The organism is Streptomyces sp. NEAU-W12 (assembly GCF_026242095.1).
In the GTDB taxonomy this organism is placed as follows: domain Bacteria; phylum Actinomycetota; class Actinomycetes; order Streptomycetales; family Streptomycetaceae; genus Streptomyces.
The window spans coordinates 109,434-153,160 of record NZ_JAPJDM010000023.1; the positions used below are offsets into that span (position 1 = coordinate 109,434).

General features: G+C 71.8%; 29 protein-coding genes and 4 pseudogenes. 10 read left to right on the forward strand and 23 right to left on the reverse strand.

The annotated features are described in order from the left end of the window. Window positions 1-203: 203 nt before the first annotated feature. Entirely contained in the window at window positions 204-836 is a 633-nt protein-coding gene (locus tag ORI94_RS26685; RefSeq protein WP_266080161.1) for a universal stress protein, read from the reverse strand. Window positions 837-995: 159 nt separating this feature from the next. Here ORI94_RS26685 and ORI94_RS26690 point away from each other — a divergent pair, with 159 nt between their 5' ends. Beyond that, entirely contained in the window at window positions 996-1,331 is a 336-nt protein-coding gene (locus tag ORI94_RS26690) for a helix-turn-helix transcriptional regulator (RefSeq protein WP_266080163.1), read from the forward strand. A gap of 176 nt (window positions 1,332-1,507) precedes the next feature. Here the strand turns inward: ORI94_RS26690 and ORI94_RS26695 are convergent, their stop codons facing one another. The 5 genes and pseudogenes from ORI94_RS26695 to ORI94_RS26715 all read right to left on the reverse strand — a co-directional run bounded on the left by ORI94_RS26695 (window position 1,508) and on the right by ORI94_RS26715 (window position 7,191). Beyond that, complete coding sequence (locus ORI94_RS26695; RefSeq protein ID WP_266080165.1) at window positions 1,508-2,032, reverse strand: universal stress protein; 525 nt, start codon at window positions 2,030-2,032, stop codon at window positions 1,508-1,510. A 517-nt stretch (window positions 2,033-2,549) separates the two neighbouring features. After that, the gene (locus ORI94_RS26700; RefSeq protein WP_266080167.1) at window positions 2,550-3,017 is read right to left on the reverse strand and encodes an STAS domain-containing protein; all 468 of its coding nucleotides are present in this window, start codon (window positions 3,015-3,017) and stop codon (window positions 2,550-2,552) included. Continuing rightward, window positions 3,014-4,111: a cobalamin B12-binding domain-containing protein gene (locus ORI94_RS26705; protein WP_266080169.1), complete on the reverse strand. Its 1,098-nt coding sequence runs from the start codon at window positions 4,109-4,111 to the stop codon at window positions 3,014-3,016. Before ORI94_RS26705 ends, ORI94_RS26700 begins: the two co-directional genes overlap by 4 nt. Continuing rightward, window positions 4,108-5,790 carry a SpoIIE family protein phosphatase gene (locus ORI94_RS26710; RefSeq protein WP_416237903.1) on the reverse strand — a complete coding sequence of 561 codons (1,683 nt, stop codon included), beginning with the start codon at window positions 5,788-5,790 and terminating at the stop codon, window positions 4,108-4,110. The genes ORI94_RS26705 and ORI94_RS26710 overlap by 4 nt, the downstream gene beginning before the upstream one ends. A 182-nt stretch (window positions 5,791-5,972) precedes the next feature. Next, a pseudogene (locus tag ORI94_RS26715) lies at window positions 5,973-7,191 on the reverse strand (PP2C family protein-serine/threonine phosphatase). A gap of 96 nt (window positions 7,192-7,287) precedes the next feature. Here ORI94_RS26715 and ORI94_RS26720 point away from each other — a divergent pair. Further along, a complete protein-coding gene (locus ORI94_RS26720; RefSeq protein WP_266080170.1) occupies window positions 7,288-7,776 on the forward strand; it encodes a MarR family transcriptional regulator in 489 nt (162 codons plus the stop codon). Window positions 7,777-8,065: 289 nt separating this feature from the next. Here ORI94_RS26720 and ORI94_RS26725 read toward each other — a convergent pair whose 3' ends face one another. Both ORI94_RS26725 and ORI94_RS26730 read right to left on the reverse strand, forming a co-directional pair. After that, window positions 8,066-9,292: a phospholipase D-like domain-containing protein gene (locus ORI94_RS26725; protein ID WP_266080172.1), complete on the reverse strand. Its 1,227-nt coding sequence runs from the start codon at window positions 9,290-9,292 to the stop codon at window positions 8,066-8,068. 722 nt (window positions 9,293-10,014) lie between these two features. Continuing rightward, window positions 10,015-10,143: a hypothetical protein gene (locus ORI94_RS26730; protein ID WP_266080174.1), complete on the reverse strand. Its 129-nt coding sequence runs from the start codon at window positions 10,141-10,143 to the stop codon at window positions 10,015-10,017. A gap of 295 nt (window positions 10,144-10,438) precedes the next feature. On the opposite strand from ORI94_RS26730, the pseudogene ORI94_RS35380 reads away from it, so the two are divergent. Then, window positions 10,439-10,678 (forward strand): annotated as a pseudogene (locus tag ORI94_RS35380) (hypothetical protein); the annotation flags it as partial. Here ORI94_RS35380 and ORI94_RS26740 read toward each other — a convergent pair. From ORI94_RS26740 to ORI94_RS26760, 5 genes are all read right to left on the reverse strand, one after another. Then, complete coding sequence (locus ORI94_RS26740) at window positions 10,596-10,946, reverse strand: hypothetical protein (RefSeq protein WP_266080176.1); 351 nt, start codon at window positions 10,944-10,946, stop codon at window positions 10,596-10,598. The pseudogene ORI94_RS35380 and the gene ORI94_RS26740 sit on opposite strands and share 83 nt — an antisense overlap. A 34-nt stretch (window positions 10,947-10,980) precedes the next feature. Further along, window positions 10,981-11,511, reverse strand: a complete 531-nt coding sequence (locus ORI94_RS26745) for a peptidoglycan-binding domain-containing protein (protein WP_266080178.1) — start codon at window positions 11,509-11,511, stop codon at window positions 10,981-10,983. A gap of 470 nt (window positions 11,512-11,981) precedes the next feature. Beyond that, entirely contained in the window at window positions 11,982-13,460 is a 1,479-nt protein-coding gene (locus ORI94_RS26750) for a helix-turn-helix domain-containing protein (RefSeq protein WP_266080180.1), read from the reverse strand. Window positions 13,461-13,497: 37 nt separating this feature from the next. Further along, window positions 13,498-13,782 (reverse strand): hypothetical protein, encoded by a 285-nt coding sequence (locus tag ORI94_RS26755; protein WP_266080182.1) that lies wholly within the window; start codon window positions 13,780-13,782, stop codon window positions 13,498-13,500. Window positions 13,783-14,530: 748 nt separating this feature from the next. Further along, a complete protein-coding gene (locus ORI94_RS26760; RefSeq protein ID WP_266080184.1) occupies window positions 14,531-19,765 on the reverse strand; it encodes a sacsin N-terminal ATP-binding-like domain-containing protein in 5,235 nt (1,744 codons plus the stop codon). Window positions 19,766-20,369: 604 nt separating this feature from the next. On the opposite strand from ORI94_RS26760, the gene ORI94_RS26770 reads away from it, so the two are divergent. Then, the gene (locus ORI94_RS26770; RefSeq protein WP_266080186.1) at window positions 20,370-20,795 is read left to right on the forward strand and encodes an effector-associated constant component EACC1; all 426 of its coding nucleotides are present in this window, start codon (window positions 20,370-20,372) and stop codon (window positions 20,793-20,795) included. A gap of 6 nt (window positions 20,796-20,801) precedes the next feature. Next, window positions 20,802-24,692 (forward strand): caspase, EACC1-associated type, encoded by a 3,891-nt coding sequence (locus tag ORI94_RS26775; RefSeq protein WP_266080188.1) that lies wholly within the window; start codon window positions 20,802-20,804, stop codon window positions 24,690-24,692. Between the two features lie 156 nt (window positions 24,693-24,848). Here ORI94_RS26775 and ORI94_RS26780 read toward each other — a convergent pair whose 3' ends face one another. Together ORI94_RS26780 and ORI94_RS26785 are read right to left on the reverse strand one after the other, a co-directional pair. After that, window positions 24,849-29,624, reverse strand: a complete 4,776-nt coding sequence (locus ORI94_RS26780; protein WP_266080190.1) for a caspase, EACC1-associated type — start codon at window positions 29,622-29,624, stop codon at window positions 24,849-24,851. A gap of 2 nt (window positions 29,625-29,626) precedes the next feature. Further along, a complete protein-coding gene (locus ORI94_RS26785; RefSeq protein ID WP_266080192.1) occupies window positions 29,627-30,187 on the reverse strand; it encodes an effector-associated constant component EACC1 in 561 nt (186 codons plus the stop codon). 330 nt (window positions 30,188-30,517) lie between these two features. Between ORI94_RS26785 and ORI94_RS26790 the strand changes: the two genes are divergently transcribed. Continuing rightward, window positions 30,518-31,360, forward strand: coding sequence for an MBL fold metallo-hydrolase (locus ORI94_RS26790; protein WP_416237904.1), 843 nt, complete (start codon window positions 30,518-30,520; stop codon window positions 31,358-31,360). A gap of 31 nt (window positions 31,361-31,391) precedes the next feature. Here ORI94_RS26790 and ORI94_RS26795 read toward each other — a convergent pair whose 3' ends face one another. The 4 genes from ORI94_RS26795 to ORI94_RS26810 all read right to left on the reverse strand — a co-directional run bounded on the left by ORI94_RS26795 (window position 31,392) and on the right by ORI94_RS26810 (window position 34,651). Next, window positions 31,392-31,892 carry a metallophosphoesterase family protein gene (locus ORI94_RS26795; RefSeq protein ID WP_266080226.1) on the reverse strand — a complete coding sequence of 167 codons (501 nt, stop codon included), beginning with the start codon at window positions 31,890-31,892 and terminating at the stop codon, window positions 31,392-31,394. A gap of 301 nt (window positions 31,893-32,193) precedes the next feature. Then, complete coding sequence (locus tag ORI94_RS26800; RefSeq protein WP_266080194.1) at window positions 32,194-32,547, reverse strand: STAS domain-containing protein; 354 nt, start codon at window positions 32,545-32,547, stop codon at window positions 32,194-32,196. After that, window positions 32,544-33,833 (reverse strand): PP2C family protein-serine/threonine phosphatase, encoded by a 1,290-nt coding sequence (locus ORI94_RS26805; protein ID WP_266080196.1) that lies wholly within the window; start codon window positions 33,831-33,833, stop codon window positions 32,544-32,546. The genes ORI94_RS26800 and ORI94_RS26805 overlap by 4 nt, the downstream gene beginning before the upstream one ends. Beyond that, on the reverse strand, window positions 33,833-34,651 hold the full coding sequence (locus ORI94_RS26810) for an alpha/beta fold hydrolase (RefSeq protein ID WP_266080198.1): 819 nt from the start codon (window positions 34,649-34,651) through the stop codon (window positions 33,833-33,835). The genes ORI94_RS26805 and ORI94_RS26810 overlap by 1 nt, the downstream gene beginning before the upstream one ends. Before the next feature lie 2,122 nt (window positions 34,652-36,773). Here ORI94_RS26810 and ORI94_RS26815 point away from each other — a divergent pair. Continuing rightward, window positions 36,774-38,012 carry a PP2C family protein-serine/threonine phosphatase gene (locus ORI94_RS26815; protein ID WP_266080228.1) on the forward strand — a complete coding sequence of 413 codons (1,239 nt, stop codon included), beginning with the start codon at window positions 36,774-36,776 and terminating at the stop codon, window positions 38,010-38,012. A 98-nt stretch (window positions 38,013-38,110) separates the two neighbouring features. On the opposite strand, the gene ORI94_RS26820 is transcribed toward ORI94_RS26815, so the two are convergent. Together ORI94_RS26820 and ORI94_RS26825 are read right to left on the reverse strand one after the other, a co-directional pair. Then, window positions 38,111-38,272, reverse strand: coding sequence for a hypothetical protein (locus tag ORI94_RS26820; RefSeq protein WP_266080200.1), 162 nt, complete (start codon window positions 38,270-38,272; stop codon window positions 38,111-38,113). 86 nt (window positions 38,273-38,358) lie between these two features. Next, window positions 38,359-39,663: a YncE family protein gene (locus ORI94_RS26825; protein ID WP_266080202.1), complete on the reverse strand. Its 1,305-nt coding sequence runs from the start codon at window positions 39,661-39,663 to the stop codon at window positions 38,359-38,361. 207 nt (window positions 39,664-39,870) lie between these two features. Between ORI94_RS26825 and ORI94_RS26830 the strand changes: the two are divergent. The 3 genes and pseudogenes from ORI94_RS26830 to ORI94_RS26840 all read left to right on the forward strand — a co-directional run. Beyond that, window positions 39,871-40,080, forward strand: a pseudogene (locus ORI94_RS26830) (DNA-binding protein); the annotation flags it as partial. Window positions 40,081-40,423: 343 nt separating this feature from the next. Continuing rightward, on the forward strand, window positions 40,424-41,020 hold the full coding sequence (locus ORI94_RS26835) for a TetR/AcrR family transcriptional regulator (RefSeq protein ID WP_266080204.1): 597 nt from the start codon (window positions 40,424-40,426) through the stop codon (window positions 41,018-41,020). A gap of 132 nt (window positions 41,021-41,152) precedes the next feature. Next, on the forward strand, window positions 41,153-41,968 hold the full coding sequence (locus ORI94_RS26840; protein WP_266080206.1) for a TlpA family protein disulfide reductase: 816 nt from the start codon (window positions 41,153-41,155) through the stop codon (window positions 41,966-41,968). Window positions 41,969-42,427: 459 nt separating this feature from the next. Here ORI94_RS26840 and ORI94_RS26845 read toward each other — a convergent pair. Beyond that, a pseudogene (locus ORI94_RS26845) lies at window positions 42,428-42,715 on the reverse strand (non-reducing end alpha-L-arabinofuranosidase family hydrolase); the annotation flags it as partial. A 267-nt stretch (window positions 42,716-42,982) separates the two neighbouring features. Then, a complete protein-coding gene (locus ORI94_RS26850) occupies window positions 42,983-43,273 on the reverse strand; it encodes an Atu4866 domain-containing protein (RefSeq protein WP_266080208.1) in 291 nt (96 codons plus the stop codon). Between the last annotated feature and the right edge of the window lie 454 nt (window positions 43,274-43,727).

The following is a 43,727-nucleotide window of genomic DNA, read 5'->3' on the forward strand; positions in this document are numbered from 1 at the left end:
TCACGGAGGGGGGCCGGGCACGGGCCGCCGGTTCACAGGGGCGCTCACCTCCCTGGTCACGGGGTCGCCGGGCGGCGGCCGTGCGGCGGCGCGGCCGTGTCGTGAGGGCGGCACACAGGGCGCCGACGAACGGGTCGACCGGTGCGAGCAGTACGACCGGTGCGAGCAGCCACCGCGGCGCGCCGGCGCGGTCAGGCCGTCCATCACGTCTCCTTCGGCGGGGCAGCCGCCGCCGAAGGGCGCCGGTCGGCCAGTGCCCACACGGTGCGTACCGCGGTGGGTGGCGGGCCGGCCGGTCCGAGGACGGCGCCGGCGAGGGGCGTCACCGAGCGGGCGGCGGGGTCGACGGCGTAGACGAACGGTCCGCCGCGCACGGCGGAGGCTTCGGTCAGGCCGTGCGCGTCCAGGTCGGCCGGCCCCCGGCTGGAGGCCACCACCAGCGGCGAGTGGTGCCGCGCTGCCAGGTCCAGCACCCCGCTCGCGGCCCGCAGCCCCGGCGGCCCCTCCGCGGCGGCCGGGGCGCGGTGGGCGACGGGGATGTAGCCCACCCCGGCGTGCCGCAGCCGGGGCAGCACCCGGGCCAGGAACATCCGGACGGTGGAGGCGTCCGCGCGGGCCGCCGTGGCCGGGATCTGCCGCTGTGCGGGCAGCACGGCGACCAGCAGCACCGGGGCCTTGCGGGAAGCGGCCAGGCGGACGGCGGCGTCCACCACGGCGAGGTCGTCGGGCCGGTCGGTCACCAGCGCGGTGACCGGGCGCGGCAGGGAGACGGGCAGGGCCGGTGCGCCGGTGGCGTCGGGACGGGTCGGGGCCGGGGTCGAGGTCGGGGCGGACATCGTGACCCCCTTTCGGCGGAGTCGAAGGGGAAGGGCGGGGTGTGTTCAGCGTCACCCGGCCACCCGATCCCCGTCAAGAATTACGCGAAAAATTTTTCGTCAATAGTTTTTCGTGAAATGATGTTGGTCACGCGAAGCGGACTTCGTATGATGAGGGTCATGAGCCAGCCCTCCGCCGCGCGCGGCGACCAGTGGACGTTCCTGACCAACCACGCCCGCGTCCTGATCGCCCTCGCCCGCGATCCCGAGATCCGCCTGCGGGACGTGGCGGAGGCCGTCGGCATCACCGAACGCGCCGTGCAGTTGATCGTCGCCGACCTCGAAGCGGCCGGATATCTCACCCGCGCCCGCGTCGGCCGCCGCAACCGCTACACCATCGACCTCAGCGTCGCGCTGCGCCACCCCGCCGAGGCCGACCATCCCGTCGGCGACCTGCTGGTCACCTTCCTGCACCGCGAGGACACCCCCACCGGGGAGGAACTCACCACCTCCTGACGGGCCGCCGGACGAGCCGCGGCGGGGGGGGGGGGGCGGGGCCCCCCCCCCCCCCCCCACCGACGGCGCAAGGGTGCGGGGCGCCAGCGGCCCCGGGCCACCCTTCCCCGCGGAGCGCGCCGGGAGCCGGTCCCCCGTCCACGGCCGCCCCTCCCGGCGGCCGCCCGGCATACCGGTCAGCCCGGAGGGCGGGGCGCGATCAGGGGCACCCAGGGCGCCGGAGAGGCCGCATGGACGAGCGGGCCACCACGGAGGGCGGCCGCCTCCATCACGGTGCACGCGTCCAGCCCCGCCGGCCCGCTGCGGGAGACGACCAGCAGCGAGCAGCCATGGGCGACAGCCGCATCCAGCAGGGCCTTCGCCGCGCCCAGCCGCCCCGTGCGCCCGGCGGGACGGTGGTAGAGGGCCGGCTGGTGGGCGAGGCCGGCGCGGGCCACCTGCGGCAGCGCCCGCCCCAGCACCGCGCGGACCGTCACGCCGTGCGGGTGGGGCGGCACGGCCCGCGGCGGCAACGGCGGCATCACCGCGATCAGCAGCAGGGGCGCGCCGCGTGCGGCGGCAAGCCGGACGGCGGCATCCGCCACGGGTGCGTCGTCGAGACGGTCGGCCAGCACCGCGGCCACCGGGAACCGCGAGCGCGAACGGCCGGGCACGGAAGCAGGCGACGTGGCGTCCGCGGGGTGCGGGTGAGGGAGGTTCATGACCTTCGCGCCTTCCGGAAGAGGGAAGAAGGGGCGCCTCCAGCGTCTCCCCGCCCGAATCACACGTCAATACTTACGCGAAAAAAATTTCGCGTAAGTATTGACGTGTGATTCGCTGCCGTCACGAGCGAGCGGGGTCCTTGACGAAGAAGGGGAGCGGACCGGTGGCCGGCATGCCCCCCCCCGGGGCGGACCCCCAGGAAGTGGCCGGTGCCGTACAGACGTGCGTCCCGAGCGGTGTGAGGTGCGCGCCGTCCTGGGCGCCCCGGCTCCGCGGGCACCGGGAATCCCGTGTCCCGGACGGACGGCCTCCCGGACCTTCGACGCGGCCTTCTCCGCGGCAGCCGGCACCCGTACCGCGCCGTCCGACGTCTCGGTGCGGCAACACCCGCGAACGACCCCGACGCGCCCGTGTGCGAAGCGTCCCGGGATTCACGCCTCGCGGACTCCGGCGGGTACGGACCGGGACGGGCCCCCGCTTTCCCCGATGCCCTTGCGGGCTTCTCCCCCGACGCCCTTACAGGAGGGCCTTCTCGGGTTCCGGTCCGGGGTCTTCGGGGTTCCCCGGCCCGGGGGGCCGTGGGGCGGGGAGCGGCGGGGTGCGGGGGGAGGTGCTCTGACCGGGGGTGGCCTGCCCGGTCTGCTGGGACGGGTGCGCCTGGGAGAAGAGATGCCGGACTCCGGTGGTGTCCAGGATGCGTTCCAGGAACGGGGGCGGGTCGTCCAGGTTCAGCCGTATGTTCCGGGCGGTGGTCTTGCGGTGGATCATCAGAAGGACGGAGATGCCCATGGAGTCGCAGAACCGGAGTTCCGCGCAGTCGAGGCGCAGGTCCTGCAGACCGGGGTGGGTGATGAGACATTGTTCGGCCTGCTCCACCAGTTCGTCGCAGGTGTCGTAGTCCAGGTCACCGGCGAGACGGAGGTGTGCGGTGCCCTGCCCGGCTTCCACGGTGAGGCTGAAGGGGCGGTGGGGCAGGGGGGTCATGCGGGAGCTCCGGGGTGTGTTCCGGCTGGTACGGATAGGCCGTCCAGGGCGGAACGTGCCCGGTCGAGCAGCCGGGTGGATCGGGGGAAGTCCTTGAGTTCGGTGGCCAGGACGTCCAGTGCGGGCTGCAGGGACCGGGCGGGCACGCGGCGTGCGGTGAGGATGCCGGCCGTCCAGGTGATGAACGTGGTGAACAGCTCGTCGTCATCGGTGTAGAGGGCCACGGCCAGGAACTCGACGATGTGCGCGATGTCCTCGGCGGTGCGCTCCCGCTGGGGAGCGGTGTAGGCGGCCATCGCGGGGAAGCGGTCGTCCATCCGTGCGAGGACCTCCTTGACGAGCTGCCCCTGCGAGCGGGCGACGAGCGTGTACTCCTGGTCGGCGAGGTGGGGCAGGTCATCGATCCGCTGCCGCCCGGTGGCGAGGCCGGACGCGGGGATCCCGTCGGCGAGCTGCCGGGCCGCGGCGCGTGCGTCGGGGGCCCAGGCGTCGGCTCCGAGCAGACGGGCGAAGCGGCCGTCGGGCCCGAAGGCCGCTCCGCCGACGAGGACGGGGACTCCGACGGCCTGGCAGGCGGTGATCGCCGCGTGGGCGACAGGCAGCCGGGTGGGGATCGAGGAGGAGAGGGCGACCGCGTCCACGGTGTTGTGGTGGAGGTGGTCGATGAGGTGGGGGGTGGGCACCTGGGCGCCCAGGAAGTCGACCTGCCAGCCACGCAGGGTGAGGACTTCGGCGAGGAGGCGAGCCGGCAGGACGTGCCATTCCTGGTCCACGCACGCCACGGTGACACGGCCCAGAGCAGGAGCGGTGCGGGCGGCGGGGTGGTGGGCGAGGACGGCGATGGTGCGCTCGGTGATGGCGCTGGCGGCATGTTCCTGCGCGACGCTCAGACGGTTGGCCGCCCACTCGGCACCGACCTTCGCCTGCACCGGGGCGATGAGATCCAGCAGAACCGTCTCCACGCCCACACCGTCCTCCAGGGCGGTGAGGACGAGCTCTGCGGCACCGTGTTCGTCGCGGCCGGTCAACGCCGTCCACAACCGGTCCCGAAGGGCCTGGAGGCCGTCGGGACCGGAGTCGCCTCTCGCGTTCATGCGGTGTACCTGCCCCGGGCGCGGCCGTTCACCGCGCCCAGGTGGGCCGTGTGCGGAGCACTGATGACGACGACGGCCATGTCGTCATGGCTGCCGTCGCGCAGCCACTGCGAGGCGAGCATCTGGATCCGCTCGACCACGGCCTCCCCCGGCATGCCGGCGCACTCCGACAGGGCTTTCTTCAGGCGCTCTTCGCCGAACAGTTCGTCGCCGAGCGGCCCACCGCGGGCCTCGGTGAATCCATCGGTGTAGAGCAGGCACGTCTCGCCCGGTTGCAGGACCGTCTCGACCGAGCGGGCCTCGATCGTCGGGAGGGCCCCGATCAGGGAGCCGCGCGTGGGAACCTCCTCGACGCTGCCGTCCGTACGGACCACCAGGGGTGCGGGGTGACCGGCCGAGGTGAGGCGCAGCCGCACCTGGCTCTCCGCGCGCTGCACCGAGGCCAGCACCAGGGTCGCGAAACGGGTGTGGTGAGAGGTCAGGAGCGCTCCGTTGAGAAGCTGCAGCACCCGCTCGTGGTCGTCGGCCATGGGCACCAGCGCCTGCAGGGTGTTGCGGATCTTGCCGGTCAGGACGGCCGCGTCCAGGCCCTTGCCGCACACGTCGCCCAGGACCACCAGCGACGCGTCGGCCGTGGTGCTGCCGGGGTGGACGTCGTAGAAGTCGCCGCCCACCCGCTCACTGGCCCCGGCGGCCCGGTAGCCGCCGGCGATCTCCACCCCGTTGAGCCGCTCCAGTCGAGGAGGAAGCAGGTCACGCATCAGGGTCCGGGTGATGGCGCTCTGCTCGCTGTAGAGGCGGGAGGCGGACAGGGCGGCGCCGGCCCGGGCGGCGAACAGCCGGGCGAAGATCTCCTCGTTCTCGCTGAACTGCGCATGATCCGTGCTGCGCAGCAGGATCAGGGCTCCGGCGGGCACGCCGTGGCCGGGCAGGGGGGTCACGACGACCGACCGGACCGTCCCGTCGAAGCCTTGCGGGACGACCCAGTCGGGCAGTGCCGCGGGGTCGATCCAGCGTGAGGGGACGGGCGGGAACCCCTGCAGCGCCTCGCTGAGACCCGGGAGCCCGGACGGATCGGCCGCGACCACGGTACGGGTGACTTCCCGGCCCGCGACGCCGTGCGCGACGGGCAGCCTGCTGCCGGACGGCGGGGCGACGACGACCGCCACGTCCGCGAGGAACTCGGTGGCCATCTGCGCGGTGGCGGCCATGCATCTGTCGGTGTTCAACGAGGCCAGCAGGGTACTGGACGCCTCCGCGAGGAACCTGGTGCGTTCGCGCTCGGTGGCGAGCGTCTCCTCGGCGAGCCGGCGGTCGGTGTCGTCGACCAGCCACCACACCACCTTCCCGTCCTGGCTCCGGGTGGGGTGCGCCTCGAAGCTGTGGGCCGCGATCCGCCCCGACACCGAAGGCGGGCCCCCGGCGTCCCGGTGCTCCCGGGCAGGACGCCGCCCGTCCACGACCGCTTCCAGGTGGGCCCGGGCCAGCCAGTCCGGGACCGCGTCCAGCATGTTCGCCCCGGGCACCGCGCCTTCCAGGAGGAGGGCGGCCGCGGGGTTCGTCTCCACGACGGTGCCGGCCTCGTCGATCATGATCACGGGGTAGGGGGCCAGAGTCCACAGGCCGGACGCGGAGCGCTGCTCGGGTATCGGCACGGGGACTCCCTCGGTAGAGGCCATGAAGAGGGCCCGCCCGGGGCGAACCGCACCACCCTTCCCGGTGGACGAGAAATACTTAGCTTGCGGCAAGCATTACCCAGGCGCGTCCTCGATGGCAACCCGCCCCCCGCGCGCCCCGCCTCCCGAGGCGGGGACGCCGCCCGCCCCCCTCACGACGCGAACCCGGGAACTCCACGGAAAGGTCACACCACCGTGGTCCGGGGCAGGTCCTGGCCGTCCCGGCCCGGGGCGGGGCGGCCGTGCCAGTCCAGACACACCACCAGGGAGTCGTCCGCAGCCGGGTGGGAGCCGCGGTACCCGAGCAGTTCCTGCAGTATCGCTCTGGGCACCTGTGAGGCGGGCAGCAGCCGCGCGCCGGTGATCGACGCGGCCAGTGCTCGGAGGCTGTACCTCTCACCGCTCGGTGACAACGCGTCGTAGACGCCGTCACTGATGAAGAGCAACCGGTCTCCGGGTTCGACCTTGAGGTGCTGTGGAACGTAGACGGTGTCCTCGAACATGCCCAGGGGCATCTGCGCCTCCAGTTCGATCGCCTCGACCACCCCCTTGCGCACCCGCCACACGCGCGGTGAACCGGCGTCGATGATCTCCACGTCCCCGGTCGGGAGGTGGAACCGGAACAGCAGCGTCGACAGGTAGCGGCTTCCCTGGTACTGCCCGTGAACGGCCTGATCGGCCAGATAGGCCTGGTCACTCAGGTCCAGGCCGGCCCGGCGGGCATTGCGCAGGGCATTGGTCGCAAGGCTGGTCAGCAACGCGGCGTCGGTCCCCTCGCCCATGCCGTTGCTGACGGTCAGGTACAGGTCGTCGGCCGAGGCCGACCAGTCGAAGCTGTCGCCGAAAATGGCGTACGCGGGTTCCAGCTGGGCACCCAGGCTGTACTCGGGCCGGGCACAGGAACCACCGGGGAGCAACTGCCACTGCATCTCGGCGGCCAGCGTCAGCCGTTCCGCCCGGCGCGCCTGCAGGAACAGATCGGTGTCCCGTCCCGCGACGACCACCTCGTGCGCCAGCGCGTCGGCGCACTCCTGAAGCTCCTCCACCACGTCCGCGGCCGGTCCGTCCTCGCCGGTCCGCAAGGTGACGCTCAGGACCCCCCAGCCTCTCCCCCCGGACGCTGACCGGCAGGTGCACCGTCACCGTGGCCGCCGGGTCGTCGTACACACAGTGCGGTTCCTGTGCGCCGAAGGCACGACCCTCAGCACTCCCGTACACCGACACCGGGGGGCGGGTGTGCGGCAGCACCCCGACGGGCTGCAGCCTTTTCATGGCATAGTCGGCCATGAGCAGCTCCACCGACCGGGCATGATGACGGCGCTCGATCAGGGAGCGGAGCACGTCGAAGATCTCGTGGGGCGCGGCCTCGCGCAGAGAGCGTTCGACCGCGCTGGGTCTGTCCACTGGTGCCGGTCCTTCTTTCCTTCGCCTATCTTCATGGTGCGACTGCCCACATCGACCAGCCGGAACGGGCGTAGACGGCCCACTCGGGAGTGTCACATGCGCGAGGCCCTCACCTCCCTCCACCAGCACGACTCCCCCGCCGTGCCCGAAGTCGGCCAGGTCCTGGAGCTCCTGGAGATCGCCTGGGAGCGTGGCCGCGGCGTGCTCGGTACCGCGCCGCTCTCCGCCGCTCAGACACGTGTGATGTTCATCGTCGAACGCGAGCCGGGCATCAACCTGAGCACGCTGGGCCGCCGCCTTTCCGCAGCCGCACCGTCCGTCACCCGCCTCTGCGACCGCCTCCAGGCCGCCGGATTCCTCCGCCGGACCCCGCGCCCCCAGGACCGTCGCGAAATGCAGCTGGACCTCACCGACGCGGGCCTCGCCCACCTGCACGGCATCAGGCAGCGCCGGGAAGAGGCACTCCGTCAGGCCATGAGCCGCATGACCCCCGACGCCCAGCACGCCCTCGCCACCGGACTCGGCGCACTGTGCGACGCGGTCGGCGAACCCGCCCGGACCTTCGACCATCAGGAAACCGCCTGAGCCACACGCCCCGTCCGTGGGGTCCCGGACCACCGGACCACCGGACCACCCGGCTCGGTGGCCGTCGGACGTGCCCCCCATCGGCCGCGGTGAGCCGGGCGCGGGCGGGAATGCCGCGGGCAGGGATGCTGCGGGCAGGCATGTGCGGCGATGCGACGGACCGCTCCCGGGGGGGGTCCCTGGGAGGGCCCCGGCGTTCCCGGGACCCGGCGTTCTCGGCGTTCTCGGGGTGGCGGCGGCCTCTTGTCCGCCGGGCCGGAGTCCGGGACGTCGGGTTGGACCGGTGCGCTCAGAGGTAGCGGCGGATCGGCACCACAGCCGCCTCCCGGGCCCGCTGGAGGAGGTCGCGGCGCTTCCACCGACCGCGCTCGATCAGCACGCTCTTCTCCCGGTCCTCGTCGAAGTGCCCGTCCAGGGCGGCGGTGAACTCGGGGTCCATGACCGCGAGCATGACCTCCTCGTCGTGGGAGAGCGAGCGCCGGTTGAAGTTGGTCGAGCCGACCAGGGAGGCGATCCGGTCGATGGTGACGACCTTGGCGTGCATCATCGTCGGCTGGTATTGGTAGATCTTCACACCGCAGGCGGTGAGGTCTTCGTAGTAACGCTGTCCGGCGAGCTGGCAGACCCGCTTGTCGGTGTGCGGGCCCGGCAGCAGGATCTCGACCTCCACCCCGCGCCGGGCGGCGGCGCAGAGCAGCTCGGTGAAGTAGGCGTCGGGGGCGAAGTAGGCGGTGGTGAGACGGACGCGTTCCTCGGCGGACTCGAGGACGACGCGCATCAGGGTCTGCATGTCCTGCCAGCCGAAGGAGGCGGAGCCGCGCACGACCTGGACGACGGCGTCGCCCTGGGGTTCGGTGCCGACGAACCGGTCGCGGTCGTCGAAGAGGTCGTCGTGGCACTCGGCCCAGTTCTGGGCGAAGGCCGCGGCGAGACCGTCGACCGCGGGGCCGCGGACCTGCACGTGGGTGTCGCGCCACTCGTTCTCGTTGCGCGCGTCGCCGCACCACTCCTCGGCTATCCCGACGCCACCGGTGAAGGCGGTCGCCTCGTCCACGACGAGGACCTTGCGGTGGCAGCGGTGGTTCTGCTTGAAGGGCGAGAGGTAGAGCGGCTGGCGGAACCAGGCCACGTCCACTCCGGCCTCGTCCATGAGGTCGAGCTGGTCCTTCTCTATGGGCCGGCTGCCGAAGCCGTCGAGCATGAGCCGGACCCGGACTCCGGCCCGGGCGCGCTCGGCCAGCGCCTCGGCGAACTCGTGCGCGATGTCACCCCGCCAGTAGACGAAGGTCATCATGTCCACGGTGTGCTCGGCACCCCGGATGGCGTCGAGCATCGCACCGAAGATCTCGTCGCCGTTGCGGAGCGGGACCAGCGCGTTGCCCTCGGTGGCCGCGATACCGATCAGCCGTTCCAGCCTGCGTCTCAGCCGCAGTGAGCGGGTGTCGCGGACTTCCGTGTCCAGATCCGCGCGGTCGTCCAGTTGCGTGTCTTCGGGTACTTCCGTGACGCCAGACATGTTCCACCTGTGTAGATAAAGAATGAGGACGCGGTCGGCGTTCGGGCGCGCTGACGCTCCGGAAGCCGACGGCCGTGAAGCGGCCTGCCGCACTCCGGACCTGGTCAGCTGCCACCGGACTCCGAGCAGGGAGCTTGTACCCCCGAAGCCCTCCGGGATGCCGCCCTCCTGTTTCCCCGTGCCGGGACGAAGTCCGACGACCACCTTTCCCCATCGGTGAGCAGGAGCCGCCGGTAAGTCCTCGACCCATTTCTGACCATTACCGATATTCCGAACGATACCGGTCGTCCTGGTCGCCCCTGGCCTCCACGGAGAGCTGATCCGCTCCGGCAACGCCCAGACACCGCCGTTCGACCCCTGCCACCTGCGGTACGCCCACCAGGGCTGGGACCCGGGCGCGAGCGGCGACTACCCGCACCCGCCCCACCGCGTGGGGCTGCTCCCCCACCGGACCGGCTCCACCTGCCGCCGCACCGGCCGGGAAACCGCTTCCGCCGGTGCGGTCCTCCACCGGCCGCTCCGAGAACCGCGGGGCGGCGGCGATCTCCCCGTTCGTCTTACCCCCTCGAAGAAGGCGACGGCCCGGAGCGGGGCCCTCGTCGGCCGCCGACGGATCCGTCCCACTCCGGAGACGCTGGGCCCTCCCCTGGGCGCGCTGCTCGACGCTCCACTTCCTCCCTCGGCACCATGTCCACGCCGCAGAACCGGACCCGCCATGTGCTTCATGTCCGGTGGCCGGATCTGGTGAGGCGCAAAGCCCGCACTCGGAACGGGACGGCCGATCCGGCCTCGCGCAGCCGCAGCAGGGCCATGCCCATGCACTCGGCGACCGAGGCCTCGTCAGCTCTCAAGCCACTGGCCAACGGGCCACCGCCGGTGGCAGAGGTCCACGCCGGCCGGCCTTCCCGGAGGCGTTCCGCACCGCCCCGGATCATGGCTCCCGCACCCTGTTCGCCGAGTACTCCAGGATGAGCAGCGTCGCGTCCTGCATGCTGCTGTCCGCGGGATCGTCCTGGGGCCGCCGCCCCTTCGCCCTGGCCATGGTGACAACCCTGCTCAGCGGCCTGTCGAGTCCGGTCAAGCCCGACGACCCGAAGGAACGAAGCTCAGCCGCAGCCGAGTTCCGCCGCTCGGCGCAAGAGCAGCCGCGGCGATCGGCACGGTTCCGGCTGCGCCGAAGTCGCCGGCACCCTCCCCGGCGCCCTCCCCGTCCGCGGCTCCAAAGCCCCGCAGGGCCCACGCGCTGGTGTTCCCCACCCGCGCGTGGGCCCTTGTCCGTGGCGTCCCTGCAGGGACGGCCGGCCTACTTCACCTCTGTGGTGTAGACCGTGCAGTCGGCGCAGCCCTTGTGCTGCGCCTTGCGGAACTTGCCCTTCGGGCTGTTGAGGGTCTTGCTGGTCGCGTCATGCTTCCAGCTGCCCCAACTGTCTCCGAGGACGCGGAGCCAGGCGTGGCCCGCGCACGATCCGTCGTTGCCCTTCGCGGTGGTCGCCTTGGTCTTGCTGACCGTACCGGCGTACGACGTGTTGCAGTTCCTCTCCCAGTAGATGAAGTTGCCGTCGTCGGTGATGATCGTGTCCGCGGATGCCGTGGTCGTGGTGAGCATCAGGGCCGCGGCGGCGGCACCGAGCACAGTCGCGATGCGCCTGTTCATGGGGTTCCTCCCGTTGGTGTGCGGTGCGTCGTGGTCAGACGCAGGTGCGTTGCTTGTACGCGGCGGCCTTCCAGCCGCCGTCCAGGTGGGATCCGTGCCGCCCGCGCTCATCGCGCCGCACGGTGAAGTCATGTGCGGCGCCGTTGTACTTGAGCTCCAGCCGCTTGCCGCTCGCGATGGTGCCGGAGACGAACGCCAGCCGACCGGCGGCCCTGGTGAAGGTGAAATTGTCGGCCTTCCCGGTCGCGGGTGTTCCCCAGCGGGACTGGAGCGACCTGGTGCGGGCGACGGTCCTGCTGCCGAAGGCGCCGTCGACCTCGGAGTCCGCGAGCAGTCCCTCCGCCCACAGGATCTTCTGCCACAGGCAGGCGGCGTTGGATCGCGGGTAGTAGTCGGCGTGCACGGTCTCGTCGGACCAGTCGTTGCGGAAGCTGCCGCTACCGCTGACATAGCCGTCGGATACGGCTGCGGAAGCAGGCAGCGTGCCCACGGCCAGTACGGCTCCGAGGGTGGTGCCCAGAACGGCGGCGACGGCCAGGCGAGGTCTGGCAGTACGGATGGTCATGTGGTCCCTTCCCCGTTGGTGTTCCGGCCGCCACTGTGGCGGCAGAAGATGTGGGCCGGGCCCGGACCGGCGCACACCAGGTCCGGTCGGCCCCTGCGGAGGTGGTGCCGGGTCGGCTCCCGGACCTCGATCGCGTTGCCGGTCACCGGCCCACCCTGTGAGCGGCGAGGGGCAGGGTCGGCAGCATGATGGGGGACACGGGCTCGTCCTCCAGCGGGCGGCCTATCGCCTCGTTTCCCGCGTCACCTCTTTCGGCGACGGTTCACTCACCGTCTGCCGATGACACGCTGCCGGAAACCTGAAGCGTCATACCGCGCGCTTACATCTCATAGAGATTCCCCCTGTACGTCACGGCCGGAATGGCGCGTTGGCCGGTTGGACCGACAGCGCATACCGGGTGAGGCAGACTTTAGGGAGCGCTGTGGAGGGCGGGCAATGCGCACGGTGCGCAGTCACGGGGTCGAGACTGTTCACGGTGCACGGTCGGCGATGCGGAAAGCGTGGACCAGTTCGTGGGTGCCGGGGCCCGGGGTCAGGAGGCTGCGCTTCAGGAGCTGTTCGGCGGTGCACAGGTGGGCGCGGACAGTAGTGCGGCTGATGCCGAGGTCCCGGGCCGTTCGCTGGGCATCGGTGCCGGCCTCGATCCAGGCCCGCAGGGTCTGGTGCACGGTGCGGTCCGTGCCGAGCTGCAGGGGTTGGAGGAAGGCATGAGCCCAGGTGACGGCCGCTTCGGTGGACAGCAGACTGTCCACCGAAGGCGTCGGCCGAGCCTCGGCCACGGCGTTGCCGTCGGGCAGGGGGAGGTCGGTGATCGCCAGGGCCAGGGCGAGCTCGGCGCGGCTGCGGGGATCCTGCAGGTCGAGGCCGAGGGCTTCTTGGACACGCCTCAAATGCGCGGCGACGGTGTTGCGGCTGACGTCGAGCAGCCGCGCCACACCGGAGCGGGGGAAGCTCAGGGAAAGGCTGGTGATGTCGAGGGTGAGCTGGGGGGCCGCCCTGATCGGCTCCAGGAACGCACGGGCCCAGGCGAGGGCTTGTTGACCAGGTAGCAGCCCGGCCAGCGGCGGCTGGCCGTAGTGGTCGGCAACCCGCCCGGGCGTGTGGCAGGCGACGGCCAGGGCATGGCGTGCTTGATCGTAGGCCCGCGCAGTGGCCGGCAAGGGCACGGGGGCACTGATGCCCAGCGCGTAGTCCAAGTTGTCTCGCACCAGCGCCCGCAGGAAAGCGGCCAGGCCACCGTCCACGCTGTCGCCATCGTGGTCCATGGGCAGGAGACAGATGAGGTGGTCGTCATAGACAGGGCAACGCACCATCAAGCCTCGACCGTGATAGCCGGACGCGTCCTGGTGGGCATCGATGAGCCTGCCGCGGTCTGACGACGGGCAGCGCAGCAGGTGGATGCGCAGACGTTCAGCGTCCAGCAACGGCGGAACGGCACCGGCCGTCATCCGGCGGGCCAGCGTCAGTTCTCCAGTCATCAGGGCCATGAAGATCGCCAGGCGCAGCCGCGCTGCCGCCTGCTGATAGCGGAGTGCGAGGTCGTCGGCCTGCCGGACACGTCGCAACACCTCGACCATGGCGCCGACATGGGACGCCAGCGCCAGCGCCTCCCGCGCCAGCGGCAACGGGCTGCCCACCACCAGCACCGGACGCGGCACTTGCCGTCCCAGCGCTTCGCACCGCACATGGAACACACCCATCTGCGAGGCAGCAGCGGCCAATTGTCCGCTTGACAACTTCGCCAGCACCGTCTGGAGACGAGGAAGGATGTCCGGCGCAAACCGAACAGTGGACACTTCCACCTTGCCCGCGCGGTCAACCAGAGCGATTTCCGCGCCGAGCTGCCGACCCAACCAATCGATCAGCGCCTGCAGATCAAAATCTGCATCCTGGCCGACACGAAGCCTCAGCTGACGCAGCAACTCATCGAGTACCTGCGGTGTCGGCACGGCCCTCCTTCCCGGTCTGTCGGCCGCGTTGTCCGAGTCAGCCGGCGCGCACCCCCGGCATCCGGCCGGCTTGCGCAGCCCGGGCACAGCACTCCGAGTTGAGCCACTCTGTGAAGTCGTAAAGACTCGCGCTGCGAGCGCCGCGCCGTGCCGTGAGAGTGACACCGAGGACTCCGCCTGCGCCACCGCCGAGCGCCAGGCCGATCGCCATGTCGTCGAAGACAGCCGGCCCCAGCACGAGCCCGATTGCGACGCCTATCAGCATGCCTTTGACAAACCCTGTGCTGATGGACGGAGTCCCGACGTCCTCATTGTTCGTCACACGATCATTGTGCCGGACGAGCTTGTGGAGGCGAGGGCTGATACAGCCAACCTTCGATGCGGCACCAGACCTTGAAAAGCGAGCTCAGGGCGACGGTGCCGGCAGCGACGATCACGCCGACGGCCGACCATCTCGGCGAGGTGGGACAGGTAGCCGCGCAGGGACATGCCTTCGGAGGAAGCTATCCGGGCGGGCCTGTCGCGGGCGTCGGCCGGGATACGGACATGGGCGTCGGACATGGAGACCTCCTCGTCGGAACCCCACCAGGATACGGGTACGGGTACGTACCCGCCCAGTTCACCCGGGGGATGTGAGCGCACACTCGGCCCAGACCGCCAGCGGCTGCGCCGCGTGGTCGACCGGTGCATCCCCCTCGACCGTATCCGCGCCGTGGTTCCCGGACGGCGTGCCTCCCGAATCAACTCGGCCGCGAACCTGACCTTCGGGGCATACGGGCACCTGCTCAAGGACCCCGACAACTGGGCTGCCCTGGGCTGAGCCATCGACCAGGAGCACTTCCTGACCGCCCTCGAGGAGTGCCGCCGGTTCCGCAACAGCCTGATGCACTTCAGCCCGGACCCGGTCACCGACGGCCGGCTGTTGCCGGCGCAAGGGCTGCTCGAACTGCCGCGCTCCATGGATCCGCAGAACTGAGGGCCGGGACCGGAGGTGGAGGCGATGCCTCCACCTCACGGCGCGGCGACCCGTCGTCGGCCGACCGGACCCCTCGCCGGTACGGGCCTGCGCGCTACCCCCTCCCCAAGGGCGAACACTGATAGCGCAGCCCCCGGCTGACCATCCTGAAGCGGTCGCGCCCCTGGGTCGAGAACGGGTTCGGCAGGTCGAACACGCGACGTTCTTCCGGGACGAGGGCCGAGGTGATCAGCAGGATACGGTAGCGGTTGCCCCGGGCGTGGCGGCGGGCCGCGTCCACCTCGGACTGTCCGAGCTCGAACTCCACCCGCTCGGCGCACGGTTCGCTCAGCGCCTTCACCTCGTAGAGCCGGCTGGTGTCACGCCATGCCACCTCGAAGTCGTACCCCAGGCTGTCGGACGCCTCGCTGTCGCCGTTGACGACGGCCGCGTAGCCCGAGGTCCACCGCACGTCGGGGTAGTGGCGCTGGAGCCAGGCACGCGCGGCCACCTCTCCGACGAGGCCGACGGCGGACCGCTGGTCCTCGTTGGCCTGGTTCATCTTCGCGACGACGATGCGCGGCTTGGCGCCGCCGGCACCTCCGTGCCGTGGCCGGGGCACACCTGCCACGGTGTCCAGGCGCACCCTGCCCGACTGGGTGAGGAAGGCCTCGTCGATGGTCTTCGAGGCGATGTCCGCGATGGTGGAGAACTGGTCGCGCCCGACCCTGACCTCGGCCTCTCCGATGGTGATGGTGCGCGGAGCGACATCGACGGGGCCGCCGGAGCCCTGGGACCGCGCCGCCGTCTGTGCGAAGTCCCTGTCGATGAGGCCCAGTGCCGTTGCATCCGCGGCATGCGGCATCCCGGCGGGCCACCCCACAGCGCGTACCACCGCGTCGAGCAGTTGTTCCCGGCTCAACGGCAGCAAGTCGCTCAGCCCGGTTCCGTCGACGTGGCTCTTGCACTCCAGCAGTGCCGCCCCGTGCCACCCCGCGGGCACCTGAACGCCGTGACGGCGGCACCAGGCGGTCACCAGGGGGACCAGCGCCGGCACGAGCGCGTCCAGCGTGGCGGCGTTGCGTGCACGGAGCCGGTCGACGGGCTCGAGCTCGGTGGACCGCTCGAGGTCGTCCTCGGCTCCGTGCGCACGCAGCCACTCCCGCACCCTGCCGCGCATCGCCTCCTCGGGCGGGGTGATGAACCGGGGCAGCCAGTCCGGGTCCGGTTGCAGGTCGTGGAAACCGCGGGCGGCGGCGTAGCCGGTGATGTCCTCGCCCTGCTGCGCGGCGACGGCGTACCGCTCGCGCAGCCGGTCGAGGAGGATCCCGGAGCGGACGCGCACGAAGTCCCCGAAAACCTGTTCATGGCGCTCGGGGTAGTACTCAGGGGGGTGGCCGAGAGAGACCAGCGCGGCGTTGAACCGCTGGAAGTCGAGCCTCAGTTCGTCCCGGAGCTCCGCCGGCCTCGTGCAGGAGCGTGCCAGGGACACCAGGGCCGCCGACGACAGCGGCAGACCGGGTGCGATCCGGTCGATGATCTCGACGAGTTCACGCTCGCCGGCCGCACGACCGAGGAGGTGGGCGGCCTCCTCGGTCCAGGTGCCGGCGGCGAGACACGTCAGCACCGGGCGGAGCAGTCTCACCGTGTCCTGCACGTCGCCGGTGAGATTACGCCGGAATTCGGTGACCTTGGCCTCGGTCGTGTCCAGCGCCGCCGCGAGGACGGTGTCGTCGATGAGCGTGGGACTGCTGCCGTCGAAGTTCCGCTCGAGTTTGACCAGGACCAGTTCCAGCGCGTCCTGCAGCCACGGCCTGCCCAGCAGTTGCGCGACGGCGGGTGTCGCCGCCTGCAGTTCGTCCCAGCCCTCGTCGCACCTCCAGACGACCACCGTGGGGTGCTCGTCATCCGGCAGCGGCAGCGCGCGCGTCGTCGACGGTGATTCCGTCGGCGTCCCCGAGACGGCGATCTCCACGTCGTCGGCGTGCACGAAGCGGAGGGTGCGCAGTCGTTCGAGCGCGGCACGGACACTGCGCTCGCTGGGGCGCACGAACGCCCCGGACTTGAGTTCCATGGTGAGAGCGACCACGGTGACCAGCCACTCCCGTCCCCTGGTGAACACCGCCGTCTGCCCCGAGGGCATGATGGGAGCACCGTCGCGATGACGTACCTGCACATGGGTGACCGACGTGCGCTCCGTCTTCAGTCCGTTCACCTCGGCAAGACGGACGACGGTGTCACCGGCCTCCGCCGGAGCGACGAGAACGGGATGGCCCGCCAGCTCGATGAGTGCTTCCTTCAGAGGATCGGCCTCGTCGCAGACGGCGACCGGTGTTTCGTCGGCCGACGGTGCGAAGGCACCGAGCACGTTGGTGCGGCTGACCACGAGACGGACCTCCTCATCCGGTGCCCAGGGCCACCGGCCCGTCCGCGCGATGTGCGACCACGCCCGCTCGTAGTGCCGTTTGAAGGAGACGCTGAGGTGCTCGGGCACATTGCCCTTCTCGAGCACGTTGCCGAGCTGCTTCACCGCCGCCCCGGCGTGCTGCGGATCGTCCCACTTGCGGAGACCGATTCGGACCATCCGCTCGACGACGGTCCTGTCGGTGAGCAGGCGCCGCGTCGACAAGGGCAACGCGGGGACGAAGGAGGGGAGTTCACCGTCGGTGCTGAACCAGGCCCGACGGGGCTCGACGAAGGAGGGGCCGTCCGGTTCCTCCACGGGCAGCCAGGTCAGGCTTCGGAGGTAGGAGGCGAGAGGAGTGGGCCAGGTATGTGCGTCCTTGAAGGTGTACGTGGGCCTGTGCACGGCGACGGTGAGAACCTCCTCACCCCAGGTACGCAGTCCGTGCATCAGCAGCTCGGCGAACTCGCGCCGGGCGGCGGAGCCTAGCCCGGCGACCTCGGTCGCTCCCTCCAGGTGGGCGGGCGGGCGCGTGAACTCGTACGGCGTGTACGGGTGCGCGAATCTGGTCCATCCGCGCCTGACGTCGGCACACCAGGAACCGGCGAGCGCGTCTTCCAGCCCGAAGCCCGCGGCGAGGCTCGAGGGCCGCAGCTCGTGCCCCTGACGGGCCCCGAGACGCTCGCCGACGACTCCCGGCCTCAGGCCGTCACACACGCCGAGGGCCTCCAGGAACTCGGTGTAGGCCGTCCGGTCCCGAACGGGAGCGGGCCAGTCCTCGGGGCCGCTGATCCACTGATCCCGCTGAGCGGCCAGGGCGGGGATCCGGGCTCCTCCCTCAGCGAGGAACCTCTCCAGCCGTTGCGCTCCCTCGGTGCCCCAGGCGGGCGAGAAGGAGCAGCGCGCGGCCCTCCCCCACCGGCCGGTTTCGGTCAGCGGCAGCCGGAAGGGGATACGGGCCAGCCGTCGGCGCTGGGCCTGGGTGAGCAGCGGGTACTGACGGAAGGTGAAGGTGAGGGCGTCGCGGCTGAGCGCCTCCGAGGGCCGTTCGGAGAGCAGGTCGTCCAGCGCGTCGAAGACGCGGTCCAGTTGATAGGGACGCACCAGTCCGTGACGTTCGAGGAATCCCCGCCCGGCATCGTCCCAGGCGATCGCCGGGTGGGTGAAGGAGATACGGCGCCGGAGCGCCTTGAGGTCACCAGGGACCCGGGTGGCGGCGGCGTCGTCCGCGATGTCGTCGGGGTCCGGGTGGAAGAAGACGGTCGCGTCCTGCCTGCCGGACTCGGCGGAACCGCCGAGGGTGCTCCTCAGCCGCATGTCCTGGTCGAGAATGATGCGTCGGCCCCGCAGCACGCCCTGGTCCCGGGCGAACGCATGGGACAGGTCGCTGTAGAAGTCCGCCCACACCTGTCCCGCCGGTTCCGTACCGCCGAGCAGTGACCGGGCCACGGTTTCGGTCCACTCGGCGGCCAGGAGCGCCGGCGGACGGAAGGGCCTGGAGAGGACTGCTTTGCACAGCTTGTCCAGACGTGTGTGGCGGACAGGGCCGACGGACGGGGTCAGCAGGTCGGCTCCGGCCTTCGTGAGTGCCTCGGTGGTGAGGACGCTCCAGGAGCGCTTGCCGTCGGGCCATCCGTGGGAATCCTGTAGCGAACCCCACGCCTCCCGGCCGTGCAGGGGCACGATCGGTTCGGCGGCGAGCCTCCCGCTCAGGGCTGCGTCCAGCCGGTCGGGCACGTCCCAGCACATGAGGTCGAGGACGAGGTCCGCGGCGACGAGGTGCGGGGTCTCCGAGCGAATGCGCCTGCTCAGCTCCACCGTCAGTACGGCGAGCTGGTCGAGGAGGAAGGCGTTCAGCGCCACCGTCTCACTGATGTCGAGGCGCGCCAGTTTGGTGAAGAACGGGGCGTGGGCGTGGCCGGGGAACGGGGCGTGAACGCCTGCGGCCATCGGCAGGAAGGTGTACGTACGGCCATGGGCGAGCGGTGCGTCGAGCCGCAGTGCGACTGCCACCCAGGCCTCGGCGTCCCAGTTCTCCCAGGCGGCGTCGATCTCGCGCGCCTGGACGCTGCGGCTGATCGCTCCGCTCAGGGCCTCGGACTCGAGTGTGCGGCGTGCGAGCAGGTAACGACCCGCTCCGGCAAGATCCACCTCCCGTACCCAGTCAGGGTCGCGTGCGGCGACCAGGTCGGATGCGCGCTCGACGCGCGAGAGGACGTGCCGGAAGGAGGCATCGGAGCCGTCCCGCACCTCGACGAGGAGTTCGGCCACCCGGTCGAGGAAGAGCAGGAGCGGCGCCTCGCCGTCCACCATGCCCTCGGCCTGTGCCACGGCGAGCCTCCAGGCATGCTGGTCGCGCAGCGGCAACCGGATGACGGTGGAGTACCCGTCTTCGGCCAGTTCTTTGAGCACGGGATCGGTGACGTCGGCCGGTACCGGCAGCGCCAGCGGGGAGATGTCCTCGATCACCCGCGTCGCGAGTGCCGGGTCGTCGACCAGGGTGCGCACGTCCTCGGGCCTGGCGAAGCGGAAGCAGTAGCCGTCGAAGGCCGAAGAAGCGGGTGACGACTTCGAGTGGATCTCCGGCCAGTCCGTCAGCTGCAGCACGCTGCGGAAACCGAGGCCCTTGTTGCCGATCCCCTCGCCCGCGGCCTTGCTCGACAGGGCCAGCTCGGTGATGGCCCGGAAGTTCTCCTCTGCGAACGCCGCCCCCTCGTTGGCGACGTAGAGGACGCCGCCGTTCTCCTGGGAGACCGCCAGGACGGCGATCCTTCCCGGGGTGGCGCCGCCGAGTGCGTCGTGGCCGTTCTGGACGAGCTCGAGGATCGTGCGGCCCTCGTATTCCTGGGCGGTGTCCTCGCTGACGGACTTCAGGCTTTCGGCGAACCGCCATGTCTCGCCGGCGTCCCTGTAGATCTCGATCCGCCGCCGGGTCAGGGCGGTCACGGCCGCCCGGAATCCGTTGCCCTCTGCGGCATCCCACATCGATGTGATGGCTGTTCCCCCTCGTTCCCGCACACCCGAGCATCCACACGCCACCAAGGGCCGGGCTCGGCGGTGCCATCCAACCCGATCGAAGGGCACGAATTCAGGTGTATCCCCATATACGTAGCCGTGGGGCCAGACAAACCTCGCCGCTCTCACTCGGGATCAGCGTGTCGCCTTGTCCAGGGTTCCACTCGGGCGAGTCACCGACCTCATACGAAGAAGCGCGACTCCCTCGGGACGCTGCTTTTGCGACAACCCACTGTCCTCTCGGACGACTCGCGTCCCAGGAGCCGCCCGGCGACGAGGAGTCGGGGCGAGGCCTGCTCATCGTGGCCTGCCTGGCGTCGCGTTGGCCGGTCACGCCACGCGTCAGCGGCCCCGGCAAGACCGTACGGGCGGAACTGCGGCTGCTCGGGGAGACACCCGTGCCGCCCCCGGTCAGCCACTTTCCCGCCAACGCCTGACGGGTTTTCGGAAACGCGGGCGCTCGGTGCCGGAGCCGCCGACTAACGTCAGCCGCTCACGCCTCCGCCAGAAGCACGGCACATCGAGAGGAAGCCCTGTGACCACCACGCCCGAGGACCGGACCGGGTACCGGATCTCCATCGTCGACGAGGACCCACTGCGTGCACGCAGGGAAGCGCGTGAGCTGCTCGCCGGCATCGCCGACGCCGACCCGGGGGCCGCCCTGGACATCTCTCGGCAGGGCCCGGCAGCCGGTGTGACGGAGAAGGGCGGGCTGTCGGCCGACATCATCGGCGTGGTGATCAGCGCCGGTTCGCTGGCCGCCGCCGGGGTGCAGATCTGGCTGGCGCGCGTGCCGCAACGGACGATCGTCATCAGGCGGCCCGACGGCGCGACCCTGCGGATCACCGGCAAGGAGGCCCGCGAGGACGACGAGCGGATCGAGCGGTTCCTCGCGGGCGGCGGTGGGACACCTCGCCCCACGGGCGACGAAGGCCCCGGCGACACCCCCGCGACGGGCTGAGCGCGCATGACCGACAACGACCGGTTCGCCATGCTCGTCGGCGTGTCCACGTACGGCAGCGACGCGTACCACGATCTGCCGCCCGTGCGCGCCGACCTGCACTACATGCGGGCGGTGCTGGAGAACACCGAGATCGGCATGTACAACGACTGCGCGGTGGTCGCCGAGCCGACCCGCGCGGAGATGCTGCACGCGATCGAGACGTTCCTGGAGGCGCGGCAGCCCAGCGAGACCGCCCTGCTGTACTTCAGCGGGCACGGCGAGTTCTGCGAGGACGACGGTCAGCTGTACTTCCTGACCCGGGACGCCGACCCGGACGATCTGCCGGGGACGGCGGTCCCGGCGGAGTTCCTGGAGCGGATGCTCCAGTCCTGCCGTGCCTCCTCGAAGCTGGTGCTGCTGGACTGCTGCTCCAGCGGCTCCGTCGTGCAGGGCTGGACCGCAAAGGGCCCCGCGGGGGAACCCGCGCGGCCCGCGCCGAGCACCCTGCTGCAGCCGACCGGCGTGTACTTCATCACCGCCTCCGACGCCCTCCAGGCCGCTTCCGCGATGGCGCCGCCCGGATCGGACCTCGGCACGTCCCGGTTCACCGGGGAGATCGTCGAAGGGCTGCGCAGCGGGCGGATCAAGGGCGGCGGCTGGATCACGCCGGACGACCTCTTCGACTACCTGACCGCGCAGATGGCGCGTAACGGCGTACCGGAGGAGCAGCGCCCCACCAAGTCCACCATCAGGGCCACGCGAAGCCTGCCCTTCGCCCGGTCGGTGGCGCGTCCGGTACACATCCCGGCACTGCCGCGCGACGCGGCCGAGACCGCCCGGCGCTCCCCCGCTCTGCTGAAGGCCCGGGAACTGGCGGCGCTGGACGCGCGGGACGGCGTCGACCGGCAGCGGCTGCTGCGGTACTACGCGCACTGCCTCACCGCGCAGGTGGCGGCCGGCATGCGGCCCGACCGTGACAGCGGGCGCGGTGCGAAGTACTTCCTGCTGGGCCAGGGCGAGGAGACCATCCAGTCGGGGCGGGGCTCGACCTTTCCCGCCCCCGGGAAGCTGCCCGGGCCCCAGGGCGGGGCCGCCGGTGCGGGCGGCGGTGACGCGGGAGCACAACAGGAGTACTGGTACGGCTATCCGGCGATCACACTGCCCGTGCGGGACGGCGGGAGCCGAGGGCGCCGTACGGCGGTGGAGCTGGCGCCGCTGCTCATCCAGCAGATGGAACTCTCGCCGGACGAGGAGGGCCGGGACGTCCTCCGGCCCAGCGGTGTGCCGTCCCTGCACACCGGTGTCGTCTCGGAACTGCTGGACGCGGGCGACGCGGCCGACCTCGTCGCGCGCTGGCAGCCGACGTGGCAGGAGGGCAACGACGCACAGATGCTGCGCGCTGTACGGGAGCTGCTGGAGGAACTGGGGCTGCCGGAGCTGGAACCGCTCGACCCGTCCGCGCTCAGCGAGCGGACGGTGATGCAGGCGCTGCGGCCCGGCGCGCACAACGCGGCCGTGCTGCTGGTGCCCTCGGGCGTGGAGGCCATCGCCACCCAGGCCCTGGTGAGCAACCTGCTGGAGATGTCGACACGGACCGGGCAGATCCCCGGCACAGCGCTGGACGCGCTGCTGAGCGGCGGAGAGGGCGGGGGGCGGGCCGCGTCCGCCGCCGTAGTGGCTCCGGGGCCGTGCAACGAAAGCCAGGAGCAGGTGATCTCCTCGGCGATGACGCGGTCCCTGACCGTGGCGACCGGGCCGCCGGGTACGGGCAAGAGCGAGGTCGTCACGGCCGTCGTCGCCACCTGTGTCGCCGCCGGGCAGTCCGTGCTGGTCGCCTCCACGAACAACGAGGCCGTGAACGTCGTCGCCGAACGCTGCGACGACATCGCGCCGGGCCTGCTGATGCGCACGGGCAACACCGAGGCGCTGGAGCGGGAGGCGGCGAAGCTGGAGCGGCTGCTCGGTGAGCCCGCCCAGGTCCCGCGGCGCGGATCGGCGACCGTGGGCGGGGAATTACGCAACACCCATGGGACGGCCGACCGGCTGCGGGCGGAGGCGGCAGGCCGCGTCGGTGAGGAGAGGCGGCTGCTGGAACTGCTCCGGGACCGGGAGGAGCGGGCGGCCGCGCTGGAGCTGCCGCTGCCCCTCCTGGAAAGCATCTGGGCGGCCGACGAGGACGGTGCGGCCGCGCTGGGGAGATGGGAGGACAGGGCCCGGAAGGTGGCCCGGGCCCACTGGTGGCTGCTCGGTCCGTGGCGCCGGGGGCGGGCGCTCGGCGCGCTGGTCTCGGCGGTGGCCGACGCCCCGGAGGGGGACCGGACGTCGTGGCCGGCGTGGGGGGCCGGGCAGCCGGTGGCTCCCGGTCTGCTGGAGTCACTGGCGGACGCGGTGGCCGTGGAACGGGAGGTGCGGGAGCTCGTCCCCCGGCACACGGGGTGGGACGAGGACGGGCTGAAGCAGTCACGGCTCGCGACGGCGGACGCACTGTCCGACCTGTCGGCGGAGCTGTCCCGGGCGGTGTCCGCCGAGGCGCTGACGAGGGCACGCGGGCTCATGGGCCAGCGGCTCCAGGCACTGCGGGGACGCTCGGGCTACCAGCGCAGCCAGAAGAACCTGATGGCCCACATCAAGGGGTGGGCCATCAGCACCCACTCGGTGCGCCGGCTGGAACTCGCCCCGAAGCTGTTCGACCTCGTCGTCATCGACGAGGCGAGCCAGTGTTCCATCCCCTCGGTGCTGCCGCTGCTCTTCCGGGCCCGCCGGGCGCTGATCATCGGCGACCCCATGCAGCTGGGGCACATCCCCGGTGTGTCACCCCAGCAGGAACAGCAGGCGCGGGTCAGGGCCGGGCTGAGCGCGGCACAGCTGGAGGACCACCGGCTCACGTACCACGTGCACTCCTCGTACCACGCGGCCGAGCAGCACGGCGACTCCGCGCTACTCCTCGACGAGCACTACCGGTGCCACCCGAGAATCGCCGATGTCGTCAACGGCTACTGCTACGCCGGCCAGTTGCAGGTGCTCACCGACGTACGGCGGCAGGTCCCGGCCCTCGACCCGGTGGGCGCTGCCGATCCCGCGCCGGTGCTGGGCTGGGTCGACGTACCGCACGGCGAGTCGGCGCGGGGCGGCGACGGGCGGTCCTGGCACAACGCGGCGGAGGCGGAGGCCGTACGACGGGTCGTGGACGAACTGCTGACGCGGCTGCCTCAGGACACCAAGGTCGGGGTGATCACGCCGTTCCGGGCGCAGAAGGAGGCACTGGCGCGGGTGTGGCGCGACAACGACCGGGTCCGGGTGGGCACGGTGCACGCCTTCCAGGGCGGGCAGCGCGACGTGATGGTGCTGAGCCCGGTCGCCACGCACAACACCCCGCCACGGACCACACACTGGGTCGCGAGCCAGGTCAACCTGTGGAACGTGGCGGTCACCCGGGCCAGGTCGCAGCTGATCACCGTGGGCGGTCACGCGTTCTGGCAGGGGCAGAGCGGTCTGCCGACCCTGCTCGCGGGTCGCTCGGTGCCGTTGGGTGCGGACGCGGACGCGGACGGCGGGCCGGTGGTGACGGCCGCCCCGGTGGCCGGGTTCCGTGAGGATCTCACCGACCGGCTCCAGCAGTACCTCGCCGGGCGCGGGATCACCGACCTGGAACGGGCCTCGGTGGTCGGCGGACACCCGGTGGACCTGCTGTTCACCGAGGCCGGGGAGAACACGGCGGTACTGATCGACCCCGGCCCGCCGCCCGGTGGTGACCCGGCACGGCACCTGCGCCTGACGCACGCGCGGGGTGACCTGCTGACCGGGCTGCCGTCCGGGGGTTACGGGGCGAAGACGTGCCCGGTGGGCCGCACCATGCGGGTTCCGGCGTGGCGGATCCTGGCGGGCGAGAAGGTGCTGGCCCCGCTCTTCGACTGAGCCCGGCCGTACCCCGGCCGATTCAGCCGCTGGGCAGGCACCTGACGGCGTACGTCATGTGCTGGACACCGCCCGCCCACCGCCACTCCGTGGGCCCACCCGGGTGAGGCCGGGACGGCACGGCTGCGCCTATTCATCCGCCCCGGCCCCGTGGGGTCAGTCGCAGGACTCCCGGTGGGTCAGGTGGGGGAACAACTGGTCCCACCGGTCCTCGGGGACGTCCGAGGGGTAGGCCGTGCACAGGTCCTTGTGGAGGCCGTCGGTGTCGAAGTCGAGCACGTAGGTCGTCTCCGGTGTCATGCCGGAGGTGCCGTAGTCGGTGACGGCCAGCCATCGGGGGGCGCGCGGTGATGCCGCCGGCGGCACGTGTACCGCGTCCGCGTGCTCCAGCGTGAGGAGTTCGGGGGTGTTCCACCGTCCGTCCTCTCCGACGGACCAGAGGCGATAGGGCTCGCTCGTCACCGCGTAGCGGCCGTCGGAGGTCATGCCGATGGATTCGACCTCGCGGTCGAACAGGAGGTCGCGGCCCGTCTTCTCGGGATGCGCCGGATCGGAGACGTCCCAGAACTCGACGCTCCCGTCGGCCAGCATCAGCGCCAACTGTCCCCTGCCCGAGGGGAAGTAGCCCCCGGGTGCGGCCGGAAGCCGGCCGCCCCTGACGGGATGCGCGGGCCGGGAGAGGTCCCAGAGCCGGATCTCGTCCGCCACCTCCTCGGTGACGAGGAGCCGGGACGAGCCGTAGTACATCGCGCCCTCCATCGACGCCGCCTCGTCGATGCGACCGCCCTTGCGGGGGCGGGCGGGGTCGGAGACGTCCCAGAACCTGATGTGCCGGCCCTTCTCCGTCGTCGCCAGTGACCGTTCCCCGGCGAACCACAGGCTCCCCGAGCTTCCGAGCGTGCTGCTCGCCCTCACCGCGACCGTGCCCCGGCGCACGGGTCTCGCCGGGTCCCGGATGTCCCACAGGGCAGTGCCGGGTTCCTCGTGCGAGCCCACCGCGAGGAGCGTGCCGTCGGGACTCACGGCGATGCTCGAGACGTCGGCGGTGTACCGGATGCTTGAACTCTTCTTCACGGCTCCGTCCGGCTCCACCTGCCAGATCTGGAGAGTGTGGTCCAGCCCCCCGGTCCAGTGGTGGGCCAGGAACATCGGCTTCTCGCGGCGCGTCAGGAAGAACTTCGCCTCCCATCCCTTCGGCAGGGTGTACCGGACCTTGGGCGCCTCGATGTCGCCGACGTCCCAGACCTTCGTCGTACGGCCCGCCTCGTCCTGCTGCGAGGCGATGACCAGCTCACCGTCGGCGCTGAACGGGCTGGTGCCCGTCTGGGGCATGACGTGGAGGCCGCCCGCGAACGCCGGCGCCCAGGGCCGGTCGGGCCACACCCGTATCTCTCCGCCCACCTCGCCGACCGCCAGATGCCTGCTGTCCGGGCTGAACGCGACCGACTGGGACGGTTCGCCCGTCGGCAGAGTCACCCCAGGTGGGCCGTCCACCAGATCCGACACCTTCCTGGTCGTGTCGGCCCGTCTGACGCCGTTGTCGCGGTCCGCTCCCGCCAGGAACCTGCCGTCCCCGCTGAAAGCCAGGGACGGCATGCCACTGGCGTCGGCGCCCCATCTGTCCCTGTACTCCTCCGTCTTCACGCGTCGCAGATCCGGCCCGTCCGCCACCTCCCACCAGGCGATCTTTCCGTATCCGCCGGTGGCGACCACCAGGTCGCGGCGGGGGTGGGCCGCCACCGCCATGACCGTCTCGGCCCGTTCCGTGTCCCGCAGCACGGGCCGGTCCGGGTCGCCGACGTCCCACAGCCGCACCTGCGCGGGCTCGCTGCCCGTGTCCCCGTTGCTGTTGCCCGTGACCAGGTGCCCTCCGTCGCGGGTGAAGGCCAAGGAGACCAACGGCGACTCGGCGACCGTCCGCTGCGCTCGCAGCGTGGGCCGGGCGGGGTCGCTCACGTTCCACAGCCGCAGCAGTCCCTTCCTGCTGCCCGCCGCAAGGGTCCGGCCGTCCTTGCTGAAGGCCAGCGTGTACGTCGTGCGGTGGGCGAGCCGCACCAGGGCGAGCCGTCTCGGCTTCCGCGGGTCCGCGGTGTCCCACAGCGTCAGTTCGTCCGCCGACTGCGCGGCGAGGATCCGTGAGCGCGGGTGGAAGGCGATGGCCGTACTGCTCTTCAGCGTGAACCGGCCCGCTTCGACGGGCCTGGTGGGCGCGGACACGTCCCACAACTGGACACGGCCGCCGTCGGGTCCGTCGCCCCGGTGACTCGCGGCCAGGACCTGGCCGTCCGGGCTGTAGGCGACGTTGAGAACGGGCACCCGGTACGGCTTCCCGGGCACGAGGTGCACCGGTGTGACGGTCATCGAGGCCGCGTACAGGCTGGAGCGGGTCTCGGGAGTGACCGCCGTGCGGTAGGCGGCCAGGCCGAGGCGGAGGGCGGTCTGCGGGTCGTGGTCGCGCAGGGCGTCGGCCTTGGCTGCCAACTCCCTGGCGACCAGGCTCTTCTCCCGGCTTTCCGCCTGCCCGTTCTCATGGAACGCCCATCCGAAGAGGGACGTCGCCACCAGGGCCAGCACCGAGAGGGAGGCGATCCACGCCCGCGTGACGAGGCGCCGGCGCCGCTGTGCGTGGTCGCTCGCGGCGACGAAATCCCGCACCACGTGCGGGACGGGCACGCGGGCGACCGCCGGTGCGACGGCGACGGCCGGGCCGTCGGTGGCCCCCCGGCGGGTTTCCCGGGCCGGCCGGTCGTCCTGAGCGGCCGGAGGTTCCTGAGCCTGCGGACTGTTCCGGGCGGGCAGTGCTTCCCGGACCGGCCGGGCGGTGTGCTCCGCGGTGAGCTTCTTCGCCTCCTCCAGGGCATCGCCCTCGTAGAGGCCGCTCGGTTTGCGTCCGGCCTCCGCCCAGCCTTCCGCGGCGGCGGTCAGCCGGCGGAGTCTCAGCAGGTCGTCCCGGACCTCGTCGATCCAGCCGCTCAGCCTCGTCCACGCGTGCAGCAGCGAGTCGTGGCCGAGTTGCGCCCCGCCCTGCTCGTCGACGACGACCAGGCGGGCGTCCGCGAGCCGGCGCAGCAGGTCCTCGCTCCCGGCCAGTTCCGCCGGCGGCACCCGGCGACGGACCAGCCGCCCCTCGCCGTCGGCGACGTGGACCATGGCCAGCAGGAGGCTCCGCAGCGCCGTGCGGCCGGTGGCGTCGAGGGAGTCGTGGATCCTGTCGGCGGCCGTGGCCACCGCACCCCGTATGCCTCCGGCGGCGGCGTAACCGGCGTACGTCAGCGTCGTCCCCCGGCGCCGCAGCCAGATCTCGGGGAGGGCGTAGGCCAGGAAGGGCAGCGCCGCGGCATCGCCCGTGGCACGTCGCTCCTCGTTCACATCGCGCCGCAGGAGCTGCGGTACGCCCTCCTCCCACCGCAGGCCCGCGTACTGGGCCGGGCGCACGATCGCGGCCTCGACCTCCTCGTCGGCCAGCGCGGGCACGGCGAAGTGGCCCGGCCGTACGACGGGCGCCAGGCGGGGGTCGCTCAGGGCGTCGCCGTAGTAGTCGGCGCGCAGGGCCAGGACCAGACGCGGAGCAGGCGTCGGGCCCCCGGTGCCGTCCTCGTCCGTATCCGCTCCCGCACTCGCAGCCGCACCCGCAGTGAGGGCGGCGGCGAACCGCTCGCGTTCGGCCTCGTCCGAGCAGAGCGTGAAGTACTCCTCGAGCTGGTCGATGACGAGGAGACGCGGTGCCTGCCCGGCCCCGGCTCCGGTCCCCGTCGCCGCGGGCCGGCTGAAGCGCCCGCGTTCCAGATCCCGTACGACGTCGGAGGGGGCCCTGCCCACCGCTGCCGCCCACTCCTCGGCGAGCCTGCGGAAGGGCCGTTCACCCGGTGCGGACACCAGCCGTACGGGACCGAGCCCCGCCTGTTCCGCGGCCACGCTGAGCCCTGCCCGCAGGAGCGAGGACTTGCCGACCCCCGACGGCCCCACCAGGACCACCGGCTCACCGGGGCGTGCCTGCTCGACGCGGCGGAGCAGCTCCTGGGTCAGTTCCTCGCGGCCGAAGAAGAGACGGTGCTGCTCGGGGAGGAAGGGAAGGATGCCGGGGTAGGGACAGACGGCATCCGGATCCGGGGCGTCGGCCGCCTGCTGTCCGGTGCGCGGGCCCGGTAGCGGCTCGTACCGCCGGTTGAGAGCGATGGTCAGCTCGCTCATGCGCGCGGTGCCACCGCCGTACGGGCGGGCGGCGCTGCCCTGGAGCAGCTGGTCGAGCAGCCGGTAGACGCCACCCAGCGTCAGCCACTTCGGGCCGCCCGCGTCGCCCTCCCGCAGAAGGCTGAGCAGGTGACCGCTGAAGAGGGTGTGCTCCGCGTCCGGCGGGGCGTATGCCAGGGCGTTGCGCATCGCCGATGCGAGCAGATAGCTGCCGGTGGGCCGGGCACCGGCGAACGGGTCCGCGGCGGCCGGCCGGCCTGGTTCCTGTGCGTTCCCCGCGAAACAGCAGTCGAGGATCACGACCGGGTCGGCGGCGGCGTCGCTCAGGTAGCGCTCGACCTCCGTGTAGGGCACGGAGTGCGCCAGGTCGGTCTGGGACTTGGTGCTCGCCGTCGCCAGGTAGAGCTGCCCGCCGGGTCCGCGCAGTCCGTGCCCGACGAAGTAGAGGAGGACGGTTCCGCGCTCGTACCGCTGCTCGGTGGGTTCGGCCCGGCCGATGGCCGTCGCCAGTGCCTCCAGGACGTCGCTCGGCGACGTCGGGTCGGTGAGCAGCGTGACCCTCTCTCCCATGCCGCACACCGTGCTCAGGGTCTCGGCCACGTCCTGCGCCGACCGGAGGGCGGACGGCAGACCGGGCAGGTGCCGTCCCGGATGGGCGGCCGTCCCGAGCACCAGTGCGTGGCAGCCGGCCGCCGCCAGATCCGCTCTCGCCGGTGGTTCCTGCCCGTCCACCGCCGCCATGGTCAGCCCGCTTCTGCGGACGGGCCGACGCGACCGTCGTCCTCCGCGATGCCTCGTGCTCCCTGGGATCTCTGTGCTCTCTGTGCTTCCTGTGCTTCCTGGGCTCTCTGTGCTTCCTGTGCTTCCTGGGCTCTTTGTGCTTCCTGCGTTTCCCCCGGCCTCTGCGTGCCCGGCGCCGTCTGTGGGTTCCGCTCCTGCTGAAGCGCTGCGGCGACCCGCTCGGCCAGTTCACCGGCGCCTTCGGCGGTCAGGCCGCGCACCTTCTCCGAGGACACCACGACCTGGGTGCCGTCCGGCAGGCTGAGGGTGACGGTCTGATTGCCCCGGCGGCCCTGCAGCCACACCACGACGGCCGCCCCCAGAGCCGCCGTCGGCCCGCCGGGAGCCAGCAGCAGGGAGATCAGCTCTCCCAGAGCGCCCATGGTTCCGCCCGGTGGCGCGGCGGGCACCTCCCGGCGGACGAGCACGCGCAGGTCCGGGTCCTGGCGAAGCCACTGGTAGAGATCCTCCGAAGCCCCGGCCACGTCTCCGCCCCCGGCATCGACGGCCAGTGTCACTCTCATCTCTGCTGCCCTTCAGGTGCGACATGGTGCGGGATTTCTCAACTGTTCGCTCGGAAAGACTAGTTGGCAACGCGATAACGCGCGCCGGTGGTGACGGTCCCGAGCCGGACAAGGCGGAAGCCTCTCCCACGAGCGTCCGTTGACGGATGTCCTCACCCCCGCGCGGGCGGTGCGCAGGAGAGCCACCCCGTGATGCGCGGGAACGTACGTACAGCGAACTGCCTGGCGGGAGTGCGCTCGGTGAAAGGACGGATGCCGTACCCGCGGTTCACACTTGGCGGTAGGCAGAACCGCGGAGGTCAGGGCGGAACGGACACGGGAGGAGTCACGATGCTGTCGTCGGCCGAATCGGCTGGGCGCGTCCAGTTCATCGGCAACGCGACCCTGCTCGTACGGTACGGGGCCCTGACCCTGCTCACCGACCCGAACTTCCTGTACCGCGGGCAGCACGCGCATCTGGGGTACGGACTGCTGACGAGGCGGCTGAAGGAGCCGGCCGCCACCGTGGATCAGCTCCCCGCCGGCCTCGACGCCGTCGTTCTCTCCCACCTGCACGGGGACCACTGGGACCGGATGGCCCGCAGAAACCTCGACCGGGCACTGCCCGTCCTCACCACCCCGCACGCGGCGCGACGCCCCCGGACCCTTCAGGGTTTCCGCCACGCCAGGGGCCTGCGCGACTGGCAGCACCACACCCTCTCCAGGGAGGGCCACCAGGTTCGTCTGACCGCGGTGCCCGGGCGCCACGCCGTCGGACCTCTGCGCGGCCTTCCTGCCGCCGGTCATGGGGAGCATGCTGGAATTCGGCCCGGTGGGCGGGCCGGTGCGCCTGCGCGTGTACGTGTCGGGGGACACGCTCCTCTTCGACGGAGCAGAGGAGATCCACAGGCGCTCCCCGGACACGGACCTCGCGGTTCTGCACCTGGGCGGCACGCGGCTGCCGGGGGTTTCGTGGTCACCATGGACGGCGGGCGGGGAGCGGAACTCAGCCGGCGTCTCGGTCCGCGGTTCACGCTTCCCGTGCACCATGACGACTACACGGTGATGAAGTCGCCGCTGAGCGCGTTCCTCGAGGAGATGGACCGCCGCGGCCTCGGGGAGCGGGTCGTCCACTGCGACCGGGGCCGGGTGGCCGCCCTCACGCCGGACGGCCCGACGGTGGACGTCGCCTGACCGGTTCTGCCGCGCGGCAGGGGATCGTCGGTCAGCGTCGCGGCAGTCGGTGCAGGGTGACCTCGCCCGGGACGCCGTCCGCCACGACGAGAGTCATGTACGTGCAGTACGGCTGCCGCCTGCGGTCCGTCGGCGACCCCGGGTTCAGCAGGCGCAGGCCGCCCGGCGCGCCGGTGTCCCAGGGGATGTGGCTGTGGCCGAAGACCAGGACGTCCAGGTCGGGAAAGCGCTCGGCGCAGCGGGCTTCCCGTCCTCGCGCCGGGCCCGTCTCGTGCACGACGCCGAACCGCAGCCCTCCCAGCTCCGCCCGGGCCACCTCGGGGAGCCGTTCGCGCAGCTCGGGGCCGTCGTTGTTACCGGACACCCCGATCAGCCGCCGCGCGCGTGTCTCCAGCAGGTCGAGCGTGGGGGTGTCGATCCAGTCCCCCGCGTGTATCACGACGTCGGCCCGCTCCGTCTCGTCCAGCACCTCGGAGGGCAGTCGCCTGGCGCGCGCCGGCACGTGCGTGTCGGAGACCAGCAGCAGCCGCACGGGTGTCACCCTCGTCCTCCTCCGACACGGCGCGGGAGCGCCTCCGGGCCCGGGCGGCGCCTCGGTCGTCGTGTGCGCGTCCGCCGGTGCGGCCCGCGCCCCCTCACCCGAGCGGGCGGCGACCGCCTCTCACCGGCTACCCCGTACGACTGGGCGTGGAACCTCACGCCCGGGCCGGCCCGGCCCGGTTCTGCTCCTGACCGGCCCGGGGCCCGGTGTCCGCGCCTCCCGGCCCGGCGAGCCGGATCGAGGGCTCGGGCATGGGTGGGCGGGGGCTCCGCGGTCCCTCGGCTCCCGATGATCAGCGGGTTGTGGAACCGGGCCTGGTGGCTGTCGCCGTGTCGGGGTGGAGGGTGAAGACCCGGTCCAGGCCGGCGATGCGCAGGATCCGGGCGGTGTTGGCGGGGACTGCGGCCAGGGCCATGCCGCCCCTGTGTTCCGTGGCCAGGTTGCGTGCCACCAGCAAAACGGTGATGCCGCTGGAGTCGCAGAACTCCAGGCCGTCCAGGTCCAGGACCAGCAGTTGTCCCTCGGCCAGGACGAGGCGGTCCAGGCTCTGGCGGAGTTCGGGTGCCGTCGTGTAGTCGAGGTCACCGGTGATTTCCAGTACGGGACCGGTGACCGCGTCCCGGGCAGTGATCGTCAACGGGCTCATGTCAGGTCACCACTCGCGGGGGTGGGAAGCGGGGCGGGCACACCGAGGGCGAGCAGCGCCGTGTCGTCGTCGAGTCCGTCGTCGAAGCGGGCGAGGAGCCCTGCCAGAGCGGTGACAAGGGCCTGGGGTCCCTCGGCGGGCTGTTCGGAGACGAAGGCGCGCAGGGCGTCGTCGCCGTAGAGCTCACGCTCGGGCCCGGTGCGGGCTTCGGTCAGGCCGTCGGTGTAGAGCAGCAGGGTGTCACCGGGGGACAGCCGGGTGCGGGCGGAGGTGAACTGTGCCTGCGGCAGGGCGCCGATGAGCATGCCGTCGGGGGTGGGGAGGTAGTGCGTGGTGCCGTCGGCGCGCTGGATCAGTGCGGAGGGGTGGCCGCCGGAGGCCAGGTGCACGCCGACATGGTCGCTGCCCGGGTGCAGGGTGCCGAAGACGGCGGTGCAGTACCGGGGGTCGCCGCTGGTGTACCGCTCGTGCAGCACCGTGTTCAGGGTGGTCAGTACGGTGACGGGGTCCTGGTCGTGCAGGGCCGCCGCCCGCAGCGTGTGGCGGACCAGTGAGGTGACCGCGGCGGCCTGGGGGCCCTTGCCGCACACGTCGCCGAGGAAGAACGCCCACCGGTCCGCGCCGAGGGAGAACAGGTCGTAGAAGTCTCCGCCGAGGAGATCCGGAGAGGCGGTGTGGTAGTAGGAGCCGGCTTCCAGGCCCGGGACCGTGGGCAGCTCGGCGGGCAGCAGGCTCTGCTGCAGGACGGCGAGGGCTTCCTGGAGCCGTTCGCGGTCGACCTCGGCCTGTCGGCGCGCTTCTTCGGCTTCCCTGCGTCCGCGCAGCAGCTCGGTCTCGTAGGCGCGGCGGTCGCGGGCGTCGAAGACCGTGGTGCGGACGAGCATCGGTCCGCCGTGGTCGCTGGTCTTCACCTTCGAGGTGACGAGCACCGGCATCCGCTGCCCGTCAGTGGTTCTGATGTCCAGGGCGACGCCGCTGACCTCACCGTTCATCTGCAACAGCGGGGCGAAGTGCGTCTCGTGGTAGAGCTTGCCGCCCACGGTGAGCAGATCGCTGAACCGCATCCGGCCCACCACTTCCTGCCGCGAAAGACCCAGCCACTCCAGAAGGGTGGTGTTGATCTTCGCGATGGTGCCGTCCATCAGCGTGGACAGGTAGCCGCAGGGCGCCTGCTCGTACAGTTCCTCCGCGCTGTCCTCCAGCAGGACGGTGAAGGCCACGTCGGTTGCCTCCACGGCTTGCTCCCCGTCGGGCCGCCGACCGGGACAGTGGCTGCTGCGGCCCATCAGCGGGCCTCCTTCATGAAGTCGGTGATCGCCGCCGCGGTGGCCTGGGGTGCGCTCAGTTGCGGGCAGTGCCCCGTCGCCTCCAGCGTGACCAGGCGGCTGCCCGGTATCGCGTCGTGGACGTAGGCACCGACCTCGCGGGGGGCGATCGCGTCCTGCCTGCACTCCAGCACCAGCGTCGGCACCGCGACCGTCTTGAGGTCCTGGCGGCTGTCGGACAGGAACGTCGTGCGGGCGAAGACCCGCGCCATGTCCGGGTCGGTCGCGCAGAACGAGGTGGTCAGCTCCTGGCCGAGTTCGGGCCGGTCCGCGTTGCCCATGATCACCGGGGCCATCGCCGCCGACCAGCCCAGATAGTTCGACTCCAGCGACTCCAGCAGCTCACCGATGTCGTCCGCGCTGAACCCGCCCCGGTACCCGTCCTCGTCGATGTAGCGGGGCGACGGAGTCACCATCACCAGGCGGGAGAACCGCTGGGGCGCCTCGGCCGCTGCGAGGACCCCGACCATGGCGCTGACCGAGTGCCCCACGAAGACCACGTCCCGCAGGTCGAGCTCCTCACAGACGTCCAGGACGTCCGCGGCGTAGCCCTCCAACGAGCCGTAGCGCTGCTCGCTCCAGGCCGTGGAGTCCGAGCGGCCGGAGCCCACGTAGTCGAAGAGCACCAGCCGGAAGTCCTCGGCCAGCAGGGGGACCACCAGGCGCCACATGTTCTGGTCACAGCCGAACCCGTGCGCCAGCAGGAGCACCGGCCCGTCCGCACGGCCGGTGACGGTGACGTTGTTCCTGCGGCGGACGTCCGTGGATGCGGGGTTCATTCAGAACCTTCCTTGATACGGCCTGCATCAAGGAATTCCCGCCGCACAAGAGCGGTGCGGGGATCACGAGAACGAGCCGGAGGGAACGAGAAAACAAATCTGGTGTGCGGCACATCCGGTACGGATGCGGGCGAGGGCGGTCCCACCCGTGAGTCCGGGACGTGGGACGCCCGCAGCGGGGCGCCCGCACCCCGGGAGATGCGGGCCCTCGCTGCAGGGTGCGCGTCGGCATCAAGCGGGAGCGATGTTCTGGACCGTCGGGCTCTTCCGGCCCGGCGCGGCGCCGAAGGCGACCTTGAAGCCGAAACCTCTTGCCACGGTGGACCACTTCACGGTGCCGGACGCCATGCCATATCTCCTTTGGGGCAGTACGCACGCCGGACCCGCGGTACGCGGATGCCGGTTCGCCGCAATGACGCCCCTCCCGGAATGACCGGAAATAAAAAGCGCTTCCAACGGCTACACATGCCGCTCGAGGCGCTTGAGGTTCGGGAACCGAGTATGCAACTGAAATCGACGGTAGCACGCCACGACAGCCGGTGCATGTTACATTCTTCCACTTTGGTCATTGCGGTAAGAACGCTCCCGGCGCGGTGCACTCAATCCCCACCCCGCGGTCGCAGCTATCGGTCCACCCGGAGTGCACCACCCGAGGACACGGGCGGACCGGACGGCCCGGCGGTCCGGCGGCGTTCGACACAGACGCGTCGGACTCCTCCGGGCTTCCGCCCAGCAGCCCGCCCCGCCGAACCTTGCTCGATCCCGGCCGGCCACGAACGAAACCATAACCACACCACAAGATAATACCTACTCTGGCGAGTGAAGGTTTTCACGCTTCGACCGAAGGGCAGTCGGCACGGATCACCTTCGGACAGGCGGGTGGCGAGCCCTGGCCGCGGCCCCTTCGGAACGAGGTCCCGGGCCCCGCGTGGGGATGTGGCTGCTCAGCCCGCGCCGGACTCGGCGAGGCGCCCGTGGTCCATGGTGAGCCGGGCACGGTGAACCGGGACCGCATCCGGCGGTCGTGGGTGACGACGACCACGGCGCCCCGGTAGTCCACCAGCGCCTGCTCCTGTTTCACGATGAGGATGAGGGAAGGCGTGAGCGCGCTCGGCGAAACGGCCGGAAAGAGGACACGGACCCCACCACAGCGGACGGAACCGGTCGGCCGGTCAGTGAGGTGTCACGAGCACGCTGCTGGATGCGGCGACGGAGTCCAGCTCAACGCCGCGCGTCCTCGTCCCTCACAGAGACCCCATGCGAGGTTGCAGGGGACGGACCGTCCTCAGCGGTGGGCCGCAACCGCCTCGGCGACGGGGCGAGCAGGAGGCGCCCGTCCTCGGTCGGCGCCGCGCGCCGGTCAACGAGGGAGTGGGACCGAGGGGTTCCGCGGTGGCAGCCGACTCCGGCGGATGCGGCCGACCGGGGTGCGGCGCATGACCGATCGGCACAACCGACCCACCGGAGGCCGCACGTGCACCGTCGTCACATGTGGGCACCCGCGCGCGTAGCGCTGCCCACCCTGCCCGCCTCGTCCGCTCGCTCCGCCGAGGTGGAGGCCGGGGAGGGAGAGGAGAAGGGGAGAGCAAGCCGTCCGCGTCGACGGCGCTGTCGGGACACCCGGCAGCACGGCTTACCGACGGCCTGCTGACGGCCTGCCGACGGCCGGAGCCACGTCGGCCGACGCCGCCGGGCCGTGACCGCTTCTCCACCGACGTCACAGGCGCTCGGCACGAGCCGTCCCGCAGCCCCCTGCGACGTCCGGGCGTCGGCGAGCCTCCCGGAGCGCACCACCGGCAGGCACCCCGGTTCGCCTTCAGTGCCACCACGGCATGAACCCTGGCAGGGGCCGGGTGACCGCGGGTCCCGGGCGGCCCGCACGGCGGCAGCGGACCGTGCGACGAGCGGTCGGCCGGCAGACGCGTCCGTTCGGGGACTCTGTGGTGCAATGGCATCTGCCCGGTACCGGGCTTGGCTCCGGCCCCTCGCGCACGGAGGACGGAGCCCTGAGCCCCCAGCGGGGAGCGAGAAGCAGGGAGTCACCGTGACCGTGTACGGGCCTGACGGGGACGGTGAGCCGACCACGCGCACTCCCGGGAACGGGGGTGGCCGGGGCAGGGCGATGACGTTGGCGGGGACGCTGGCTGCGGCGGAGAGCGCGGCGCCTGTGGAGTCGCTCGACGTGGTCGCGCGCATGCTCAGGGAGCACCTCGGGGCCGCGTCGGTGTCGTTCCTGATCACCGACTTCACCGGCAGCTCGGTCGTACGGCTGGGGGCCGCGGGCAGCGTCGACACCGATGAGCCCGCCCGGCGCATCTCGCTGCGGGGCACCCTGTACGACGACGTGATCCGCACCCAGCAGCCGAGGGTGGAGGACAAGGGTGAGGGCGCGTCGGTGCGGATCGTCGCCCCGGTGACCAACCGGGGGGACGCCATCGGGCTCCTCGAACTGTTCCTGCCCGCGGTGCCGGACGCCGAGGTGATGCGGGAGATCGGCGAGACCGCGCACGCCCTGGCGTACCTCGTCATCGCGAACCGGTCCTTCACCGACGTGTACCAGTGGGGCCGCCGCACCACCCCGCTGAGCCTGGCCGCGGAGATCCAGCACCGGCTGCTCCCGGCGTCGCTGGCGTGCGAGGCCGCCCAGTTCGCGGTCGCCGGCGCGCTGGAGCCCGCCGACCACGTCGGGGGTGACACCTTCGACTACGTGATCGACCGGGACACCGTCCAGCTCTCCGTCACCGACGCCATGGGCCACGACGTCGAAGCCGCACTGCTGGCCACCCTCCTGGTGGGCGCCCTGCGCCGGGCCCGGCGAGCCGGTGTCGACCTCGCCGAACAGGCCCGCCAGGCCGACCGGGCCATGCGGGACCACGGCCGCCAGGGCTACGTCACCGGCCAGCTCCTGCGCATCAGCCTGCTCGACGGCAGGACCGAGTTCATCAACGCCGGCCACCCCTGGCCCCTGCGCATGCGGGACGGACAGGTGCAGGAGATCGTTCCGGAGGTCGACATGCCGTTCGGCTTCCAGGTCCCCCACACCTACCGGGTTCAAGCGCTGGACATGCGGCCGGGTGACCGGCTGGTGATGCTCACCGACGGCATGCTGGAGCGCAACGCCAACAGCCTCGACCTGTCGGACATGATCGTCCGCACCCGCGCCCTGCACCCCCGCGAAGCCGCCCGCACCCTGATCACGGCGATCGTCGCCGCCAACCACGGTCACCTGCAGGACGACGCGACCGTCATGTGCCTGGACTGGCACGGCATCGGCCACTCCCAGCGGGACGCCGACACCGGTGCCGACCTCGCCGACGCCTCCGCACCGTCACGGACGGGGCGGACCACTCCTGGGCACTGACCCGAGGGCTGCTCCGACAGCCGGCTCCGACCACCCCCTGGCCGCCACCTGGCCACCCCCTGGCCGCCGACTGACCGCCGCCGCGGGCGCGGGCGCGGTCAGGGGAGGACGAAGCCGGCGACCGGGACCACCCCACCGATGACCCCCAGGTGGAACACGCCCTTGCCCTCCACTCCGATGCTGCCGAGCGCCCCCGCCACGACGACCAGGAGGAGGGAGGAAGCCTTCGCCGGGAGTGAGGGGGAAGTGCGCCCGCCCATACCGTCGGATCCGGTGCGGCGGGGGCCCGAGACCGGATCCGGCGGGTGCGGGTGGGAGCGGCGTGGGACTCGGGCTCCGAAGCGTCTCAGCCGGTGGTGGGGCCGGTCCAGCCCGTGGGGACGTGGCCGAGGCGGACCCGCTGCGGGTGGTCGCCGACGGGGATCGAGGTGACCTTCTTGCCGGTGGCGAAGTCGATCGCCGTCACCTGGTCGGTACCGCTCTCGGACACCACGCAGTGCTTGCCGTCCCCGCTGACGGTGGCCCAGTACGGCTTGGAGGCGGTGACGAGCGGGCCCTCCTGAAGCGTCTCGCGGTTCACGACGGTGACGTAGTCGTCCATGGTCCCGGCGATGCAGAGTTTGTCGCCCCGGGGGCTCATGGACATGCCGTGGTGGCGGGAGTCGTTGACGTAGGTGGTGCGGTCGTCGCTGGTGTCCGGGTTCTTCGGCAGCGTCTTCACCCGGGTGATCTCGTCATGGTGCACGTCGTACTCGACGAAGCCGTTGAAGAAGGAGAGCTGGAAGTACAGCTTCGACTCGTCGGGCGTGAAGGCGACGGGGCGCAGCGCGTCGGACAGGTCCTTGCGACCGAAGGCGTCGAGCCGCTCGCGCATGTCGATGATCTTCTTGACCTCGAAGGTCTTCGCGTCGGCGATGGTGATGCGGCGGTCGCCCTTGGTGAAGTCCTGCCAGGGCGCGTCCATGTTGGTGTTGACCTCGCCGATGGCCATGTTCCAGAGGTACTTGCCGCCGTCGGTGTACACGTTCTCGTGCGGCTTGTCGCCCGTCTTGAAGCTGCCCGCCTCCTTGCCCGTCGCCATGTCCAGGACGTGCACGGTGTTGGAGGTGGAGGAGGAGACGGCGACCCGGGTGCCGTCGGGGGAGACCGCCATGTGGTCGGAGCGGAAACCGGACACCGGGAAGCGCCAGTTGATCTTTCCGCTCTCCACGTCGAGGGAGACCACGTCGGCGAAACTCGGCCGGGAGGCGACGACGGACTTGCCGTCCTTCGTGGTGTACATGTCGTCGACGTACTGGTCGTGCCCCTCGCCCGGGCCGAGCCGGATACCGAGGAAGAAGGCGAGCTTGACGGGGTTGAGGTAGATCTCCCGCAGGCGCTCCTTCTTGTCGGGGATCATGTTGATCCGGCCGATTCTGGCGTAGTCGCCACGGGAGTTGATGACGTCGGCGGTGCCCTCCCAGTTGTTGCCGACGAAGAACACCTCCTTGAGCTCCTCCGAGGCGGCTTCCCGCGCCTGCTTCGGGGGCTCGCTCGCGCCGGCCGGGCCGGGGACGGTGGGCAGTGCGCCTGCGGTCAGCCCCGCGGCGACAAGGACGGCCACGCCGAAGGGGCGCCGGCGGCGAGGACGACGGGGAGCGGAAAGCGTCATGGTGAACTCCAGAGGCAGGAGTGGGCGGCGTGCCGTCAGACAGGCCCGTATCTGTTACTGGGGGTAACGTAGCCAGGGGAGGGGGGACTTGAACAGAGCCCGATCGAGACTCCACGACGGGCGCGATCGAGCCTTCCCGGCGGTTCACCACGGCCGGCCCGCCCGAGCCGCCCTGCGCACGACGGACGGCCTCCGGGCGAACGCCGCGTGCTCCGCTCCCCCGCCCCCGCGCCGGGTGGCACCCTCGCCCCGGACGACGCAGGACGGGCCAAGGCCGTCCTGCGCGACCGCGCAGTCACCGCGCGGCCGGCCCTCGCCCGCGCCGACGACCTGCGGGTGATCACGTCCGCGGCCACCCTCGCCGAGGTGACCCACCCCCGGATCAACCGCCCGGCCCTGGAGTGGACACCGCCCCGCCCCGCCCTTCGGGGTCGGCTCCGGGGTCGCGACGCACTCGACATGACGGGGCATCGGAAACACGTCACCAGCGGACGGCGGGGCGAAACCGCGGGCCAGGCACCGCATCACCGCCGTCCGGGCGGATCCAAGGAGCGCGGAGCGTCAGCACCCCGTACCACCCCGGCCCGCACGGTCGTCGGCCGAACAGCCGGGGCCGGCATCCAGGTCAGGTGGTCGGTCCGGCCCGTGCGGGAGAGGGGCGGACCCGAGGCGGCCGGGCCGGCTCGACGCCAGGCCCCCCCCACTTGACCGAACGGTCAAGCGCGCCTTACGGTTGACCGATCGTTCATATGGAGGTCCGATGACGGACGACACCCGCACCCGTCTCGTGCAGACAGCGCGCGCGTTGATCCACGGCTCGTCGTTCGCCGATGTCGGCATCGGCGACCTGTGCCGCGAGGCGGGAGTGCACCGCGGCAGCCTCTACCACTTCTTCCCCTCCAAAGAGGCCGTCGGGCTCGCCGTGATCGACGCGAACTGGGAGCTCCTCAAGGCCGTCCTGGACGAGTCGTTCGGCAGCGAGGCCCCGCCGCTGGAGCGGATCGACGCCTTCGTCGGCGGATTCGCCGGCATGCTGACCGCGGCCCGGGACCAGATGAGGGCCGTGCCGGGCTGCCCCATCGGCAACCTCGCACTCGAACTCGCCGGACGGCCCGGAGAGGCCCGGCGCAGGATCACCGAAATCCTGACCGCATGGCAGCGGTACTTCCGCGACGCCGTCGCGGAGGCCTCGCTCAGGGGAGACATCCCGGCAGGAGTGGACCCCGACGCGGCAGCCCTGCGCGCGCTGGCCTTCCTCCAGGGCATCACCCTCATGGCCAAGGCGTACGACAGGCCGACGCTCGTCACCGAGGCCAGGACGGCGATCCGCACCCTGATCGAGACCCCCGTCCCCTGACCCTGCCGGTCCCGGCCGACCCGCCCTCGGCCCGACCGGGAGGGCGCCGCCCTCACCCAGGGCACCGCATTCCCCTGCCCGCCCGCTTGACCGAACGGTCAACCGAACACTCCCCCCTCTCGAGGAGCACCCATGGACCTCCGCCCTCCGCCCCGCCACACCGGTTCGCACTACCGCTTCGAACGCTTCCGGACACGGCTCCTGATCGACGACATGACGTTCGGCCGGAACGCCCTCGGCCCCGGCAGCCCCCTGCCGGAGTTCGACCTGCCCACCCTCGACGGAGGCCGGTTCGCCTCCCGGGCACTCGGCCGGCGGCCGGTGCTCATGGTCTTCGGATCGCGGACCTGCCCCGTCACCGAGAGCGCCGTGCCCGTGCTCAAGCGACTCCATGCGCGCTTCGGGGAGCGGGTCCGCTTCGTGCTGGTCAACACCCGGGAGGCGCACCCCGGTCAGACGATCGGCCAGCCGGCCACCGCCGCGGAGAAACACCGGCACGCGCAACGACTGCGCCACCACCACGACCTCCCGTTCGAGGTCGCGGTCGACGACATCGACGGCACCCTGCACCGCGCCTTCACGCCCAAGCCGAACTCCGCCTACCTCATCGACACGGGAGGCACCATCCGTTTCCGGTCGCACTGGGCGAACGACGAACCGGCCCTGCGTCGGGCGCTCGAGCAGACCGCGTCCGGGAACACCGTCCACGGCCGCAGCCGGGCCATGGTGGGACCGCTGCTCCGCGCCGTCGGACACCTCCCGGGCGTCGTCGCCGCCGCCGGGAGCAGGACCGGTCACGACGTCTGGCGCGCCGCGCCCCCGCTCGCGGTCCTCGGCGCACTCTCCCGGCTCTTCACCCGCCTTCCGGCCGACCGACGAGGCCCCGCCGCGGCCGCTGTCCTGCTGGTCTGCGCGGCCGCCGCGGGCCTGCTCGCCTTCCTGAGCTGACGCCACCGGACAACGCCCCGGGGACCGCGCACCGGGGCGGAGGCCGGCCCGAGCGACCGGGCCCGTCGTCGCCCGGAACGACGGATCGGGGCAGCCGGGTTCCCGCGGGAGGAGCCCTCGCGGACCTCCGGTTCCGAGGCCGGCCCCACCGCCGCCCCGGCCACCGTGAACACCCTCGCCGGCTGCGGGTGGACCTGGAGAAGCCGACCGCTCTGCCTGATCGGTGACTCCGGCACCGGCAAGCCCCCGTGCTCGTCGCGCTGGGCGCCTCTGCCTCTTCGAGGGCGGGCGGGGCCGTGGCAACGGCACCGCACCGCCTCGAGGACACCCGGCCGCCGCACGGCCGGGGTTCCTCGAGGCGGTGCGTCTCGGTCCGCAGGCGCAACCGCCCACGCCGTGGACCGCTCGCCCGCACGCCCGCAGACCGCGGCGCATCACGGTCACCGTGGGTCGGGAAGGTCAGCGCCGCAGGGTGAGGACACCCGGCCGCCACGGCAGTCGGTTGCGGTCGCCACCGGCGTTGGGGTCCTTGCCCTGGTGGAGGAACTGCAGGGTGCAGAGGTCGACGGTCATGACCTGGTCGGGGTTGGCGCGGACCAGGTCACCGTGGCTGATGCCGTTGGTCCAGGTGGCACCGCTGTTGGCCTTGCCCGCGAAGGGGTTGCTCTCGCCGGCGGCCTGCGGGGTCCACGAGCCGCTCGGGCCGGAGGCCGTGAAGGAGCGGGAGGAGCGCCCGTTCGGGCCCATCACGGGCCGGCGCCGCCGGACGTACCCGGCGGCGAGGAACCACCGGCCCCCGGACCGTACGGACGCGTGGGGGACGGCGCTGCCCCGCCCCCACCGTGAGCGGTGAGGACGGGGCAGGTGGTCGGCTCAGGCTTGGCCGGCGGCGGGGCGGACGATGATCCCGCCGACGTCGGCTCCCGCGGGCCGGCCGACGGCTGTGCCGCCGTCGGGCGGCGGGCGTTCGCGAGCTCGGGACGGCGGCTCAGGTCGCCCGCAGCTGGACCCCGGTCACGGTCGGGCTCCCTGCCGGACGCGCGGGTCGCCCTCGCGGTAGAGCACGAGGTGCTCGTGGAAGAGAACACCGTCGCGGACGTCGCCGGTGGCGGTGAAGCCGGTGTCGTCGACGTAGTCGAGGTGGCTGCCGGTGACGGTGTAGCGGCCGGTGTAGGCGCTTTGGCGGTTGCCCCGGGCCTCGTCGTAGCGGCCGTTCGGCAGCAGTTCCTGGCGGATGAAGCCGTCCGCGGTCACCCACATCCCGACGTACGCGTGTGGATCGCGGGGCTTTTCGTTGCTGGTCATGGCTCCACCCTCGGCCCCGCGTCGGGAAGCAACCAGGCCGCCGTCCCCCCGGGTGAGGGCTTCCTGGGTGCCGCGCCCCCACCGTCCACGGGTGTCATGACCACCGTCCCGCCTCCTGAGCAGGTCGTTCGGGGCCGGTCCTCGCTCGCCGCCGCACCGGGCGGCACTCACCGTGGGTGGGGTGGACCTGGGGGCAGGGCGGCCTGGTTCCGATGACGGGACGCGCCGAAGCTGATGGTGCAGAAGCCGCCCGGCGCCACCCGGCGCCCGCCCGGCTCGTAGCAGCGCGCTTCGCGCACCGCACACACCGATCACCCCGAACCCACCCGAGGAGCGAGCAATGAGCACCACCGACACGGACATCGCGGGCTGGAACTCCAAGGCCCTCGACGAGATCCTCTCGAACGACGCGGGACGTCCCGTCCTGTTCACCAACGCCCGCATCCTGACGATG

Excerpts from the sequence above, each read along its gene's own strand:
- ORI94_RS26710 (WP_416237903.1), bottom strand. The coding sequence starts at position 5,790 with ATGGCCTCTACCGAGGGAGTCCCCGTGCCGATACCCGAGCAGCGCTCC.
- ORI94_RS26810 (WP_266080198.1), bottom strand. The coding sequence starts at position 34,651 with ATGAACCCCGCATCCACGGACGTCCGCCGCAGGAACAACGTCACCGTC.
- ORI94_RS26690 (WP_266080163.1), top strand. The coding sequence starts at position 996 with ATGAGCCAGCCCTCCGCCGCGCGCGGCGACCAGTGGACGTTCCTGACC.
- ORI94_RS26785 (WP_266080192.1), bottom strand. The coding sequence starts at position 30,187 with ATGAGAGTGACACTGGCCGTCGATGCCGGGGGCGGAGACGTGGCCGGG.
- ORI94_RS26780 (WP_266080190.1), bottom strand. The coding sequence starts at position 29,624 with ATGGCGGCGGTGGACGGGCAGGAACCACCGGCGAGAGCGGATCTGGCG.
- ORI94_RS26800 (WP_266080194.1), bottom strand. The coding sequence starts at position 32,547 with ATGAGCCCGTTGACGATCACTGCCCGGGACGCGGTCACCGGTCCCGTA.
- ORI94_RS26815 (WP_266080228.1), top strand. The coding sequence starts at position 36,774 with ATGACGTTGGCGGGGACGCTGGCTGCGGCGGAGAGCGCGGCGCCTGTG.
- ORI94_RS26840 (WP_266080206.1), top strand. The coding sequence starts at position 41,153 with ATGGACCTCCGCCCTCCGCCCCGCCACACCGGTTCGCACTACCGCTTC.
- ORI94_RS26740 (WP_266080176.1), bottom strand. The coding sequence starts at position 10,946 with ATGAACAGGCGCATCGCGACTGTGCTCGGTGCCGCCGCCGCGGCCCTG.
- ORI94_RS26700 (WP_266080167.1), bottom strand. The coding sequence starts at position 3,017 with ATGACCCCCCTGCCCCACCGCCCCTTCAGCCTCACCGTGGAAGCCGGG.
- ORI94_RS26695 (WP_266080165.1), bottom strand. The coding sequence starts at position 2,032 with ATGAACCTCCCTCACCCGCACCCCGCGGACGCCACGTCGCCTGCTTCC.
- ORI94_RS26705 (WP_266080169.1), bottom strand. The coding sequence starts at position 4,111 with ATGAACGCGAGAGGCGACTCCGGTCCCGACGGCCTCCAGGCCCTTCGG.
- ORI94_RS26825 (WP_266080202.1), bottom strand. The coding sequence starts at position 39,663 with ATGACGCTTTCCGCTCCCCGTCGTCCTCGCCGCCGGCGCCCCTTCGGC.
- ORI94_RS26725 (WP_266080172.1), bottom strand. The coding sequence starts at position 9,292 with ATGTCTGGCGTCACGGAAGTACCCGAAGACACGCAACTGGACGACCGC.
- ORI94_RS26720 (WP_266080170.1), top strand. The coding sequence starts at position 7,288 with ATGCGCGAGGCCCTCACCTCCCTCCACCAGCACGACTCCCCCGCCGTG.
- ORI94_RS26835 (WP_266080204.1), top strand. The coding sequence starts at position 40,424 with ATGACGGACGACACCCGCACCCGTCTCGTGCAGACAGCGCGCGCGTTG.
- ORI94_RS26820 (WP_266080200.1), bottom strand. The coding sequence starts at position 38,272 with ATGGGCGGGCGCACTTCCCCCTCACTCCCGGCGAAGGCTTCCTCCCTC.
- ORI94_RS26685 (WP_266080161.1), bottom strand. The coding sequence starts at position 836 with ATGTCCGCCCCGACCTCGACCCCGGCCCCGACCCGTCCCGACGCCACC.
- ORI94_RS26850 (WP_266080208.1), bottom strand. The coding sequence starts at position 43,273 with ATGACCAGCAACGAAAAGCCCCGCGATCCACACGCGTACGTCGGGATG.
- ORI94_RS26745 (WP_266080178.1), bottom strand. The coding sequence starts at position 11,511 with ATGACCATCCGTACTGCCAGACCTCGCCTGGCCGTCGCCGCCGTTCTG.
- ORI94_RS26790 (WP_416237904.1), top strand. The coding sequence starts at position 30,518 with ATGCTGTCGTCGGCCGAATCGGCTGGGCGCGTCCAGTTCATCGGCAAC.
- ORI94_RS26775 (WP_266080188.1), top strand. The coding sequence starts at position 20,802 with ATGACCGACAACGACCGGTTCGCCATGCTCGTCGGCGTGTCCACGTAC.
- ORI94_RS26805 (WP_266080196.1), bottom strand. The coding sequence starts at position 33,833 with ATGGGCCGCAGCAGCCACTGTCCCGGTCGGCGGCCCGACGGGGAGCAA.